The following is a 55,547-nucleotide window of genomic DNA, read 5'->3' on the forward strand; positions in this document are numbered from 1 at the left end:
AATCAAGTACGGCGAAGTCAATGCCGGTGCCAGCTTCATCTATGGAGCCTACGCGACTCTCAAGATTGAAGAACCCCTGTCAGGCACGGCCTACATGAATACCTCACTCAAGAACGGCGAAGTCAAGGTCGTGCCAATGACGCAGACCTATGTGGATGATTTTCCGGCTTTCTACGACTCTCTGAATGGACTGTTCGGAAAGCTCGCAGAAGCCATTGGCGGCAAGGGGAATACTTGGGTAAAGGCTGCCGCAGCCGCACCGGATATCGAATCTCAAATCATTAAAACGAGGGAGCTCATCAACCTATGCCAGTAATTCGCAAACTATTTCTCTTGCTGCTTATGGCAATCGCATCTGTGGCTATGGCCCAGGTTCAGCAAGGCCGGGGGAAGGCGACGGTCTCTTACTCCGGTAAGTCGGCCACCCCCGACATCAAAGCCAAGGCCAACCTTGCTGCACAGCTCAAGGCGGTCGAGTTCTACTACGCAGAGGCTGGTGAGTCCGAAGCTGCTAACTTTGATGCTGTGCGAGACAAAATCATCGCCGACCCGGACCGGTACATTCTCGAAACCACGGTGCTCGCGGAAGAGGATAGCGCCGACAAAAAGCAGTACACCGTGACCGTCAGGGTGTCGCTCAACGTTGCCAACCTGCGTAATGCGGTGAAGGCGAACTCCGCAGTCGCCAAGACGGGTCGTGCTGACAAGTCCCCTTTGACCTTCTTGTTCATCTCCCGGCAGGTTGACTCCGTTAAGGCTTATGACGCGCGGGTCTTCAAGCGGGTTGACGAATCGGTCAAGGTAAACGCTTCCGGCTCAACGTCCAAAACCGGAGTGGAAGGCGAATCCGTGAGCCGCTCGCAGGTGAAGACCAATAGTGCCACTACCGCCCAGGAGAGTGCCGGCGTCAATCGCACTCGAACGGTGGAGACAGGCGGTAGCACGGTACGCAGGTCCAGCGAATCGACTTGGCGCCTTATACCGAGTGCCAACTTGAATCAGGTGTTCACTTCCACCTTCGCGCGCGCGGGGTTCAAAGTCAGCGAAGCAGCATTGGTCGAGCCCTACACCGGTGGCCAGTTCAAGGTTTCGATGGTTGAAGATGACTACAAGTCTGGCAACGACATGAAGTCTGGCACGCTCCAGTCCGTGGTCAGGGGCATGCGCACGGCCCAAATTCCTTACGTTGCGGTGGGGACGCTGGACGTTGGCATGGCCGACCAGGACCCCAGCACGGGGCTTGTGCGTGTCAGTGTCACCGTGAACGCCAAGATTTACGACGTGACGCAGACCATTCCCGACACGATTGCGTCAGTGGGCCCCGTCCAGTACGCAGGCATGGGCCCGACGGAAGACGAGGCGCGCACCAACGCCTTGAAACTCGCAGCCAACAATGCAGCGCGTGAACTCACCAGCCAAGTGACAAATATCGGCGTTCGTTGACTCTCGTCCGCCGCTTTCCCGCAAATTCTCAAGCAGCCTAGATTTGCACTAGGCCTATTTCTTCCGTTTCCGTCATTTCAAACTCAAAGAGACTCTCATGAAAAACAAGCTTTCCACTCTCGCGCTGGCCCTCGCCTTCACCCCGGCCGTTTCCTTTGCACAGTTTTCCATGCCCTCCATTCCGGGCATGGGTAAGAGTGCCGCCGCCCCCTCCGCAGACTTGGGGGGACAGCAAACCCAGTTGGTGCGCGCGTATGTTGCGGCCAACAAGGATGTCCTGACTGCCAACTCCAAGATGGCAGAAGCGCTGGGCCTCAAAGACGCAGCAGTCGCGTCCAAGGCCACTGCGGATTCTCTGACTGAGGGCGCTACGAAAGACAACCTGGACGCGGCCAACAAAGAAGTCAGCGCGTCTACTGACGCCGTAGCCGCTGAACTCAAGAAAGGCCCTCAACTGGACGCTGCTTCGAAGGCGACATTTGGCGTCGGGCTCGTCGCCCTGGCCTCCGGTGTCTCGAAATACGTCGGTGTGGGCAAGAACGTCTCGGACATGGCTTCGGGTCTGAAGGGCGCATCGATGATGCAACTGCCCAGCCTGCAGTCGGCCGTCTCGATTGTTTCCAAATTCCCTGATTCGATGGCCACGGTTTCGAGTGCATTGAAAAATGCTATCGCGTTTGCGAAGAGCAACGACATTCCCGTTCCAGCCGACGCTACCAAAGCCCTGGCCGCCCTGTAAGCACTGAACCCTAACAAGGAACAAGATGCGCCATCAGACCTGCGCAGCCCTGTTGGCTGCAGTTACATTTGTTGCCGGTTGCGGCGACAAAAATGAATCCGCCAAGCCGGCAGCGGTGCCCACCAACATGTCGGCTCCGGTGCCCGATGTTGGCAAGCTCATCAACGTCAAAGTCACGGCGGAGGGTTTTGGTGCATCCGCCTCGGAGGCGGTGTCCGAAGCCATGAAGATGGCCATCTTGCAGGTCAATGGCGCGGCAATCCAGACTGCGAGCATGACCGCCAAGTATGGCCTGGACGTGACGCTCGGCAAGGACTCGGTGTCGCTTCGCGCGAACGAATTCGCAGAGGTTGTAAAACAGCGCTCTGGCGGAGTGATTCAGAACTTCAAGGTGCTGGACCTGCAGGAACCGTCTCTTCTCGCGGGGAAGCGCTACAAGGCGTCAATCGAAGCGGAAATCGCCAAATTCAACGCCTCGGCTGAGATGCAAAAAATCAAGGTCGTCGTGGGCCCGATTCGGTTTGAAAGCGCCAGTCTGCCGATGGGGGACCGTTCTTTACCGTCTGCCGAGGTAGGGACGACCTTGCGGCAGCGCATAAGTGACGCCCTGGTACAAACCGGCCGTTTTGCCGTCCTGGACCGTGAGCTCAGCCCTGAAATAGAGCGCGAACTGGACATGATTGCCACTGGCCAGGCGCCTAGCGCCGAACTGGCCAAGATGTCTCAGGCCGCGAGCGCCGACCTTGTGTGGAGTGCACGGGTCAGCAATCTGTCCTACAACCGGCACGCACGCCAGCTCAAGACCAGCGACCGTGAACTGGTGAGCTATTCAGGCGGCTGGGCGATTTCACAGAAGCTGGTCAACGTGGCTACTCGGCAGGTGACTTCTTCCGACTCCCTCCGCGGGCAAGCCCCGCCGTTGGCGCCAACAACCTTGGGTTCAGGTGTTGACTCGGCGAAGGTTCTTGAAGACATGAGCAGCGAACTGGTCAGCCAGGTGGTCGCATCTATCCTGCGCCGAACGTTCCCGGTGACCGTGGTTTCCTTGGACGGAACCAACGTTGTGCTGAGCCAGGGCGGTCAGGCCATCAGGGAGGGCACCCGCTATGCCATGGTGACCATGGGTAGCGAGATGAAGGACCCGCAGACCGGCCAGAGCCTGGGGCGAGTGGAGTCGCCTTGTTGTGAACTGGTGGTCGAACGCGTCACGCCAAACCTGTCGTACGGCCGCCTGGAAAACGTGCGCTCCAACCTCGAGCAGCTCTCACCTGGGGGATTGCAACTGCGCCAGGAGCTCCCTGCGAGCGCGCAGAAAACCGCTGCTGTGACGCCGTCTCAAGTAGCGCCGGCTCCGGCAATCGCTGATGCCTCTGCGCCCATCCCCGCTAAACAGGGGAATGCGGTCAAGGCTCGGACCTCAAGTGCTGCCGCGCCGGCCGGCCCCGCTCAAGGCCCTGCGAGCAAGACTGATGACAAGTGGTGAGGAAGCTGGCTGCTCAGCCGGGTCAAGCCGTTCTGGAAACATGAATCCGACCAAATTTTTAGCCCTATGAATTACTCTCTAGCGCTTATTCCCTTGCTTGCCGCGTTGGCGGCGTCCAACGCTTTAGCCGCTTGTGAACGGGGTACCAAGGAAGTATTTTCCTGCAGTACCACTAAGGGAAAGCGTATTCAATTGTGCGAGTCACCCGCCGGCATTGAGTATTCCTTTGGGGCACCCGCCAAAGCACCGGAAATCGTGGTCAACGTTCCGCGAGATAAGGCTTCGACCTCTCAGTGGGAGGGGTTCGGCCGGTGGCAAACCTACTCGGTGGATGTCCCCAACGGTGCGACTACCTACCGCATTTTTTCGGGCCACGATTCACAGAGCCCTGACGCGCCGCTTGAAGCTGGAGTGCAAGTTCTCATCAACAGAAAAGACATCGCGACAGTTGCGTGCGTGCCAAAAAGCGTGAACAACCTCATTGAAGGCATCAATCTTAAGAAGACTGCCATGTGAGGTTTTGAGTGCACTTGCGGTGTTCGAGCCCCCTGAAGCTGCTGCAGCGCCAGCCGGTTCCTTTCAAGGACCTGAGAGCAAGACTGACAACAAGTGAAGAAGATGAAAACGTAGCCCGTCGAGCAGCTCGCCTGCGGGCATTTGGACTGTTTAACTATTGATTGGAGCCCTCGGTGAGCGACTTACCCCCGGAACTAAAGCGAAAAGCCCCTGCTCCTGCGGACGCCGACGCGCCTCCGCCCCTGACTGGTGTTGAGGCACCCCCGGAACTCACGACGGATTCCTGGCCAAATCAGAAAATCCTCAAGTACATCTTTTTCCGCAAGCCAAAGGGTTCACCCAGGGCCGGCAAGAAGGAGATGGTTCTACGGGCGACGTGCGGCGTGGTTGGTGCTGTTATGGCGTATTTCTTGATTTTTGGGTCGTCAGCGCTTCCCACTTGCAATAGCGGAAAAACGAAGGACGTGGTCGAGAAAATCATCAACGGGCTCCCCTTGGCTCGTGCGGGCAATACCAAATACGTGACGCTCAAAGATGTTGAGGAAACCGGCTACAACAAAAATGCGGGTATTCGCGGTTGTTCCGCAACGCTGATTACTACTGCGGGAGAGGATTCCTTAGTCTATTCCGTAACCTGGCAGGACAGCGACCGGAAGGGATTCTTGGTTCGGGCGCAGATTCAATGAAAAAACTATCTATAGCCCTGGTGGGCTCGGCACTCGCCTGCAATGCTCTGGCGTTCAATGAGAAAGATGCCGCTCAATTGGTGAAGGCCTACAGCAAGCTTGTGGCATGTCAGCAAGAGGACGACAAGTACACGGCAGTGAAAGTCGACGGCAAGCCAGGTCCGGCTGAGCTCGGCGACCGCTACGTGGTCTTCTGGTACGGCGACATCGGGTGCTCCGGAGGCAATGGAACGATATCCCCGAATTTCACCGTGGTGGAAATGGCGGCGTTCAACACCCCGGTGGTGCTGCCTACCTTTAAAAGGGCCGACATCGCATTGAACGGTGTTACCAAGTTCACGGGCAAGGATGGAAAGATATCCATCGAAGGCGTGACCTATGGGCCAAAGGATAGTCAGCACAACCCCACGCTTCGGGTCAAGTACACCTTGAAGGTGGACGTGTTGGGCTTCGTGAAGCAGTAAACCAGTATTAACAGGGAAAAGGAGAAAAACCATGACATCCAATGACAACCAACTACCCGCGCTACCCGATGACGCTGCGCCGGCTACCGAGCCTCCAGCAGCGGTTGCTGCAGCCTCCGAAGCAATCTGGTTTCACGAAGAGGACGGCAGTCGAAAGGGGCCCTTGACCGAGGCTGAAATGGTTGTGCTCATCGGGTCCGGGAAAGTTACCGGAAGCACAGCTGTCTGGAAGAAAGGATTTCCCGATTGGTTGAAGCTCGAACGTACAGAATTGAAAGCCTATCTCGATGACAAAGCGCCACCCCCTCTTCGGGGAGAGCACATCAACAACACCGTTATCTGGGTCCTCGCATTTGCGCCGTTAATTGGCCTCATGCTGGAGTATTTCGTGGCAGGAATAATTTACCGCAATGGACGCTTGGCCGAACTTGCGGTTGAAAACAACAAATATTGGTTCATCACCGTGGCCCTGAACATCGGCCTTTGCTACTACGACGAGCATCGGTTGAAATTGGCGGGTCACGACACTTCCAAGTTCAAGGGACTCGCGTTCATCGTTCCGGTCTACCTGTATCAGCGGGCGATGGCATTGCATCACAACCTGGCTTACTTCATCGTCTGGATTGCCTGCTTTCTCTTCATCATGGTCGCCTGAGGCAGGCCGGCGACGTAAAACTCAGGAGACATTGATGAAGCTTCGACGCTCCCTCCTTATCGCGGTACCGCTTCTACTCCTTGCTGCAGTCGCCGGCGCAAACTACTTCTTCCTTCAGCGCCACCTGACGCGGGTACTTGATGCCGACCCTCGAAATAAGGGCGTAGAGGCAGTTGTTCACTACAAGTTCTTCGTTCTCCCCTCGACGCTTGTTTTTGACCTTCGGGCGGTGTCTCCGACAAATAGTCCAATAGACGTCGCCCGGGTCCTCCTTCAATTCGCACAGACACAGAAGGAGCAAGCCTTCACCCTGGTTCAGCTCGCTCACAAGGGGACCGAAAAGTTTCAGCTGGACGGGTCGTATTTTCGAACTCTTGGTCAAGAATATGGAACCCAAAACCCGGTTTACACAATGAGAACCCTCGCTGAAAACGTTCGTCATCTCGACGGTTCCTCCGCATTCGGGACCTGGACGGGAGGTTTGCTCGGTGTAATGGGCAAGCAGATGGAAGATTTTCGGCGATTCCATGAGCAGTGGTATATCGACGATTTGACGAAAACGGATGGATAAACCTCGCATAGAGCGGACCTTTAGTTGGAAGCGTTAGCGGCATCGAATGTGATGCATGGCGTCATTCCCGTCGGAGCCTTTCTGCTGGCAGGAACTTCAGCGGCACTCGCCGCCTGGACGCTTCTTCCAAACAGGCCGGTGAATTTCAACATCCGCCCTACCCCCGGTCACCGCTGGGCCGCATCAGTGCATTCGCAATCCCATGTACACATCGGTGCTTCTGGGCGCAGGAGCGCTCGCGTACAGGCGCATGGACATGGCGAGCCGAATCGTTGTCAATCAAGGCGCCGAAGTGATACTGCTTACTTGGCTTGGGGATGCCGCCAACGAGGCCATTGCCTGTCTGTTGATTCGGCGGGGATTCACCGCTACCCCTTCGGGTCCCGGCGTTGAGGTGCTCAAGGGCAAGCACACCGCAGATGACGTGCTGGGCGCACTCATAGATGCTGCGATAGACGAGCCGCCGCCCCTCGACATGCTTTTCGCGGATGTGAAGAACCTGCAACGCGAAAAGTGAGACTGGGCACTTCCGGGCGAGCTCTTGCGTAAGGCGTATGCAAGCCATTACCTGGATTTGGACCAGGCGTTGGAGTGGACGAAGACCCTGCAGGCAGCCCAAGCATAGCGAGGCAGAGAAAGTTACCCACGCGAAGTGTTACTTACGCTGTGGATAACTGGCTGAACAAGTCCCGAAAACGGCGTCAGCAATGGGTTTGCCTGCGATGCTTATAAATTAAGCAGCCCGAATGATTCAGAAAACCCACTAAAGCCATTGCCGTCGATTTGAGCCAATCCATAAGCGGCAAAGGGCTCCCGAAAGAGACTGACATGGCACCCGTTGCTATTGTTCCCGTTCAATCGTAGAAGGCAACGAACGCCCAAAGGCACCTCACCCGCCAACGGCGTCCTTAACGCATTTCTTCGTGAAGCTGTTTTTAGCCGCGCCGGCGAGCTTCTTTTCCTTGCTTGAAATTTCGCAAGTAGCTGCCGCATCCTTCTCACACTTTTTCATGAACGAATTCTTGGCAGCACCAGCAAGCTTCTTGCTGGCAGCATTTGCGCTACAAGTAGAGTCCTGCGCAAACGCTGTGCCAGAAACTATGAGCGCGGCACCGAGGACGATTGCTTTGAACATGTGAGACTCCATTTTTCAAGGTTTGACAAGGCCAGGCAGAGTTGCTGATGAGAAGCTTTGTGAGGGTTGCCTTCACAGCTGGAATCTATCCGAACTTTTGGGGTCCGTCAGCAGTTGAATCTAAGGCTGTTGCGAGATTGCATCGCCCCCTGCCAGTGATGAAGTGGACCGGGATTTCCGTGGAACTTGGTCAATGCCCGACCAAAGCCTCACCAAAGGGCCGAGTCCTGCATTTCCATCAGTCGCCTACGCTGCCGATTGCGCAACCATACCCGAGCGACCCAAGCGGCAACAACAATTCCGAGTCCTGCGGCCAGCAGGACCCCTGTTGAAATCGAATTCCAGACAGCACCAGACGCCCACAGTGTTATGGCCCCCGCCGCTACTGCCAACACGACAATTCCGATTGCCAGTCTCATCCTTGAACGCGCCTTCTGTATTTCACTGATGAACATGGTAGTCGGGGTGCGACTCGCTGGGACATTGGGCAATTTATTATTGATTTAATGTCGCTTTTGGGTGAATTGCCAAAGATTTTCCCTCTCCAGACACCTCCACCCCGGTTACCGCGGTTACCCCCCAACGGCAACAGACAGTAAACTGCCATCGACCTGCAAAAATCCAGGCAGACTCTGCTTATCTCGCTACGGCCCCCCTAGCCTTGACCCATCCGCGGCTTTGCAGAGCGCGTAAAAGAACGTCGCTTCCCCCGGTCCCGTCAATTTCCCGGGAAATTTCTAGCCAAACTTCATAGATTTTTGACCTCCGAGCTCCGTCGACGGGCGCATGGCCATAGTGCCCGTCACGAACTGCTCTGGCAGCCGCGCGGATTGACTTCAGCGCATCCTCCAGCGGGTCCGCATCCCGCAGGTCTGGCCTTTGGGACAGTGCCCCCGAGGTTCCACCAAAACTCTTAACTGTTGCCAGAACGTCTGTCAGGACCTTAATGCGCCCGTGCGGGACAACAGCATCAGTACTCAGTGAGGCTGCCTCGCGAACAAGTTTCGTTGCCTCGTCCAGACGCCATACTGGGTCTCTTCGCGAATGCTCCGCCTGAGCCAGCCGGCGCTCGTAAGCCACGATGGCAGGCTGAACAAGGCTTGTTTGGACATAAGAAGCTTCCTCGTTAGACAGCCGGGCTGCAAGCTGGTCCTGAATCTCCAGTGCATCGGCAGGAAGGCTTCCGACAAACGTCTGCCGAGAAAACCCGTGGCTATTGCCTTCAGCGCCCTTCTTTATCCAGGCCGAGCGGTAGAGCATCGCTCGCTGGCCTCGTATTTTGATGTGCATTGCTGTTCTCCAAAGTGATGACGCAATGTGTAGTCACCAGTGGCACAAGACCGCTGCCACGGTGCTCCTGATGGAAACGCATCCAAAGTTTCTAGACAAAAAAAAGCGGGCTCACACATGGTGAGCCCGCCGAATCAATGTCTTGTATCCGTTGAGGGTCCGACCGAGTCGATAACCGCCCCCAATTTCGTACGCAAAAAGAAGGCGTCTAAAAACGATGCTGCACCTACCGGACAACTCATCATCTCGACTATATTTATTCCATCCTCATATGCGATTTCAAAAAGTGGCAAAACTGCTTTCATACGAAGCAAAGCTTCCTCGATATCGCTAGCCTCGACTACGAAAACCAGCTGCCGGGTTTCTTCTATGAAGACTCCATAATGCTTCTTAGCACCCTGTAGCGGGTCTGGAAGAATACGCTTCGTCATAAGTTCAACCCCCTCTCTTCTCGCTGAAAAACCGGGTTAGTGCCCGGGATGGCATCACAACAGAAACGCTCACGTCAGTCACGAACTCACCTCGCCGCAGGCTCGGGACCTGCTTTGGCTGATTCACCGCGCTGATGACCATAGGCAGCTCGGCAATGACGTCGTGCAATGTTTCCTTAGGGAGAGGGGTCGTCATTGCTAGAAGCGGTGCAAATGCCAGTGCGCTCAATGGACAGTGCAGCAAAACTGCATCATCTTTGCCTTCGTTTCCAAAAAGCATACTCAGCTCGGCACGTTGCAGTCCGAGCAGGAGCTCTTCAACTTTGGGCTCATAGAGAGGAAGCAAAAATCTATGCGCCAGGCCCAAGATTTGATGGCTAAGAACAGCGTAGCTGCCACCAGCCGGAGAGTTAAAGGCAGTGAGTCGGACTGCCGAAGCATCCCGGTGCTCTGCGTTCAGCATCTCAAAAAGCTTGCTTCTGACATCGCCGCATACATACCACTTCCCATTTGTCCACGCTTGTACAGCCGAGGGACGGCCTAGGGTTGCATGCTGAACCTCGGAAGGGTCCATGATTCGAGCGGGAAAGAAAGACCCGGGCATTCCATGGTGTTCATCTACCAGGATGGGCTGCATTGTTTCTTGATTGTTCATAGATGTCCTATAGGTCGCGTCGAATCGACGTACAACCTATAGCAACCATACGAAACTCACTGCGGTTGCTGCCTGCCGTAGCAAATTCAGCGCCTGTTTAATCTTGTGGCATCAAAACCGAAACATCAACTCCACAGACTTCCTCAGAATTCAGGCTTGGCATCAAATCCAAGGTAAGCATCTCCGAGATTACTGACGGAAACTCGCGAACGAAATCCTTCTGTTTCCGATGGTCAAGCGCTCGGCTCATGGCTCGCGCTGGCATGAATTGCTTGAGGGTGAGCCGACAGTCGTACAACATGCCCTCGCGAAGTTCGCCAGCGCTTTCAAGATAGATATTCAGCGACTCCTTCGTTGCGGACGCTAAGAGTTCAACCACTTTTTGATTGAACATTGGAAGGACGAATCTGTGCTGGTGTGGGCCAACTTGGCAAGTGACCACCCCATATGCCGCGCCAGCAGGAGTCGGGAAAGCCGAAAATTGGGCCGCGATGTCGATGCCAGCATTCGCCTTGAATGCCGAATACATTTCCTCGTTGACAGCTCCAACAAGCATCCACAAGCCTTTCAGCTTGTGACGCGCCTCGGATGGGTAATCTTTGAAAGCAACATTAACCTCGACTGGATTCAATAAAACCGCTGTGTGCAGTCGAGGACGTTTCTTGGTCGACAGTGTGAGAAATGGGAAAGTGTCGACGGTGGACTTTTTCATATGTGGTTCCTAATTGCGCGGTATGCGCTCTTTTGTGTAGGCACCACGAAAGCCACGTTTCAAATGACGGTTGAGGGAGCCCTCGTCATTGTTCAGAACGGTTTCTAGAAACACCCTGCCCGAGGCCACCAAACGGCAGCTCCCGGTGGTGCTAGTGGAAGGACGGCGCGGTGTTCAGCCGCGTGCATCGCTGAGGCACTTCGCGACGTACACGTGGGGCGACATCATTGATGCCACGGTTAGGAGGAGACGCATGCACACGACTGGGTCGGCGAAGGCGGTGCGAACCGCCGCCGTCCCTGCGCATGCAGACATTGGAGGACGGGGAATCACGAAGTCGATTCCAGGCTGGCGGCCGGGGGCCCCATGCTTCACCGATGGAACAATTGATGTGAAGTGTGGGGAAAGCCGCGACAGCTCGGCATGCAGGAAGAACAGTTGCGCAAGCCGTCCCAGGAAGAACATTCAGCTTAGAAAAAACATTCCGGGACGGCGGCGGTTCGCCCCGGCGTAGCCGGCCGGTAGTACAGCGGCATTGATGAACGTCGTGTCGAATACGTGACTGACACCCGCACCCCTGCGGGTGAGGCGCACAGAGGGGGGAGAACAGTTGCCCCCTGCCCTCTGAGCGCCGTGCAGGCAACCCTTGTTGATGCCAGCGGTGGCCTAGCAGGAACGTGGTGTGCTGGCTTTTGGCATTGGGTGGCGCCGTTATTAGGCGATGGCTACACGTGGTCAACACGCTGATTCTGACGAGCTCAATTCGTCAGAGTCAGCGACTTTGAAAACAGCCACCACGGAGCCTGCGAACATGAAAATGCATACGAGAGAACCAAATGCCCTGCCACTGGATACACCCAAGGTTCACCAGGAGGCACCTGACGCAGTCGTTGGGTGTGCGCATGCGAATGCCACTGAGGAAGGGATTGAAGTCCACTCAGACCATGGCCACGATGTCACTGCGCCTCAGAAAACCAGTTCTTTGAGTTCCAATGGTGAGGGAAACCCGGCACCTCGCACGCCATCGCGCGGCCTAGCAGCCGATATTTCGACGACGCAATTGAAGCAGCGAATCTGGCTTCGCGCACTACTGACAGCCAATCGCTTCAGGGTAATACGGACGATTGACATCGCAGTGTGCTGCAATGCAGAACGCCCTTACAAGGCAGCGTTAACGGCCGCGCAAAGGGCAATGCGAGGCATGGTGAAGGCAGAGCTCCTTCGTCGATATCGCACCGACCGGTTTCAAACTGTCTATGGCATAACTCAAAAAGGGGTCAATTGGCTGGATGAGGCTGGCCACGATGCATCGTCATCTGTCCGCCGAGTAAGCGACATGACCAATCCGGAGCACCGTCTTTGGGCACAATTTTGGGTTCTGGCCTGTGAGGCGCGGGGACTCAAGGCGATGACCGAACAAGAGCTCCTGCAAGAGCTCAACAAAAACGTTAAGCCTAGCCAACCAGCCATACAGGGCCTGTTGACCGTCACAACAACGCGCGGGAAAAGGGCCAGCACTATCCAACTCCGGCCGGATGCTGTTGCACTTGAGCAGGACGGAACAACATGGCTCGAGGTTGACCGCAGCAAACGCGGCTCTGACCGGGAAGCGTCTTTGGCAGCACTTGGAAGTTCAGTGGGACGCGTACTGAAAGACGGCAACACACTGCGTCGGGTGCTCGTGTTTTGCAAGACCGAACGTATCCGCAAAAGAGCCATTGCAGTACTTGAGGGTTTGGCACAAGCCAACAACGCCGAGGTGTTAATCGCCAGTCGACGTCACTTCCGGGAAGTCGAGCCTGGAACATATGCCGTGTGGTCAGCGCTCGAATCGAAGCTTTGCGACGGCCGCACCGAGCTCGTGGACACACTACTGGGTCACGTCATCGTCCAGTTGCTGCCAATCTGGCTGCCAAGAGTCCGCATTGACTCAAAAAACATGTTTTCCATGGCCGGATGGTTCGACGAAAACTACTTGCCGTATCGGAGGCCAGCGTCGATGCCGGCATGGACAGTCAGTAAGTCTCCACTGCTTGAGCCGCCTAAAGCACCGCAAATATAAATCCGAAGTGCTTAACGAAGGACCATCCACTCTGAGTCTGGTTCCTCATGTCCACCGAAGCTTCCGACCGTCCGCATGTCAAGTCCCCCTCACACAAAGCCGGCAGGTCAGTTTTGAGTATCTGCATCCCATTTTCACAGAGTGACCAGCTGATATTGATTCGCGGATTGCCGGGCAGCGGCAAGAGCACTAGGGCCAAAGGGCTGGCGATGGTTGGTTTCGAGCACTTTGAAGCCGACATGTTTTTCGAGCGCGATGGCGTCTATGAATACGACTCCTCTCGAATCAGAGACGCCCACGCATGGTGTCAAAAAATGGCCCGGCAGGCATTGGCGTGCGGAAAGCGAGTAGTGGTGAGCAATACCTTCACGCGGCTGCAGGAGATGGAGCCCTACCGGACCATGGCGGAACGGGTGCGTGTGGTTGAGGTGAGGGGCAATTGGGGAAACCTACACGGAGTCCCGGCGGCTGCCGTTCAACGAATGGCTGAGCGATGGGAAGCCCCGCTCGACGAAGCCAGCGCCACGCATGTCAGCGGGCACGCACAGACTTGAAACGTCCATCGTAAACCAACATCCTGACAAAAATGCTTAGAAACACCAGGTTCACAATTGACGAAACCTCGGATATTCGTGACTCGCTTCCCTTCCTTACAGGAGAATGCAATGAAACATCACTTTTTGTGCTCTACGGGGTTCTCAGGACTTCATCACCCTTACCGGAGGGAGTAGAACCAGGCCAGCGCGGACAATGTTACTCATCCGCTGGAAATTTGGTTCTCACACGCCCGGAGGAGTTTGTCTATTGTGAGGGTTGGGCGACGAGCTCAATGGGATTACCCTTGCAGCATGCATGGTGCCTTGACCAACGTGGCAATGTGGTCGACCCGACCTGGCCACATCGCGAAAATGCCCAATATCTCGGCATCCCGATTAAGACAACTGCGTTGCTAGAACACGTCTCAAACACGCTACATTGGGGCATATTTACAAGAGGCATTCCAGATGCATTCGCTGCCTCTCCAGAGAGCTTCATCGAGCCCAATGTACCGAACGCTCCCTAATCAGGGGAACAAAATCGCTAAGTCGAGTGTGGATTTATGTTCGACTCCAACTCAAGGGTTAGGTCAATATGGGCTGCATCGGCGGCAACCTCGCCGCGTGCACGGCTGATACCGTTGGTAGGGAACATGCTTTTCAACTGCCCCGGCACCGAATTCAGGTCTCTTAAGTCAATCGTCGAAACACAGACTCGCTGGTTCAGGCTAAGCTCACAATCTACACCATCTACACCATCTACACCATTGACCCAATACTCAGCTCGCCTCGGCCTCCATTCCCCGAGTTCACTGTGATGCGGATACAGGAGCAAGACCTCTGGGGAGGCGTATTGGGTCGAATAGGCGTACATCTGATATACGTCTGTTGAGGTCACTCCCTCCCGGTATCCCTGCTCTTTGAGGCGCTTCCACTTAGTGTCGACGATGAAAGCAATCTGACCCGCCTTGCTTGCCAAGATATCTGGTTTCACCGTTCAGGAAAGCCTTCCAAAATGGTGTTTGGTACGCATTGATGCCAGCAACACGCATTCTCTGGCCGGGTGGTTTGGGGAGAACTATTTGCCTTACAGGCGACCAGAATCGCTTGGGCCATGGAGGGTGCCAGTTTCGCCACTTGCTGCACCTCAAGAGATAACAGAGTGGGACGTGGACCATTCGGCGGGAGCATGATTGTCACCTCTACAGCGGAAGATGACAATAGGCCAGGCCGCACGACTGACTAGAATCGGCCAGGACCGGACGCTCACTCAATGCTGCCGAGCGACCGCTCAAGCTGATGGCTGTCCGCATCGAAAGACTCCCCGCTTATAGTGAACCAGCCTCGGCTCAACTACATTGCGCACAAAAATAAGGCAACGGGATGTACCTCGAAAATTCGTCTTTTGATGCTGTCATAACGGACAAGAACGGTTTGACTATAGAAGTCGACTGCCGGGTGACGGAGCCGGCTGCCAGTGGCCTCCCCGCGGAAATCTCAATCGAAATACCGCTGAGCAACGAAAAAAAGGAGGTTCTGGAGAATCCCTGCTCGCTCCGTGGCTCCGATGGGGGCTTGGAAATCGAAATCAAGGAGCTTTGGTATCGCTCAATTCCTGCCGGTATCACGCGGAGGAAGCATGCAAGGGGTACGTTCAACATTAACTATGCAGGACAGCTTTGGATAAGACGGACCCATTGGAGGAGCGAGCGGGGGATTCTTAGATTCCTCCTATCGCCCGTGCGCTTCTTCAAGGAGCACAGCAAAGCCGAGATGGTCGATTACTCGTCGACGCCAGACATGATGGTGGAACTGTTCACGCTGCAAACTTCAGAGCTTGGCGAAATTCGGTTTATCAAATTCTGGTCGGTCCATCGGGTTGATACCAAAGGGGTTGCAGCAGAGATTCGTGCCAGCTTTGCTGCAGAAATCCGGTATGACGAGGCATCCCCAATCGAGCAGTTGGCTAGCAAGATGAGGGAGGTCTTGACACCCTTGTCGATACTTACGAGACAGGCCATCACGCTTCACGGCTGGATTTGGGAGAAGAGAGACGGTATTCAGACGATGTGGTTCGACCCGCTTGACCCAAACCTCGCACCAGACATGGCGGAGCAGCCGGTGATGGAAGTGTGCTTCCCCCAGGAGTTTGGAGCACACGCACAAGCTGTCGTCGAGAAATACCTTCAAGCATCGCCCAACATAAAAGAGACCATCACCCTGCTGGCGGTCGCTTTGGCGCCGCACGTCAAACGGTCGGTGGCTGGAAACTTCTCAGCGCTGTTCGGAGTCATGGAAGAGGTCGTTGCCTTGGAAAAATTGACGCAAGAGGAAAAAGCAAAGCTTCGTGAAACCGACGACCACTTGATTGAAGCCTTGTTGGAGAAGAAGTACCAAATAGAGGCAACCGAACATCCCAGTGCCAGCGTGGTAGCAGCGCGCCTTGAGGGATATGCCAAGTCTGTGAAAAACAGTGGGCCGAGTTTCAATGTCCAATTCGACAAGTTCAAGGTAGCGTACCCAAGCCTTACTGTCTATATGTCTGACCTCTGGCCACTGCAGGGCTCGGACAAACGGCCTGGGCTGAAGCAAATTCGGGACTCGCTTGCCCATGGGATGAGGCATAAATACAGTAATCAAGCGATTGCCGTGGCGTACTGGCATTTTGCACGCCTCGCAGAACGTCTCGTTTTTCTAGTGCTCGGCACCGACGTGCCTCGTGGCATTCATCCCAACTCGTCCTTGTTGCGCCGCGAGCCGTGGTATGAGCGCGCGGAGTGGCAGGCAGTGCAGTCCTCCGCCAAGCGTTCGAATTAAAAGACTGCAGCACGGCAAAGCGGCCTTTCAAAGAGCTCACGCCCACGTCTGCTTTGGGCCCAAAGCGGCCTCCTGGTCCACGTTCACTAATTACCGATATGCAGCGGTTGCAGTCAGCGATGGCCGCCAAGTCAACTCACGGTCCCGGCTAGCTAGGTGTCAACGCGGTGCCACCGGCGTATCTGTTCCAATAGCTGCTATCGAAGGCGCTGACGACACTGCCAGTACCTAACGCGGGTGGCCGAATTGGTCAAATGCAGATTGTCCTAATGAGAGAACGCATCCGGTTTCAGCGATTGAGGAAGTACTCCGCTTACCGGATAACGCGTTCCCAGACCCAATCAATGGTCGCGAAGAAGAGAGGCTGTTTCAACGGCCTGCTGGGCGACTTGCTCCGCAGAAGATAGCAGTTTTCCCAAAGAATAAGTGCCCACTAATAGGCCGGCATAACTCACCTCAACCCCTCTGATATCGCCCTCAATTTCTGCGGCGGACTCAATAGCCTCACGTATCGATGAGAAACCAGCGTCAGAATCCATTTCGTTGCCACGGTATGACATCACATATTCATAGAGGCCCGATTTAATCTTCGAGATGTCTAGCCGAGGAATAATGCCGTCTTGCCGCCGGGCAGATGTCACGGGCTGCGGTGCGAGCAATCTCGGATTCTCTCCTTGTTGAGTAGATGAACTAGACCGAAAGTCTTCGCCGGAAATACTGGCATATACGACCCGACCATCCACACGGACTTCAGGGACATCCCCCATATCGATAAACGTTCCGCTAAGCCACACGTACATCGGAGGAAAAAAGCTGCGCCCAAACACCTTGGCAAAGGCATCGTCAAGGGACGCAGGAACATGCGCACCGGTGTATCGAAAAAACCTGTAATTCATCAAGTCTTCGCGCGCAACCTCGAGCAAGGCTTCATCATCAAGGTGTTGCAGCAGCGGCGCCCCAGTCTCGTCGTCCTTGGAATTGACGAGCACTGTCCACACATCTCCCGCCGCAATAGATGCGCCGTCATCACAAGCGACCACATCATCCCCAAGGGCCACGTCGTCGGCATTCTTTACATCCACAGCAAAGACCAACCCGCTCTGGAAAGCACGCTTAGTCTCGTACGCTGGCGGTTCATACCCAATGACCTCGTTCAGGAACTGCGCCAATAGCCCCGGCAATGGCCTAATAGACAACACAGCGGCACCAGCTGGCTTGCCCTGCTCTGCGCACCATGTAACGTGTTTCCAATTGGTGTAACCGTGCTCAATAGCAACAGCGTCAAGCGCTGCGGCCAGTGACGAACCAGTGCCTTTGCGCTGTGTTTTAGCGAGGCGTTTCAGCTTTTCGGCAGCTGTTGCCGTAGTTGGGATGAGTTGCAAGATGCGCTCCAATCGTTGAAGCGGAATAGCCCGGTGCCCACTGCCGAGTTCCGCTAACGTTGGTAGGTCAAGCGAAAACTGAAAATTGTCGTCCCGGCGAACCAGGTGGGCCAAAGTGGGCAGCAGGCGCAGACAAGCGCACTGCTGAATCATATGCGATTCGCCAGCTATGCGCCAGAGACCACCTCCTCAACGAAGAATCGGAAGGCAGTCTGAATACTCAACATGAAATCGTCGAACCGGCTCCATATTGCGGGGGTCTCCCGAAAGGATGGAGACCAACTGCGTAGCCAGAGCAACGACCGCGTTCGAGTTACGCACCACGTCGTAGGTCAATTGCGCTGGATAACCCGCAAGCGTCCTCGACAGTGGATGAAGTCCGCCATGGGCGTAGCTGTTCAGGGCTTTCCAAGTCACATCTCGGTACTCTTTGAGTTGCTCGACAATAGGCCCGGGCGCAGTACTGCTTTTCTCGAGCTCTTTCAGCATCTCTGCCAGCATGAGGCCCTCATTCGCACGCTTGGCATTTTCTAAGGTCAGCGGCTCGCCGAGCTTTTCGACCCAAGAATCGCTGGCGGCATGCAAGAGCCAAATCCCACGAACCAAGCTTTCATACTGCGGCCGCATCAGTGAATAGGCCGGGGGGAACAAGCCCTGCCCGATGAGCACAAGCGCTCCGGTGGCATGCTCCAAGGACAAGAGGCCTGCTTGGAACGCAACCAAGTAACGTCGCTCCTCTACTGGAATCAAGTTATTGACATGGGCATGCACTGCTTCTTGGAACGCTCCCGTTCTTTCGAGCAATGCATTCAGTTCTTCGTCGTTGATTGGCGGTCTTGTTGTCACGGCACTCTCCCCGTCATTGCGAAATTTTGAAACATTTTGACACTTGTTTATCCCGCCGGTAAGCTAGCTCGGCATGGCGAGGGAGGGCTAGGTCAGCCCGCCACACAACGTAGAACCTTAAAAATGAGAAAAAGAATAAAAGCACAGGAGAACTGATGGACCGGGAGTTGCTTCAAGCAGAGTTAAACGATTTCTACACAGCAACATTGCTCGATGCAAAGGCGCTATTCGACGACAATCATCTTCAAAAGCTTTCGGCGCCGTTGCTGATTTCGATTTCAGATGCCTATTTAAGTGCGCCCATCCGCATCATGTTCGTAGGAAAAGAAACCAACGGATGGTGGGGTAGCCTTGGAGCATATTACGCAGCTGAAAACGCGCTCTCCTTGGTGTTGAAGCGATATCAACAGCAAATGGGAGAGTCGACCTGGCCAGGCCGCTTCTTTCCAATGCTGAGTCGCACTGCCCGAGAATTGACCGGGGCGCGAGCAGATGCTGTTGCCTGGACAAACTTGATGAGAACAGATTGGGAGCAAGGCAAGGGCTTCTCTCGCAACTCAAAGAAGTTTTCCGACGAATTGACCTTGATGTCACAAAAGATGCTCCGTTTTGAAGTCAGCCTGCTCGAACCAGATGTGGTTATTTTTGCATGCGGAGCGAGCTACGACAGCGTTATCAAGGCCACATTTCCACATCGAACGAATAGCGAACCCATCGTGAAGCGCGCATTGTGGAAGTTCAATATCGGAAAAATTCTGTGCTTTCGCGCCCAGCATCCTCAAGCGATGCGACGGAAGAGTTCGGCACTTAAGCCCGTCGGGGACTATTACGCAGAGATATTCGCTCAGGTGAAGGCGAACTTCCCTCAGGTTTATCGTAATTTATGACCACGAACGACACGCGTCGGAGACGTTGATTTCCGTCAGTCGGGTGCACTCTGACTGTTATGCGAGGCTTGGCTCAGCGCCCCATCTTTGGAACATAAGACCCTCTTTCGCTGTACTTGCGACGGACGTTCCAGTCGAACCCCGCTTCCATCATCTTCGACTCGAGATAAAGAAGAACCAGGGCCTCGCCGCCGTGGCTGGCAATGCATTGCTCTCGCACCTCGTACTTGCCGGCATCGTCGTTTTCAAAGAAGACTTCCGCAGGCTGTTTGCCCAGGTGCCTGCACTCCTTGCCAGACTTAAGCAAGTCGTAGGTGAACGAGTCTTCGTCGAGGTCGCGCCTCAAAAACCACCTCTTAGGTATGTCGCCAGCGGGAAGGCTCCATCGCAAGCCTGCATTGTTGTAGCAGGCCACAATCACTGATAGTGTGTTGACGTTGGCTAGGCGAAGCGCTGTCGCCATCAGGCTCGTTTCAAGCTCGCCTGCAATCTCGCCGAGATTCTGGATGTTCGGTTCGCCGAACGCCCTCACCATAGGCAGGAAAATCTGGGCGGGCATCAACAGGTGTGCTGCAAACGTGTCGGCTTCCTTCTCAAGCTCCCTGTTCGACGACAGGTTGGAGCCAGGCTCATCCACACGACACTGAAACGAGCGCCCCCTGTGAAGCTGCCAATGCCCTACTTCATGCGCAATCGAGAAGCGCTCACGTCCACGCACCCCCGACGGATTTATGGTGGCAATTGCCCTGTCTCGAAAACCAACAAGACTCGCCTCGCATCCATTCATCGCCTCGTAGCGAACTTCGACCCCAGTAGCCATGGCAATTGCGTCGACGTCCAGTTCATTGGCAGCGGATATGCCAAGTTCAGAGATGAGGGCCTCCGCCTTGCTACCAGCGGCGGTCACTTGTCCTCACCCTCCTGAAGTGACTTGATTTGACGGTATAGGCTTAACACTTCGTCATCAGACAGCTCTCCAAGCTTTCGTGCAGCCAAGGTAAAGCGCTCATCATTCTGCGCTTGCATCAAAAACTGGCGCACCTGCGCAATATCAAGTTGCTCTATAGCCTGTGCCGCAGGTTGCGAGCGACGAGCGTGAAGTTGCGCCTTAGCGGCGGCCATACGCTGGCGGCCAACATCCGTCCTGGCCGCCTCAAGCAGGCGCAACCCGTGGGCGCGGACGTCCTCAGGATTGTTTCCCTCAAGCACCTGCTCGTCTGGCATTGCAATGAGTTCCTCCACAAAAGTGGCAAGGAAAGTTTCAAATTCGTCGGTAGATTTCATGGGCTTTGTCGTCATTTCTGGCTCCTTCCGGGGTCAAGCTTTTCCAAGCGTCGAGTCAGCCGTTTTCGCTCCGCGTCGTACTTCTTCGCGTCCCAACCCAGTTCCTTGCACGCATCCTCACCGCGGAGGCCTTCGCCCCAGGCAATCGCCAACATATGCAAGTCATCATCGCCGGCCAGGGCCGCATACAGCGCGGCAATTTGCTGCTTGCCAGAGACCAGCTCTTCCGGCGTGGTGCCGGTGGTGCTCAGCGCAGCGGGGCCCTCCTTCTCGTCATCCGTCTCGAAGGGGTCCACCTCCACGTTGTGGTCGATGGGACTGACTTTGTTGTGCTTCCTCGCGTTGCTGGCGATGCTGTGCATCGCGTTCTTGAGCACCACCATCGTGTGCACCCCAACAGGCCAGACTCGCTCACCTGCCAGGAACTTAGTCATCGCTTCCTGAAGAAGGTCATCGGCATTCCAGCCGCTCACGCCTCCACATAGGGAGCCGGCGATGGCTTTGGCGCGCTGCCAGTCGGCGGCGCTCAGGTCAGAAAGGACTTCTCCTATTTGGTCTGGGGTGAGGCCCTCGCTGGCGGGGTCGGTTGGTATGGCAGACATCGTTTACTTCTCCTCCTTCTTGACTCCTGAGCGGTAGCTGGCGGACGCCGACAAAGGAATTTTTTTAGTCAGCGTCCACGGCGCCCTGTTCGGGAGTCTTTATGTATAGAGGCGCGGTTGAGTCAGCACCAATAGTATGCACCGATGAGCTGCCAGCTTGCATATTTGCGGGCAGAGCGTCCACGAAGGCGAACTTGGGAGTCTTTAAGGGAGAGGGCAGTCTAAAAGTGCCCCCTAAAACTAGAAAAGGACAGAAAAATGAATACCAAAGAAGTAGCTGAGGTGCCCGGCCCCGTGGTGCCCTGGCCAACCGGCAAGCCATTTCACATCCTCGCGCTGTCGGGTGGCGGATTCCGCGGCCTGTACACGGCCACGGTTCTCAAGCACCTCGAGGCGCAGCTCGGCGCCCCCTTGGCGAGCAAGTTCGACTTGATTTGCGGCACTTCAGCGGGCGGCCTCCTGGCTCTGGGCCTGGCGGCAGAAATCCCGGCGGCGGACCTGCAGGCAATGTTCCAGGAGCATGGCGGTCGCATCTTCAACTCCCGCAGTGGGCTGCGCCGGTTGCTGGGTGGTCTGAGGATGGCCAAGCACTCGGCTGACGGGCTGCGGGCAGTACTTCAGGAGAAGTTCGGCGAACTGACCATCGGCAACCTTAAACACCGCGTCCTCATCCCGACGGTGAACTACTCCAAAGGCAGCGGGCAATTCTTCAAGACACCCCACGCCCCCCAGTTCAGTCAGGACCATGTGCAGACGCTGGTTGACGCGGGCCTCGCCACGGCGGCGGCGCCGACCTATTTCCCGCTGCACCAAATTGGCGAGGAAGGAGTGTTCGCAGATGGTGGCCTGGTCGGCAACTCGCCCGGTCTCTTCGGCCTGCATGAGGCGCACTACGTTCTTCAGGTGCCACACGGCCCGGGTTGTGCACGAGTGCTCGCCATCGGCACGATGACCCTGGGTGCCACCAAGCGTGGCGCATCAGGGTTGGACTGGGGCATTTTAAATTGGGGCGCATCACTGTTCGACCTGGTCATCTCCGCCCAGGAGCAGTCGGTGGATTCGATGCTCAAGCACCTGCTGGCAAATGACTACGTGCGAATCGACGACCTCGCCACCCCCGACCAGAGCCGTGACATCGCCAAGTTGGACTTGGTCACGCCGCAGGCCATTGAAGTTCTAACGACAAGGGGCACACAAGCTGCCCGCCGTGCCCTAGGTGACCCGGGCTTCGACCCATTCCGGCGCCATGTGGCCGCCACGCCGGTCTTCTTCCACGGCCCCAACAAGACTTGAGAGGAAATCCAATGCTCAATCTCAGCTCCCTTTTTTACTCCGGCGTGGAGCAACCCACGTTCCTGGACAACATCACCCTGACGCAAGCGCAGTGCGACGTCATCGTGGAGGCCAAGGAAGCCGTGCGCCAGCAACTGCGCGATGGCTTGGCAACCGCGCTGCAGGCTCTCGGCCACGCTGGTGAGAAGGTGCAGCCGCGCTTCTTTACGCAGGGCTCCTGGGCCTACAAGACGCTGAATGCCCCGGCACATGCCTCGCAGCAGGCAGACATCGACGATGGCGCCTACCTGCCCCTGAGCTCGATGACGGCCACCACGAAGCCCAGCATTGCGAGCAAAGTGTTCTTCGCCGCGGCGGAGATGGCTCTGCGGCCGCTGGTCAACGGCCGGGGCTGGACGCTAATCACGGACAAGCCCACCTGCATCCGCATCGAGATTTCGAAGTTGGCCCACATCGACATCCCGCTCTACGCCATCCCGGATAGCGAGTTCCAGCAGCTGCGCAAGGCCGCCATGGAAATGCGTGGCTACTTGACCCTGGATGAAGCTGTGCGCAAGGCCGAGCGGGATGCGTGGACCGCCCTGCCGCGCGACCAGGTGCTCCTGGCCCACCGGGAGAACGACTGGGTCAAGTCTGACCCACGCCCCGTCAAGACCTGGTTCCTCGGTGAGGTGGAGCGCCACGGTGAGCCGTTCCGGCGCAACGTGCGCTACCTCAAGGCTTTCCGGGACTGGCAGTGGGTGGCCGGCGGCCCCTCGTCCATTCTGCTGATGGCGACCGCTGCCCCCGTGTTCGAAGCCCGTGACCGTCGTGACGACCTGGCGCTGCTGGACTTGGTGGAACAGATGCCCCAGGTCTTGCGGGATGGGGTCGTGTGCCCGACTGACCATACCGAATCACTCACCGTCCGCTTGGGCAAGGCGGGGGTTGAGGAAACCATCGCAAAGCTGCAGCAGTTGGAAAACCACCTGCGCAGTGCAATTCACTCAAGCAGCCCGACGCAGGCGTGCGAGTGGCTCAGGCGTCAGTTCGGTCCGCGATTCCCCGACCAGCCGGACCGCGTGAAGTCCACGACCGCCACGGCGACGGTGATGGCGACGCCGGCCGCAGCTGTTGCGACGCCCCTCGTGGGCCGCACGAAAGCCGGATGAGCGGCAGCACAAACGGCTTGCCAGAGCTCGAACGAGCTCTGCGCACGCGCGGCTTCACCTATCTCGGCCGAAACACCGACGGGTGGCCGCGCTTCGAGGGCAGCATTCCGGCTGCAGGCACGGCACACGAGGCGCGAGTTTCCGTCGACCTCACCGGCCAACAGCTGCCACGGGTCTACGTAGACGTGCCCACGAACGCGCCTGCAGTCATGCCCCACATCGGCTCAAGCGGCTTCGTCTGCTACGCCTCGAAGGGCACCCTGGTGCTGGACATCTTTGACATCCCCGGACAGACCCTAGCGTGCCTGGACCGGGCCGCCACCGTCCTGGACTTGGCGCTCAGAGGGCAGATGCAGCAGGACCTCGAGGACGAATTCTTTTCCTTTTGGCACGGTGACATATGCCTCCTTGATATGGACGCGAGAGGAAAAGAACCGGTACGTGTGCTCCATTTCGAGGGAAGGGGATTCGCCTTCGTCACGAATAACCCAGACAGGACGCAGAAAAAGCTCCAGACCATGGGACTATCGGGTGCGACCGAGATGGACTTCATCGAGGGCTTTCAGGTCACGACCTCTGCCAAACCGAGGCCGACTCAAGGTCTCTGGCCGCCCCCGACAGTCGCTGACCTTCTGCGTTGGCAAGCGCTGCTGGACCCGAATGCGCGACGCGAGATTGAGCGGCAGCTGCTGAGCGCTTACGTGCGCCGCAAGCACCTTGCACTCTGCGTTGTGAAGTCGCCCCTCATGCAGTACGCATTCTGGGTTCCCCTGCGCGCCCATCTGGAGAAGTCTCCGGCGAAAGCGCTGAGCAACGCCAGGCCGAGAGTTTACGCAGCAAAGGTGTATCCCATGAGCGCAAGCCGCATCGATGACAACTATGTGACCAGCCGCAACACCCCCGGCCGGCAAACCCTCGCCGCCAAGCGCGTTGCATTGGTTGGCTGCGGAACCATCGGCGGGTTCCTTGGGGACCTGCTTGTGAAAGCAGGCGCAGGGCTTGAAGGCGGAGAGCTCCTGCTCATTGACCCGGACAGTATCTTTCCCCAAAACATCGGCCGCCACCGCCTGGGTCTGAACCATGCACTTGAGAACAAGGCTGCTGGCCTGAAAGCCGAGCTTACGCGATGTGCGCCGACGGCAAACATCAGGGCCTTCCCCGTGAAAGTTCAGGAGGTCGAGCTTGATGGCATCGACCTACTCATTGACGCGACGGGTGAAGAGGCGTTGAGTACCCAACTCACGCGTACCTTCGCCGATGCAGGCAAATTCATACCTACCCTAACGGTCTGGGTCGAGGGGCCCGGAATAGCTGTGCGCGCACTACTGCGGGATAGCATAGCTCAGGGTTGCACGCGCTGCATGAACGCGGAGCATGGTCACAATCTTTTCCCCGTAATCGAGGGCGCCATGCCGCAAGAGCTGGCAGGCCAAGGCTGCGAGAGTCTTTATGTTCCCTTCCCCGCGACAGTTTCGGTCAGGGCTGCCTGTTTGGCTGCAGAAATGGTCTCAGATTGGCTCAATGGTATTTTGGCTCCCAGGCTGCAGACAGAAATCTTGCGCCGGGGCTTTAACAAGGCTACCGAGGACATCGACGTGCCTCGGCGAGAAAACTGTCCCGCATGCAGTTTTTGAATGAATGGGCGACCTCCGACCGCCGGCGGCTCGTCGTATTGAGTTGTGAGGTCATTGCAACCCTTGCTGCCTATCGACAGCGTTTTTTCTGGCAGGCAGAGGCAGGCGGCATCCTCCTTGGCAGGAGAAGGGGAAGTCACATCGAGGTGGTGCAGGCGACTGAACCAACGCTCAGTGACAGGCGCTCGACCTTCATGTTCCACCGCGAGGTACTTGGCCACGCTCAAGCCGCTGTTCAAGCCTGGGCCCTCGCCGGCGGCACTATGGACTACGTCGGCGAGTGGCACACTCACCCACAAAGAGTTCCTGTGCCGTCGTCAATCGATAGAGCCGAGTGGCACAAGCTTGCAGTCGCACGGCCGAAGGTGTCCGTTGTCGCGGTGGTTGTAGGAACTCATAAGCTGCATGTTGAACTGGTGAGCGTTAAGAGCCAGACGTCGCTGCTGGCGCTGCCCTAAACTGCAGCAACTTTGGCTTAACCCGCATGAACAAGTACGCACAGCAATTTATTGACCATGGATACGCGGTCCTTGACTTATCGGTCGAACTTGGTGATTGGGTAACCGCGACGAGGTGGGCGGCAGATGAGTACGTATCGGGTCGGATGCCCAATGCCGGGTGGTACGACCACGGTATGTTTGAGGTCAGGCCCGTCCCAACGATACCTCTGCTCGTGCAGACGCTCTCCTTTGTGTTGAAGCACCCGGCTTATCCAAGGACAGTATGCCAGCTCTCCTCGCTCGAGGTTGGTTTCGGCACCCATGCACCTAATCGGCACGTTGATGGCGCGAACGGCGAACTTGCCTGGTCTGGATTGCTCGTGGGCATTAGCTTGGTACCTCTCTCGAAAGACGAACTCGCGGGGCAACTGCTTGTCTGGCCTGGCACTCATCGAAAAACACAAGAGCGATTCGACGCGCTTGGCCACAATCCCTCAGTAAGACAGGTTCAGCAAGCGATTACTCCTGGCGAAGAATTCGGCAACCCCACCACGGTGCACGGCCCCGCCGGCACAGTGGTTCTCATCGACCACCGGCTCGAACACGCTATGAGTCCCCACCGTACGCCCGGAATCCTTCGGCACATGCTTTACTTTCGCCTTCCTGGTTTCACGTCCGACCCCGACGACGTAATAGACGGATTCCACTTCCTGCTGCACGGGTAAACGGCCTCCCGCTAGACGGATATCACTTTATTACCTCGGCGTCGAGCCAAAGTGGCGGCACGCGGCATGTGGCCCCCACAGCTGGGAAAAAAGTTCGCAGCGCCGTTGACTGTCATCAATCTGTGCCCGATACTGCTGTATATATCAACAGTATTACTCAAAGGGCCCATCATGGATGAACCATACGTTGTTGCCCTACAGGGCATTGACGAAATGCCAAGCGGCGAGCGATTCGCGGCAGAAGTGCGATTTGTCAAAGAACTGGAGAAGAGCCTAGGCGGTCCTAATGCTGTTGTAGCGGTGTACAGCGCGTGGCTGGAGGCCAGTACGTGCGATGCGGTTGAGTTGACCACGGAGACATCATCCCTAGCGGTGAAGTGGCCCAAAGCCTTTGGTGTAGCCCAACGAGCGGGGCTCAAGGCCGTCGGCGAGGGCGACGGGCACTTCGAGCTTCGTCTTCAACGCCAGCATGCCGTGCAGTGAGGCGCATCTGAGCCATGACATCAGTACTCCCGTGGGTCGGTACGCCGATTCACGCCTTCAAGGCCATCGTCGGGTACAACCATCCCGTTCCCTTTGACGCCGGAGCGCTGATGTTGCCGCTGGTAGGCGACCGCGTACAAGCTGGTTTTCCTTCGCCGGCGGAGGACTTCAATACCAAACGGATTGACCTCACTGAGCAACTGATTCAGCACCCGCAGGCCACGTTTCTGCTTCGCGTCAAGGGTGACTCCATGCGGGAGGCCGGCATCTTCGACGGGGATGTGCTGGTGGTGGACAAGGCCATTCGTGAGCGACATGGGCACATCGTTGTTGCGATGGTCGATGGCGAGTTCACTGTCAAGTATTTGCATAAGCGCAACGGCTTGATGCGGCTCGTAGCTGCTAATCCTACCTATCCCGACATCGTGCCACGCGAAGGACAGAACATTGAGGTTTGGGGCGTGGCAACGTGCGCCATCAAACAGTTCAGGACCTGACGCATGTACGCATTGGTGGATGGCAATAACTTCTATGTGTCCTGTGAACGGGTTTTCAGGCCTAGCCTGAATGGCCGGCCCGTCATCGTGTTGAGCAACAACGACGGTTGTGCAATATCCCGCAGTAACGAGGCCAAGGCACTCGGTATCAAGATGGGCGCACCCTGGTTCCAGATTCAGCGGGAATTTCCCGACGCCGGGGTCGTGGCATTGAGCGCTAATTTCGGACTGTACGGGGACATGAGTAACCGCATGATGTCCGTGGCTGCAGGCCTCGGCCCATTTCAAGAAATTTATAGCATTGATGAAAGCTTCATCGACGTGACTGGGATACCGCATGCGACCGAATTGGCGCAGCGAGTCCGGGACAGAATCCTCCGCTGGACGGGCATACCTTGCGGCATTGGAATCGGCCAGACAAAGACCCTTGCCAAGCTCGCCAATCACGTCGCCAAGACCGCCGAGCGTAAGCCCGGTAGCTACCCATCACGCTTTGCCAAGGTCGCCAACCTGGGGGACCTGCCTGTCGATGAATTCGAGGCTGTGTTGGCCGCTACAGACCTGGGCGACATATGGGGTATCGGCAGGCGCATTGGCGAACAGCTTCGCGCGGACGGTCTGAAAACAGCGCTTGACGTCGCCCAGATGGAGCCGGCCACGGCGCGCAGGCGATGGAGCGTAACGGTCGAGAAAACAGTGCGGGAATTGCGCGGATTCCCTTGCATCGAGTTTGAGGACTTACCTCCCGCGAAGAAAGAAATCGCCAGCACACGGAGCTTCGGGCGCCCGGTCACTGAACTGTCAGACCTGATTGAGGCGGTCACGGAGTTTGCAAGCCGTGCCGCAGAAAAGCTTAGAAAACAGAACGGCAAGGTGCCTCAAGTCTTAACCTTTGTTCACACGTCGCCATTCAGGACCCAAGACAAGCAGTACAGCTGCAGCATCACGGTTCCCTTGCGCCGCCCTACTGCCGACACCGGGTTAATAGTCCAAGCTGCAGTGCTTGGAATGCGGCAGATTTTCAAGCCTGGCTTGAACATGGCAAAGGCGGGGGTTCACCTGCTCGACATCCAAGACGGCGGCATTGAGCAGCAGGAGCTTGACCTTGACGAATCTGAGATTGACCGTGGTGGTCTCATGACGTCGATGGATTCTTTGAATCGCAAATATGGAAAAGGCACAATCACGATGGCCAGCGCGGGAAATTCTGGTTTGCAGCGGACTTGGGTGATGCGCCAAGAACTTCGGACGCCTGACTACACAACATGCTGGGACAGTTTGGCGGTGGCGAGAGCCTAGACAGGCAGCGAATTTCCGGGAAAGAATCTCCCCAAGTCTTCTGCGATATTCCTCATTTTTCCTGTATTAGTTGCGGATACGAAGCTGGTTAAGGAACGTATTGCGCCCTGGAATGCCGCTGCTTTAATCGAGACGGTCATATTGCTCATGTGCTCTCATAACGCAGTGCGCTCAAAGGTTGCAGAGCGAGCCTCTCTTATAAGTCAACCTCATCTAATTAGAGGATAGACAAGCTCGGTGATTTGGAAACAATGGGTGCTTAGCCTGCCACATGCTCGAGGCCCGACAGTTGTGGCACCGCCAATCGCATTCTGAGTCTTCAGGAAACGCGGCCGGCGGTCGGTTTTCTTGCAGTCTACGTAATTCGGGCGTGCAAAGAAGGAGGGTGCGATGCTCCGCAGTTTCTTGCTTACGCTGGCCGTCGTTGCCACACTTGTCTCGGCGTTACCGGGGCATGCCCAGCCTCTTCAGGTTATTGGCCACGACTCGCGATTTGGCCCTATTTGCGCCGGTCCCTTGGGGCCCGGACCCTGCGCGGACGTAGAACGATACCTGCGCATGCGATTACAGGGCATGGGTCCAGGGGCGCTCCCCGGACCAGGCCCCTTCACGGACCCAGGTCCCTTTGCTATTCGCCCCATAACCCCCCCGGGCCCTTTCACGGACCCGGGGCCTTTTGCTCCGCGTCCCCCTAGCCCCATCGCGGACCCGGGGCCGTTTGCCAACCAACGGCCGTTTACTCCGACTCCCTCCCCTGAAATGCCGAATCCACCCACGTTGTTGCAGGTGGGCTATGTCAACGGAGTGGGGCCGATATGCGCGGGCCCCCTGGGTCCGGGCCCCTGCGCCGCGGTTGCGCAATACCTGCAGGCTTTAAACGCCGCAGCTCCCCGAATTCCCGCAGTAACGCAACAGGACTTGAATACTGTCAGGTCGGTCCCGGGCGTCGGGCCGGTGTGCCAGACAGCCATGGGCGCGGTTCCCTGCGCGCAAGCCCAGCAAATGCGGTTGGATTCGTTTTCAGGCGCACTCCCATCACAAGCTTCATTTGGTATTCCGCAAGGCCTCAGCGCTGTTGACCTGGCCAGGCGGTGCGCGCAGCGCGTCGGAATGGACGCCACCTTATTTGCTGCCTGTACCGGGAAGCAGGTTGTGCTGCCCGAGAACTTACAGAAGGTGATGGACTGCGCCGTCAAGTCGAGAGAAACGGAAGATTTCGCTAAGTGTTCAGCGGGGCACTTGGGTATGCGTCTGAGCTCAGACCAAGGCACTGCTGTGGACTGCGCCCTTAGCTCTAACGGGGACCGTGACGATTTTATAAGCTGCGCCGGCGAGGCGTTTCTGACGAAAAATCTAGATGAAGACCAGGGCAGAGTGTTGTCATGTGCGGCAGATGCCGCAGGAGATGCGCAGACTTTCAGGCAGTGCGCGGCGCGGGCCCTGAACAATCACCTATCCGCCGACCAGAGCCTTGCAGTCAAATGTGCTGTTGAGTCGAAGGGAGACCAAGACGACTTTATGACCTGCGCCGGGTCCGCCTTGCTGGACACCCGCTTGAACCGAGACCAGCGTCAAGTACTCAGCTGCGCCCAAAGAGCTGATGGGGACTCCAACAAGTTCGTGGGATGCGCTGCTACCTCGCTGCTTGGCAATAACGCAAGTCGGGAGCAACAAGTGGCACTGCGGTGTGCAGCGGAATCGCAGGGAGAGGCGGACTCAATGGCGATGTGCGTGGGCCTCAACATGTTCAATTTGCAGTTGAATCCTGAGCAGCAAATAGCCGTTCAGTGCGTGGCGTCAACCGGCGGGGAGCCGTACTCGGCTGCCGGTTGCATGGCTTCCCGATTGACGGCACGGGAACTTATGAAGTGCGCAGCCAACGGCATCGGAGGACCGAACGGCTGCTTTGGCGACAACAATGACCTTGTTGGCAAGAACGGGTGGGTCGCCCGAAACTTTCCGCAGATTCTGGCGGGGCCATTTTCACTTGTCACCCAAGTGGACAGGGTGTGGGGCGGAGACAATTCTTTCCTACGCAACCCCGGGCAAATTTGGGGAGGGGGCAATTCCTTTGTCCGAAATCCCTCGCAAGTTTGGGGCGGACCGAACTCTGTTTTCAATAACCCAGGCCAACTTCTTCCCGCTCCAAAGCCGGTCACGCTGGGCAGCGTTGGAGGAAAACGTATCTGCATTCCCTGGTGCTAATCTGAAGGCGAACTATGCGACCAGGCTGGTTAATTACCCTCAAGTGCGCCTTTCTCTTTGCGCTGGTGTGTTCGGCGCAAGCGGCAATCGCCCAGTGCTCCAATTCGGCTACGCCGAGCTGCGACGTGTACGAAAAGTGCTTTGCCAAATACTGCCCGTGTGACGGCCGGCCCGACGAGTATTTCAGGTCGTATGGCCTCAAATACTGCAGAGCATTTCTGGGGAATACTGCGCTGAGCCCGAAAGGTAAAGCGTGGCGGGACTCGACTTTAATTTGTCTACAAGAGCAAGTCGTGCCGAAGCTGGACATCTCGACCAGCCCAAGCTGCAACTGCGGGCAGATGCGTGCCTTTGCATTTGAATCCCACGTCGACTGCTACACCAAGCCGGGCGCTTCTATGTGTGATTTGCCGGCTTCGGACTTGGCTTCCATCGCGAAAACTGTGGACCTCAAAGACATGTTCGATGCCGCCGGATGGAGGCAGATGCGAGACGTCGCTGCACGCTGTGAAGCTCGCGCGCCTGACGACGGCCGCCGCTCGGCCTGGAAGGCGATGGCCGCTGCTTTGCGGCTGCGTAGCCCTTAAATCAGTTCATCGCTTGAGGTACGTTCGCAGGGCCAAAATCGCACGCTTCGTCGCCAGAAACCAAGTTTGTGTCGGTGAACAATAAATGTCCGGAGAAAGATGCACCTGCAGGCGAACCCGCAGGTGGTTTAACTCCTTATTTGCCCTTCGGCGGGTTGTTTCCGCGGCCGCCTCCGGAAGGTCGTCCGGTTTCGCTTGGTCCGTTTGGTGGTGGTGTTTTCGACATGGCAATCTCCTCGTCCCGGAAAAATAAGCGAGCGGCACCGAGCCCGGGACGAACACCCCGCGCCACTCGAAAACTACGTTTGGTATTTAGGTCTGTGGAGCCGGACTGCCAATGTCAGGCAGTGCGGTGCACGCACCGTTAAAGTCACGCTCAAGAACCTCAAAGACATGCGAGACGCCAGCGGGGTTCCAAGGCACATGTCTCCAGCTATCGTTCACCTCTTCAACCAAAACTATGCTGAAGATGTTCCCTTGCCTTGGCGGCACTTGGAATTGCATGTAAGCCCGCAGGGGAAGTTCCAAATGAACGTCGATACGTGATTGGGCTTTGGAAATATGCCAAAACTCTAGCGGCCATTCCGAAAGAAGCGGTTTAAGTACCTCCCAGAGACCAGCCCTCAGCCAGTTAACCACCAAGTAGTGCGTTTGGCGGTCTTTCTCAAACATCTCCATGGTGCGGTCAGGCAACTCATCAATGTCTCCACGCGTAACTGCAACAATGTCATCCGGACGGTTCGTCTCAAACGGCACGTTCGGGTCGTACACCGGATGTTTTACGACGGCGAGTCGAAGATTGGTGACCTTGGACGGTACCTGGACACCGTCAAACCCAGTAACAAAACTCGCGTGTGCGTACGCATTCCCCGGAAGCTCATCAATCCAAAACCGGTCGAGCCAAGTCGCGGAGGTCCACTGAAGTCCGTGTTCGTTTGGCTGACACCGTACAAAACGCAGTACTCGATTCATGCCCATACGGGCGTCCGAGAGCGTCACTCGAAACCAAGGCGCTTCTTCACAAAATGTAGCGTGCGAATCGCGCTGGCCCGCGGTTTCAAAATGACGGCAAAGTTCTGCTCTCACCTCATACGTTACCTCCGTTACCCCGGAAAGAATCTCGCACCGCTCCGGGCCCGCGAATCCTGTTCCAACCAAAAGCCAGAAGCCGCCATGGCTCATCGGCTTGCGCAAGTGAGCTACTGAAAGCCCTGTCAGCAATGCAATTTCATCGAAGAGCTCTGACGCCTGGGTCATCTGAGCAACCTCTAGTCGACCCGACAAGGAGGTCGCAAGTGACCGTTCAGGTCGTTCGTCGTCTGCGGAATCACGCCCCGCTCTGTCGAGGGCCTCAACGAGTTCTGGACAGGAGCCGGCCGCCACTCTGGCGAGGATGACGCGCTCGAAGTCGTCCACCCTGTTCGAAGCAGGTTGTGGGGCATCACCCTGCAACACTGCCACCGTCGTGCCCAGTACCTTGGCCAGGTGCTGCGCCATTTCACGCGGCACGGCACCGGTGCTTTCCCAGCGTTGGGCTGTGTTCTTTAAAACTTCGTTGCTGCCACCACCCTTCCCGGCGAGCGCATTGGCTTTCTCTGCAAGCGTCCGTTGCGAAAGTCCCGCTTCTTTGCGCAGGTCCCGAAGCCTCTTGCCATCAATGCGAAAAGGAGGCCGACCAATTGGTTTCGGAATGTTTGTCATGGCCCCAATCATGGCGTTTTGATATTTTGTTGTCTAGCCATATAAAAGACAACAATAACTCACTCGAAAATCGCAGCGTGTCGCTCACGGACTCTTTTAGCGTGTCCTCTTCCGGCGTCCAGAGCGCACCCTTCAGCCCGGTGCTGTTGGGTGAAAGGTAGTTCTCGCCTGCCAAGCCTTCACCAACGATTAACGGTGCCTATACATGCTTGCAATGGACTTTTCCATCGCATTCATAAATGAGGACAACAAATGCAAGTTTTTGGAAATGTAGCGACACAGCCTGAGCTCAAGCGAAGTAAATCAACCGGCCGCGATTTTTGGGAATTTCGCATAGCGGAAAATCAGCGAGGTTTAAATGACCAACCCACCTGGTTTTCAGTGCGGGTCATGAAACCTGAGAATCCTATGCTCGACAAAGGCGACTTTGTCAAAGTCACGGGCAAACTGAAGGCCGACTTTTACCTAAGTCGGGAAGGCAAGCCCTCGGGCACGTTACTGATAATCGCCTTTGAAGCCAGCAAAATTGCCAAGCCGGCAGCGCTCAAGGAAGAGCCCAAGGAAATTGAAGGCAACAGAGAGAAAGTGTCGAGTCCGCCGCAGGTGCAGGTACGGTCGCCAGCCTTAGCGTCGGCTTCCGGTTGGTCTGACTGATGCCAAACAATGTGATTTGATTTCAGAAGCCACCCTTTTGCGGTGGCTTTTTTTCGTGTGCCTGGGTTTTACTACGCTGGTGGCCCAAGAAAGTTCGGAGAGCCAGCGTTGGCGCGGGTTCCAAGCGAGCTAGGGCGGCGCGACCAGAGATTCCTGCCACCTTGATGGCCCAGGAGGCGGCGCAAGCCAATGCTGGCGACAGTTGGCGAAGAGTTCGAGTGCTTCCACCTGCGAACCGGGCGCACCCCTGGTGGTCGAGATTGCCGTGTAGCTGAACGCCGCGTACACTCGCGCGCAACCGACAAGAAGATGAGCACGCTATGAGAACCCTTTATTTTGCTGCCCTACTCGCGTTGACAGCGCCTGCGCATGCTGATGTTCAATCACCCATACTGGGCATCAGCTTGGGCCAGGAATTTCAAGGGCAGTTCTCAGAGTGCAAAGGGCGGCGGGATAACTGGTGCACCCTCACAAGCCTGCTTCCGGGCTCTCTGATGCCGCCCGATACTAACTCCCCGACTGCACTTCCAACCTGGGTAAAGCGCGACCGTTTGTTTCTTGAGCCAAACAAGGGAGGGAAAGTAGACCGCTTCTACCTGACCACGTTAGGCCCGCAGGTACAGGAAAGGGTCATCGAATCCGTGACAGGCCGGTTTGGCCCGCCTACTGTTTTGGACAAGCAGGTCAAACAAAACGCAATGGGAGTCAAAGTTGAGGTGCTGTTCGCACAATGGAATACGGCTGACACCGTAGTAGTTCACGAGTGCTCTCAGGTTAACGCGTGCACGCTCTTCTTTTCCACGGCTGAGGCCTATTCCCAACTGCAGGAGCGCAGAAAGCAGGAGCTCAAGCGGGACAAGCTCTAGCGCCTAGTCTCAAGGCGCCTAGTTCGCTGCGTTCAGCCTTGAGCTCGCGGTCCAAGGCATCTACGTGGTCGCAGAGCAGCCCGTAGGTGCCCTTGTTGGCCTGCAGGTGACCGGCGACGCGGGCGCGCTTCTCGGCCAGCCACTTCAAGAGGCCTAGGAGCCCGACATCCAGGGCATAGGAGTTGGTGCGCACCAACTCAAAGGGGGAAAATCGAGCAACTCCGATGACTTCCCATGACAAACCTGCGAGGTCCGTACATCACCGTGACCTAACGAGACTATTTCCTCCCATCAGGAGTTTGTTTCGCCTCGCCCTTAAGAGTGACGCGCCCCTTACCTGGCAGCCATGGCTGAGCAGAAATCGGGAAAAACTTCACCTTTCTGAACTCCTCCATCAGGGCCTCCAATGGAACGTCGGCCGCCCCGTACCCATCCGTTACGGTGCCCTCCCCACTGGCGTGACCAAGAATACGCTTGAGATACTTTGTATCGACTCGGGCGCCGGTCATAGCATCCTTCATCGTGTGACGAAATGAGTAAAGCACTTTTTTTGGATTTTTAATGCCCAAAACATGCCTTTTGTATCGCCCAAAAAATTTGGAGAATGCTCCAGAAAGCTTGCCATGCCAATCATGATTTAACGAAGGAAACAAGGAGGTCTGGCCTTTGGCTTTCATTGCATCCATAAACCGTAAAAGGCCAAGGTCAATCAGTTCGGTTGCCATGGGCACCTTCCGTATGGATTTGTCATTTTTGAGGGTTCGCCATTGCGCCTTAGTCTGGCCATCAGCATTCAGACCCTTTTTCTGAATTCCTTCCTCATCAGCAAACAAATCATCCTCCTGAGAGGGGCGGTCGATGAGATTGAAATACCACCCATGTACCGGGTCTTCCACCACGTCAGATATCGCAAGGCCAGCAATTTCCTCCGTCCTGGCACCCGTGTAATACATAAGTATTGGTATCCAGTAGGACGCCTCTCCGGATTGACCTTGGGAGCGCAATTGCTGATGGTTGAAGATGGATGACGAAAAAATGTTGTCTAAGTCGGCGTTGTCGAAAGGCAATCGCCGCGCCTGACGCTTATCAAAGCTATTAAGCTTCATTCCAATCGCAAGGTCAGCTGGGTTTGTGGGAAGCACACCCTTTTTCGTAACCACCCGAAAAAGCGACTTCATCTTGGCCAGTCTTTCATTGACGGTGACGACAGCAAGGCCACGAGCCGACATTTCATCCACGAACTTTCGCATCAGTTCGGGAGTGACATCGCCAGGGTTATTCACGCCATTGGCTGCGGCCAGTTTTTGCAATTCACGCCACGGCGTCTGAGTCGCAATAGTGGTGCTTTTGGGCCGATTTTTTACGTAGTCCCTCCACACAGCGAATACCGAATCCCAGCTGGGCTTTTGGACTGACAGCTTGGCATCTTCGCTGGTGCTAACCTCCTTCGGAGTAGGAGCGGCCGGTGCGACGTCATTAGTTTTCACGACCTGCCCGCCTTGTCGCGCTCGCTGGTGGTCCAAAGAGGTCACAACGGCACTCAAGAAGGCCGCCCCGGCCCGCTTGGACTCCTCTGGCGACATTTCGACATCCAGCCCGCAAAGGTGAATAAAACCGTGCATGGCTGGCAAAATTTTGTCGGAACGCCCTGTGGCAAGCATTCGGCCCAGTTCAGAGCGCTGCTGCTCCAACTGCTCCCCGAGCTCATCGAATTCCGCGTCGTCAAGCCCATCGCTACGCAGCTGCTCATCGTTAAGCAGAACTTGGCGAACCCAGTGGTCTGCCAACGCCTTCAGTTGCTCGTCGGACAAGGCGTCGAGCTTTTTCCTGGTGTAGAGGGCCTGCTTTTCCTTCAACGCCTTCCGATGCAGGGCAAATTCGGAATCTATCTGGTTGATTTCGACTTTCAGGCGCTTTTTGGCCTCGCGCAGGTCGGACGTACGCAGACTGCGAGTGATGTGCGTTGTGCCGGGAGGATACGCCGCTAACAGCGCAGCGGGGATACGGAGACGGCAGTATTTCGTGCCGTTTTTACCGCGTTCATAGAGGTTTTCTGAGAGTGCTTTCAAGGTCCTGCTCCACGTAGTTGTGTGACAGGCCGTGTAACAACCAGACTTTATATCTGGCCATAAGTGGTTGATTTACAAGGAAATCAACGACTTACAAAGACTCTTGGGGTGATTGGGGTGGCTGATGGGGCTCGAACCCACGACAACAGGAATCACAATCCTGGACTCTACCAACTGAGCTACAGCCACCGAAGCCTCACATTATAGCGGGAACTGCGGGCCTTATGCGCCGTGGCGCGCTGCTTTATGCGCCGGCTTTCTGTTCGGCGGGCTTTGCCACCTTGATGTCGGCCTTGAAACGCTCTTTCAGGATGTTGTAGTACGCAAGGCTTTCCGCGGAAGTCCACCACTGGGTGTACTGGGCCTGGTCCTGCAGAGCGATATCGGCGGCCTGTGCCGGGCGCGGCAGCACCTTGAGCACCCGGACAATGGCGTAACCCTGTGCGCCCAGGTCCACGCCCACCAGAGCAGGCCCGGCACCCGCGTCTGCGCTGAGCGCGGCGCTGACAACCGACGCGGGCAACTGCTGCGTCTGGTCGCGCGAGATCACCAGCGCCGTCGGGAAGGTGGCGGCGGCAGGGCTGGCTTTCCAGGCTGCGAGTTTTTCGGCGCCTTCCTTGCGGGCCATCTCGGCGCCGCGCTGCTGCTGCAGGCGTGCACGAACGCGGTCCTTGACCTCTGCGAGCGGCAGTGTCCGGGCCGGGGTGTACTGGGTGATGCGGCCCGACACCAGCAGGCTGGGGCCCGCTTCAAGGGCTTCGGTGTTGCGCTTTTTTTCCACCGAATCGGGCGAGAACAGCGCCGTCAGGAACTTCGGGTTGGCCAGCACGCCGGTGGCGCCCGCCACGGGGGTACGTGTCAGCTTGGCGGCTGCCCTGACCTCGAGCTTGAGCCGCTCGGCGATCGGGCGCAGGGTGTCGGACTGTTCGTACACCGCGTTGCTGAAGGTTTCTGCCGTTTCGGCAAATTTCTTCTGCGCCAGTTGCTGCCTGAGTTCCGCTTCCAGCGCGGGTTTCATCTCGTCGTAGGTCTTCTGTTTGGGGACCTTGACGTCGGTCAGCTTGATGATGTGGTAGCCGAACTCGGTTTCCACCACCTCGCTGATGTCGCCCTTCTTCATCGCAAACGCGGCATCGGCGAAAGGCTTGACCATGGCGTTGCGGGCAAAGAAGTCCAGGTCGCCGCCTGCTGCGGCGGAGCCGGTGTCCTGTGAATTTTTACGGGCCAGCTCGGCAAACGTGTCCGGCGCTTTCCTGGCGGCTGCAAGCAGTTGCTCTGCTTTCGCCTTGGCTTTTTCGCGGTCGGCCGCAGGTGCGGAGGCTGGCGCTTCGATCAGGATGTGGCTGGCGCGGCGCTCTTCATTGCCTGCGAGTTGTGGCGCGTTCTGTTCGAAATAGGTCTTCAGGTCCGCCTCATTGACCGTGATGCCTTTTTTCACGGCGTCCAGATCAAGCACCACGTATTCAATGCTGGCTTCTTCAGGTGCCTGGAACAAGGCCTGGTTGTCCTTGTAGAACTGTTCCAGTTCCGCATCGCTGGGGTTGACCCTGGCGGCATAGTCGGCCGTATTGAAACGCGCCACCTGCGCCTCGCGCTTCTCGAAGAAGGCGTTGAGTGAAACGTCCGCCACGGCCTTCGAGGCAAAGCCTGTGCCGGAGACACCCAGCATGACCTGCCGGGAGGCCAGGTCGGCGCGCAGGCCCGCTTCGTACTGCTCCGGCGCCATGCCCGTTTGCGCGATGAAGCCCGCGCGGTCAAACTTGCCGTCCGGCAGCCTGAATGCGGCGATGGCCTTGTCTTCGGCATACAGCCTCTGCAATTTCTGGTCCGCAACCACCAGGCCGCTTTTCGCAGCCGCAGCCGCCAGCACGCGGTCGCGCACCAGGCGTTCCAGCGTGCCGTAACGCGCTTCAGGCGAGTCCAGCAGCTTGACATCCAGCGTCGGCATCGATGCGCTGAGGCGGCTCACCTCGTTCTGGTGCGCCGCATCCCATTCGGGCTGCGTGATGTCCTTGCCGTCAACGACGGCAACAACGCCGCCAGCGTCACCGGAGGGGCCGTTGTTGTTCATGCCGACCAATATGAAGGACGGAACAATCAGCAAAAACAGCAATGCCATCGTGACCTTGGTGTGCTTGCGAATGAAATCAAACATCTCGAATTTCCTGTGTGGCTGTCAATCGGCCATTTAAAACTTGCGTCAAGCCATCAATGAAAAAGGCGAACATCTGTTCGCCTTTTTGTCCAGTCGGTGGTGGGTGCTGACGGGCTCGAACCGCCGACCTACGCCGTGTAAGGGCGCTGCTCTACCAACTGAGCTAAGCACCCCACCTCAACTTTTACTTCATGCCCATCAGTTCAGGGCGTCCTTGAGCGCTTTGCCTGGACGGAACTTGGGCACCTTGGCTGCCTTGATTTTAATCGCATCGCCGGTACGCGGGTTGCGGCCGGTGCGGGCAGCACGTTTGCCCACTGCAAAAGTGCCAAAACCCACCAGAGACACAGAGCCTCCTTTTTTCAGGGTTGATTTGACAGCGCCAATGGTTGACTCCAGCGCGCGCGTTGCGGCAGCTTTGGAAATGTCAGCGTTCTTGGCAATGTGCTCGATCAGTTCAGTCTTGTTCACAAGGAGCCCCTCGTTGTTAAAAGTTAATCTGGTTGTCTCTTGGATATCTCCCCTGGACACCTGTCACAAAGATGGCAGCGGGAGGCGGCATGTGCAGATCGTCTGCTGATTCCAATTAGAGCCATGGACTCCCATCGTGTCAATACAACATCAGATTTTTACAACGTGCGGTGGCGGATTCTAGCCTTATTTTTCACGCTTTCACGCCCTATTCGTAAGCACGCCCTGCATTTCAGGGGCAGCCTGTCACAGACTGCACAGCGCGCTTCAAGCCAGCGCCGCCGCAATGGCCTTGCCCACATCGGCCGTGTTGGCCGTGCCTCCCAGGTCAGGTGTGCGCGGCGCACCACTGTGGGGAGCCAGAACTTTTTCAATCGCAGCAAGCACCGCATCATGCGCATCCTTGTGCCCCAGGAACTCCAGCATCATGGCACCGCACCAGATCTGCCCGATCGGGTTCGCGATGGCGCGGCCCGCAATGTCCGGCGCCGATCCGTGCACCGGTTCGAACAGCGAAGGAAACTTCCGCTCGGGATTGAGGTTGGCACTGGGAGCGATGCCGATGGTGCCGGTGCAGGCCGGGCCGAGGTCGCTCAGGATGTCGCCGAACAGATTGCTGGCAACCACCACATCGAAAAAATCGGGACGCTGGACAAAATGCGCCGTCAGGATGTCGATGTGGAACTTGTCGAGCTGGATGCCCGGATAACCCTTGGCCATTTCGACGACACGTTCATCCCAATAAGGCATGGAAATGGAAATGCCGTTGGACTTTGTTGCGCTGGTGAGGTGTTTCTTCGGACGCGATTGCGCCAGTTCGAAGGCGAACTTGAGCACGCGGTCCACGCCGATGCGCGTGAACACCGACTCCTGCAGCACAAACTCACGGTCCGTTCCGGGGAAGGCCTTGCCGCCAATGCTCGAGTACTCGCCTTCGGTGTTTTCGCGCACGATGTAAAAATCAATTTCACCGGGAGCGCGGGCAGAGCCATCGCGCCGCACCACGGGAGCGATGATGCCGGGCATCAGGCGCGCGGGCCGCAGGTTGATGTACTGGTCGAACTCGCGGCGGAACAGCAGCAGCGATCCCCACAGGGACACGTGGTCGGCAATCTTGTCGGGCCAGCCCACCGCGCCGAAATAAATCGCATCATGTCCGCCGATCTGGTCTTTCCAGTCGTCAGGCAGCATCTTGCCGTGTTTCTCGAAGTAGTCCCAGCTCGAAAAATCAAAATGATCAAATTGCAGGTCGATGCCGAATTTGACCGCAGCGGCCTCCATCACGCGAATGCCTTCGGGCATCACTTCCTTGCCAATGCCGTCGCCGGCGATGACGGCAATTCTTTTCTTTCCGGTGTTCTTGCTCATGTTTGTCTTCCTTGGGGTTCAGGGTTTGAAAAAATTCAGGGCTTGCGCCAGCAGCAGTGCCGGCGCCTCTTCGGCAATGTAATGCCCACAGGGCAGGCTCAGGCCCGAGACGTCAACGGCCCGCTCGCGCCAGAGGCGCATCACGTCGAAACACTGGCCAACCGCGCCATGCTCGCCCCAGAGGACATGCAAGGGCTGCGTCAGCCGTTTTGCCGCGGCCACGTCGGCACGGTCGTGCACCAGATCCACCGTGGCTGACGCGCGGTAGTCCCCGCAAATACTCTCCGCCGTGCCGGGAATCTGCACACAGCGCTCGTACTCGGCAAGTGCGGCCGGCGCAAAGGCGGCCAGGCCGGCATGGCGCTTGCCCATCACGCTGCGCAGGTAGCGTACAGGGCCGGATTCAATCAGGGCTTCGGGCAGAGGCGGCGGCTGGATCAGGAAAAACCAGTGCCAGTAGGCACGCGCAAAAGCCTCCGAAGTGTTTTCGTACATGGCCAGCGTGGGCGCGATGTCGAGCAGCATCAGGCGCTGCACTGCCGCGGGGTGATCGGCGGCCATCCGGTGCGCCACGCGCGCACCGCGGTCGTGGGCCAGCACCTGGAACGTGTCGAAGCCGTGGTGCTGCATCACCGCCAGCGCGTCCCGCGCCATTTCGCGCTTCGAATAAACCAGGTGCCCGGGGTCCGCAGCCGGACGGCCGGAATCGCCATAACCGCGCAGGTCCATCATGACCACCGTGAAGTGCCTGGCGAGCGCGGGGGCCACCGCGTGCCACATCACGTGGGTCTGCGGGTGGCCATGCAGCAGCAACAGCGGTGCGCCCTGCCCGCCCTTGCGGCCATGCAGGGCGACCGCCCCGCGGCTGGCTTCGAAGGTCTCGAATGCTTCAAACATGCAGCGATTGTGATTGCCAGACCCCCTTGAATCAAGAAATAATATGAGAATTGATTATTCTCTAGATGGAAATGATGGAACGTGCCGACCTGGCCCTGGTGGTGGCAATTCAACGGCATGGCAGCCTCGTGGCCACCGCCGAGGCGCTGCAGATGGCGCCTTCTGCCGTGACCAAACGCCTGGCCCAGCTGGAGGCCGAACTCGGCCTGCTGCTGTTTCAGCGCACCACCCGGCGGGTGGCCCCCACCCTCGAAGGCGAGTTGCTCTGCGAACGTGCGCGCCTGATGCTGGACCAGTTCGATGCGCTCGAGCAGTCCCTGCAGGAACGCAAGTCGGAAGCCGCGGGCCTGATCCGCCTGGCGGCGACCTTCGGCTTCGGCCGCATCTGGCTGGGGCCGGTGCTGGCCGAATTCCAGGCCAGGCACCCGGCCATCCAGATCCAGCTGCAGCTTTATGAACAGCTGCCCGACCTGGCCGCGGAAGGGTTTGACGGCGCCGTGTGGCTCTGGTCACCCCGGCCGCAACGCGCGAGCGAGTGGACGGCACGCAAGCTGGCCAGCAACCAGCGGGTGGTCGTGGCTGCCCCGACCTATGTCCGCCAGCACGGCAAACCCGCCACACCGGCGGAACTGGCCGGGCACAACTGCCTGATCGCGCGGGAGAATGATCGCCGGTTCGACATCTGGCGCCTGCAGACCGTGCGCGGCCCGCGCAGAAAATCCGTTGCTGCAGCGCAGGCGCCCACCGATCAGCGGGTTCGCGTGCAGGGCACCCTGTCCTCCAACTCGGGCGAGCTGGTGCGCGACTGGTGTTTGCAGGGTCGCGGCGTGATGCTCCGCAGCCTGTGGGACGTGCAGGCCCAGCTCGACTCGGGCAAGCTGGTGCGGCTGTTGCCGCAGTATGCGATGCTGGACGCCGACATCCAGTGGCTGGCGCCCTTCCGCCCGCAGACACCGAAGCGGGTGCGTTTGCTGATTGACTGCCTGGTGGAAAAATTCAGGCACGAACCCTGGCGCCTGCCGGCCTGATCCCGCAGAGCCTCAGGCGGCCCGGGTTCCGTTGCGCACCACCAGCCAGACCCCAAGCGCCGTCAGCGCCGTCCCCAGCACCGTGACCACGGTGATGGACTCGCCAAACAGCAACCAGGCCATCAACGCGGTGGTGGGCGGCACCAGGTACAGCAGGCTGGTCACGGCCGTGGCCGCGCCGCGCTGAATCAGCATGTAGAGCAGCGAGCTGCCGCCCAGCGTGAGCGCGAGTACCGACCAGGCCAGCGCTCCCATGAACTCCGGCGTCAACAGCACAGGCTCTGCCTCGAACCAGGCAAAAGGCAGTGTCACCAGCAGCGCCGCGCCGAGCTGGATGGCGTTGGCACTGCGCACATCTGCCGCCTGGACAAAACGCTTCTGGTACAGCGTGCCGATGGTGATGCTGAGCAGCGCAAAAACAGCGCACGCCAGGGTGTAGGCGGTCGCCTCGTTGCCCGCGCCGAACTTGCGCGAGACCACCAGCAGCAGGCCGGCCAGCCCGAGCACCAGGCCCAGCCACTGGCGTGCGCTGACACGGTTGTCGCTCTGGCTGGCGTCGCCCATGCGCGAGACCCAGACCGCCGTCAACACCGGCTGCAGGCCGACGATCAGTGCCGACAGGCCCGAACCCATGCCGCCCTTGATGGCCGACCAGACACCGCCGAGGTAACCCGCGTGAATCAGGATGCCGGTGACACCGAGATGCAGCCACTGCACGCGGCTGCGGGGCCAGGCCACCCGTGCGATGGCGATCCAGACCAGGAAGCAGGCCAGCGACAACACATAGCGGATGGCCAGAAAGGTCAGCGGCGGCGCATAAGGCAGGCCGTATTTGGCGACGATGAAGCCGGTGCTCCAGATCAGCACAAACACGGCAGGCATGGCCCGGATCAGGGCGCTGTTCGAGCCGGACGAACTCATTTGGCGCGCGCGCGGATTTCGGGAATGGCTTTTTTCAGGTAGTAGGCCATGGACCAGACTGTCAGGATGGCCGACAGCCAGATCAGCCAGGTGCCCCAGACGTTGGTGTTGATGACGCCGAACAGGATGCCGTCAAACAGCAGGAATGGAATCGCGATCATCTGCACCGTGGTCTTGATCTTGCCGAGCATGTGCACCGCCACGCTTTTGGTCGCGCCTATCAGTGCCATCCACTCGCGCAGGGCGGAAATGGCGATCTCGCGCCCGATGATGATGAGCGCCACAAACACGTCGGCGCGCTGCAGATGCACCAGCACCAGCAGCGAAGCACAGACGAGAAACTTGTCGGCCACCGGATCGAGAAAGGCGCCGAAGGACGAGGTCTGGTTCAGCTTGCGTGCCAGGAAACCGTCGAGCCAGTCGGTGGCCGCAAACACCACGAACATGACGGTGGCAATCAGGTTGCGGCTGGCCGGCGTCATGTCGAGATAGAAAATGCCCACGATCAGCGGAATCGCCACAATGCGCGTCCAGGTCATCACGGTGGGTATGGTCAGAAACATGGCCTGATTCTGACATGCGCGGCGGCAGGACGGACACAGGGGCCGGCAGCGGCCTTCAAATACCCTGCTTTCATACGGCTTCGTCGCACAAATACGTCTTTCCGGTCAATGCAGCGCGCGGTAGATTTCTTCGGCGAGCTCGCGGGAAATGCCCTCCACCGTGGCAATGTCCTCGGCACTGGCCGAACTCACGCCGCGTATGCCGCCAAAACGCTGCAGCAGGTTGGCACGTTTTTTGGGGCCAATGCCGGCGATGTCTTCAAGGCGGCTGGCACCCACGCGCACCTTGGCGCGTCTGGCGCGCATGCCGGTGATGGCAAAACGGTGCGCCTCGTCGCGGATCTGGGCAATCAGCATCAGGGCCGCCGAGTCGCGGCCGAGGTAGACCTTGTCGCGGCCGTCGGCAAAAACCAGCTCCTCCAGCCCGACCTTGCGCCCCTCGCCTTTCTCGACACCGGCGATCAAGCCGAGGTCCAGGCCAAGCTCCTCAAACACCTCGCGCGCCATCGACACCTGGCCCTTGCCGCCGTCGATCAGCACCAGGTCCGGCAGCCGGGCGGTGTTGTTGCGCGCCGCTTCGGCGAGCTTGCTGTAGCGGCGCATCAGCACCTGGCGCATGGCGGCGTAGTCGTCGCCCGGCGTGATGCCCTCAATGTTGTAGCGGCGGTATTCGGCACTTTGCATCTTGTGGCCATGGAACACCACGCACGAGGCCTGGGTCGATTCACCGGCCGTGTGCGAAATGTCGAAACACTCGATGCGCAGCACATCGAGCTTGTCGAGCGGCAGGTCCAGCGCCTCGGCCAGCGCGCGCGTGCGCGCCTGCTGCGAGCCCTGCTCGGCCAGCAGCCGGGCCAGCTGCAGGTCGGCATTGGTCTGCGCCATCTCGAGCCAGATGCGGCGCTGCTCGCGCGGCTGGTGGATGGCCGTGACCTTGTTGCCGGTCTGCATGACCAGCGCGGCGATCAGCTCTTTGTCCACCGGCTCGCTGCAAACCAGCACCGGCGGCACCGGCACGCCCACATAGTGCTGGGCGATGAAGGCTTCCAGCACCAGGGCTTCCAGTTTTTTGACCTTGCCGGGCAAGGCGCCCTCACCGCCTGCCGCGCGGTCCACGCCGCCTGCCGCGCCGCCGTCCGCATCGTCTTCATCGAGTCCGGCCAGGTCGGCCGCGTGTTCGACATGGGTGGGGAAATACGGCCGGTCGCCCAGGTGCCGGCCGCCGCGCACCATGGCCAGGTTCACACAGGCCTTGCCGCCCAGCACCTTGACCGCAAGGATGTCCACGTCCTTGTCACCGCCAATTTCCATCGACTGCTGGTGCAGCACCTTGGACAGCGCCGAGATCTGGTTGCGCAGTTCGGCCGCCTGCTCGAACTCCAGTTTTTCCGCACGTCCTCGCATCTGCTTTTCCAGCTCGGTCAGGATGTCCCCGGCCTGCCCCTGCAAAAAACGCTCGGCGTTGGCCACGTCCAGTGCGTACTGCTCGGGCGACACGTGGCCGACGCAGGGCGCGGAGCAACGCTTGATCTGGTACAGCAGGCAGGGCCGCGTGCGGTTGTTGAACACCGTGTCCTCGCAGGTGCGCAGCTTGAAGACCTTCTGCAGCAGCAAAATCGTTTCCTTGACCGCCCAGGCGCTGGGGTAAGGCCCGAAGTAACGGTGTTTTTTCTCGACCGCGCCGCGGTAGTAGGCCACGCGCGGAAAGTCATGGGACGCCAGCTTGAGGTAGGGGTAGCTCTTGTCGTCCCGGAACAGGATGTTGTACTTCGGGTTCAGCGTCTTGATCAGGTTGTTTTCAAGCAGCAGGGCCTCGGCTTCGGAGCGCACCACGGTGGTTTCCATGCGCACGATCTTGGTCACCATGTGACCGATGCGCGTGCCACCGTGGTTTTTCTGGAAGTAGGTGGAGACCCGCTTCTTCAGGTCGCGCGCCTTGCCTACATACAGCACCGCACCCTCTGCATCGAAGTAGCGGTAGACGCCGGGCATGGCCGGCAACGCCGCCACTTCGCTGAGCAGTTGGGGATCAAATTCGTGCGATGGGGTCATGGTGGTGGGTGCGCGTGTTTGGCCAGCGTGGGCCGTCATGCGGAAGAAGTATCGGCATTTCTGGCTGGCAGCCCCCGTATTGTGGACAATCCCGATATGGATCACCGCCCGCAATGGGACATTTTTTGCAAGGTCATCGACAACCACGGCGACATCGGCGTCTGCTGGCGGCTCTGCGCTCAACTGGCGGCGCGCGGGCAGCGCGTGCGGCTGTGGGTGGATGACGCGTCCGCCCTGCACTGGATGGCGCCCGAAGGCTGCGACGGCGTCACCGTCCTGCCCTGGCTGGAACCGCTGGGCATGAACATCCTGCGCCTTGAAGCGGCGCCCTGCGAGGTGCTGGTGGAGGCCTTCGGCTGCGACATTGCTCCTGAATTCATAGCTGCCTGCGCAGACAGGGAAAGGGCCACAGGCCAAAAACCCGTATGGATCAACCTCGAATACCTGTCCGCCGAGCCCTGGGTGGAGCGCTGCCATGCCCTACCCTCGCCAGTGCAGCGCGGCCCGGCCGCCGGCTGGACCAAGTGGTTTTTCTACCCCGGTTTCACCGCCGCCACCGGCGGCCTGCTGCGCGAGTCCACGCTGGCGGCGCGACAGGCGGCTTTTGACCGCAAGACCTGGCTGGCCGGGCGCGGCATTGAGTGGAACGGCGAGAGGCTGGTGTCGCTGTTTTGTTACGAGCCCCCCGCCCTGGCGCAGTTGCTAGACCATCTGGTGCAGGTGGGCACGACCGACGCACCGGTGCGCCTGCTCGTGGCGGCAGGTCGCGCCACAGCCGCCGTCCAGACCGCCGTTCATGATAAAAAGTGGCCGCAGCCTAATCAGGACGGGCGCGAGCCGCTATCAATTTCATACCTACCCTGGCTGCGCCAGGACGACTTCGACCACCTGCTCTGGGCCTGCGACCTGAACTTTGTGCGCGGTGAAGATTCGGTGGTGCGCGCGCTCTGGGCCGGCCAGGCCTTTGTCTGGCAGATTTACCCCCAAGCCGACCAGGCCCACCAGGCCAAGCTGCACGCCTTTCTCGACATGCTGCAGGCGCCGCCGTCACTGCGGCAATTTCATGAGGTGTGGAACGGCCTGCAGACGGAATTGCCCGCACCCGAGCTGCCGCTGTGGACCGGCTGCGCCCGGGCGGCCCGGCAGCGCCTGCAGCAGCAACCCGACCTGGCGACCCAGCTGCTGGACTTTGTGATGCAGAAACAGGCGCTGGCGCCATGAGGCTGCTGCTGGTTGAAGACGACACCATGATTGGCCGGGCGATGCGCCAGGGTCTGGCCGACGCCGGGTTCAGTGTGGACTGGGTCATGGAGGGCCACGCCGCCGAGCGCGCGCTGGCCAACGGGGTTTACGACCTGGCCGTGCTGGACCTCGGCCTGCCGGGCCAGGACGGCATGGCGGTGCTCAAGGGCCTGCGCACGCGCGGCAACGCCGTGCCGGTGCTGATCGTGACGGCACGCGACGCCGTGGCCGATCGCATCGCCGGGCTCAATGCGGGCGCCGACGACTATGTGCTCAAGCCCTTCGACCTGGACGAGCTGATCGCACGCATACGCGCGCTGCTGCGCCGCCATGCCGGCGGCGGCTCCCCGCTGCTGCAATGCGGCGAGCTGACTCTCGACCCTGTCCGCAAACAAGTCAGCCTGAAAGGCGAAAACGTGAACCTGTCCGCCCGCGAATTCGCGCTGCTGGAGACCCTGATGCAGCGCCCCGGCGCCGTGCTGTCGCGGGCCCAGCTGGAAGACTCCATCTACGGCTGGGCCGAGGAAATCGGCAGCAATGCGGTCGAGGTCTACCTGCACAAGCTGCGCCGCAAACTCGGCGCCGACACCATCCGCAATGTGCGCGGTGTCGGGTACAAGGTGGTGGCACCATGAGCTACGCGGCGAGGGGCCCCGGCCTGCCGGGGATAGCCGCCAAGGCGAATGGTGCCAGGCCACCGATCCCCTCAAGCATGCATGCCTGTGCTCGCGGTGAGGTGGCACCATGAGCGACGCGGCAAAGAACGCCATGATGACCCGGCCGGTTCAATCCATCCAGCGCCGCGTCCTGGTCTGGGCCATGGGTGCGCTGGTGGTGGGCGCGAGCTTGCTGGTAGGCAGTGCCTACTGGACGTTGACGCACGAGATGGGAGAAGTCTTTGAGGACAACCTCAAGCAGGTCGCGCTGGCGGTGGCCAACCACCATGGCACCTACGGCATGGCGCGCAGCCCGAGCCTGGCCGGGCAGTTGCCCCGGGTCTACGAGGAGTACGGCAAATTCGAGTTCGCCACCGCGGCCTGGACACGCAGCGGCACGCTGCTGCACGCGTCCGACCCCTCTGCAGCATTGCCCTTCCTCTCGCGCAGCGGGTTGAGCGTGGTCAGCATCGGCCGGGAAAAATGGCATCTTTACACCATCGTGCTCGACGACGGCATTGTCCAGGCCGCCCAGCGCGACAGCGACCGCGAGGCGCTGGCACGGGAAACCACCACCAAGCTGATCCTGCCGGCGCTGCTGATGCTGGCCCTGCTGGCGATCCTGCTGACGCTGGCGCTGCGGCGCGGCCTGTCGCCGCTGGCGCTGGCGGCCAGCGAGGTCACGACACGCAGCGTCGAAGCCCTGCACCCCATCGCGCTGTCGGCCCACCCGCCGGAATTGCACCTGCTGATAGGGGCGATCAACGACCTGATGGCCCGGCTGGGCGGCGCGCTGTCGCTGCAAAGGCTGTTCCTGGCCGACGCGGCCCACGAGTTACGCACGCCGATCACGGCGCTGCGGCTGCAGTTGCAGCTGCTGGAACGCGCGAGCGACGAGGCCCAGCGCGAGGCGGCGCTGGTGCAACTGGGCGCCGGCATCGACCGGGCCCAGCATCTGGTCGAGCAGTTGTTGCAGTTGTCGCGGCTGGCGCCCGAGACGCCGGCCCTGCGCCGGGAAGCGGTGGATCTGGCAGAACTGGCCCGGGCCACTGTGCGCCGTTTCAGCGCGCGCGCCGACGACCGGAAAATCGACCTGGGCGCCGTGACCGAGGGCGCGCCCACCGTCCACGCCGATGTGCAGCAACTGGCCATCCTGCTGAACAACCTGGTCGATAACGCCCTGCGCCACACGCCCGCAGGCGGACGCATCGACGTGGCCGCGCAGGTCGAAAACGGTCGGCCCGGCCTGAGCGTGACCGACAGCGGCCCCGGCATCAGCGCCGCGGAGCGGGAGCGGGTGTTTGACCGCTTCTACCGCGGCAACAACGTCAGTGCCGACGGCCAGGCGCCGCATGGCAGCGGCCTGGGGCTGGCCATTGCCCGGGCGGTCGCCGAACGCCACGGTGCCGACATCGTGCTGGACAACGCCCCCGGCGGCACCGGCCTGCGTGTCAGTGTGCTTTTTCCGGCCCGTTGAGGGCCACCACCGGGGCCGGCGCCGGGCGACAGGGCGCAAACAGGTCCAGCGACTTGTTATAGGCCCCGGTCTGGACATCGAGTACACCCAGCAGGGAGTGAAACAGGTTGTCGTGACCGACCTCGGCACCGGCGTGTGTGCGCAGGCACTCCTGATCGATGTTGAAGCTGCGGCGAAATCCGGGTGACAGCCACATCACCAGCGGCACGCGTTTCTGGACCTCAGGCGCGATCGGGTAAGGCATGCCATGCAGGTAAAGGCCACCGTCCCCCAGGGACTCGCCGTGATCCGACACATACATCATGGCCGTGTCGTACTGCTGCTGCGCACCCGCGAGGAAATCGATCACCTTTGACACAAAGAAGTCGGTGTAGAGCAGCGAGTTGTCATAGGCATTGACGATTTCCGCAGCCGTGCAGGCGCTCAGGTCCTCGTTCTGGCAAGCCGGGGCATACTGCCTGAACACTGCGGGATACCGCTTGAAATAGGCCGGCCCGTGGCTGCCGAGCTGGTGCATGACGACCAGCAGGTTGCCCTGGGTGTCGCGCGCAATGCCTTCTATGCCCTGCAGCAACACCTCGTCCAGGCATTGCCCCTCGGCGCAGAGGGCCTCCACCTTCGCATGGTCCAGTTGCTCGGCGGGCAGGCCCTCGCAGACGCCCTTGCAGCCCGACTGGTTGTCGCGCCAGAGCACCTTGAAGCCGGCGCGGGCCAGCACATGCAGCACCGATTCATGGGACCGTATCTTCTCCTCGTCATAGTGAATGCGGCCGTAAGGCGAAAACATGCAGGGCAAGGAAACCTCGGTCGAGGTGCCGCAGGCAGTGGCGTGCGAAAAATTGATCACGTCCTGCCGGGATAGCAGCGGATTGGTCTGGCGCGCATAGCCGTTGAGCGAGAAATTCTGCGCGCGCGCGGTTTCGCCAACGATCAGCACAAACATCACCGGTCGGGTCCGACCGCTCCAGCTGGCGCCCAACTGTGCATCCTCGCCGACCGGCAGTTTGGGCTGCGACGGGCGCTGCACGCCGCCCAGCGCATTGCCGGCCAGAGCGGCCACCACATTGCCCGGGGTCAGCAGATAACGCACCTCTTTGTGGTTGCGCATCAGCGAGGCAAAGTCGGCAAACACCAGCAGCAGGCTGGCCGCGCCCACCGCCAGCGCGGCCGCGATCCAGCCCAGACGGACGGCCAGCGCGCGGCCCAGGCTGCGGCGCTTCAATTGTGGCCACCAGACCAGCGCCGCCGGCAACGCGCCCAGCAGCACAACGCGCGGAAACATGCCCCACACCAGCAGTTCCCGGGCTTCGTTGACATTGGTGGCCAGCACATTGCGCAGCATCGCGCGGTCCAGGTAAATGGCGTACCGGTCCATGTACCACGAGGCGAAGGCTGTGCACAGCACCAGCACGCTCAGCAGCGGCCTGACGGTCAGGCGTGTTGCCAGCAGCGCCAGGAAGGCGAAGTAGAACGCCGAAAAGGCGGTAAACAGGGCAGCCGCAAAACCCCAGGTTGCGGCAAGTTCCCAGCCGCGGCCGGCCAGCGCGGCGCGCCAGAACGGCCCGTTGCCGCTGAGCAGCAGAAAGCCGACGCACAGCAGCACCAGCGTTTCGACCTGCAGGGATGGTCGCTGAAGCCATGGTTTGCGGGGCAAGGCGGAGGCCGGCACCCAGGCGCCGGCGGAGGAAACAGTCATCATCGGGGTGGGCGGGTGACCGGCCGGCGGGCACCCTGGAGTCAGGGAAGCCTGAAGCTTGCGGCCACGACACTTAACCCGTCCTTAAAACAGCCGCGGCACGGCAGGGAAGGCCCGGAACGGCCGCGGAGCTTTTGGGTGGCCGCTGGAAAAAACGTTAAAATACAGGGCTTTGCATGGCCCGGCATCGGGCCGATGCCGCACTCCCGCCGCAGACCCGCATCACCCCAGACGCATTTGGCGGCCAACACTTTACTAGAAACTGTTATGAAAATCGCTCAAGAAATACGCGCTGGCAACGTCATCATGCACGGCAAGGACCCGATGGTCGTCCTCAAGACCGAATACAGCCGCGGCGGCCGCAACTCGGCCACCGTGCGCATGAAACTCAAAAGCCTGATCGCCAACTTCAACACCGAGCAGGTGTTCAAGGCCGACGACAAGATCGACCAGGTCATCCTGGACAAGAAGGATTGCACCTACTCCTACTTCGCCGACCCGATGTACATCTGCATGGACGCCGACTACAACCAGTACGAAGTCGAAGCCGAAAACATGGGCGACTCGCTGAACTACCTGCAGGACGGCATGGAGCTCGAAGTCGTGTTTTACGACGGCAAGGCCATCTCGGTCGAACTCCCCACCAGCGTCAACCGCGAAATCACCTGGACCGAGCCTGCCGTCAAGGGCGACACGTCCGGCAAGGTGCTCAAGCCGGCCAAGCTGGCCACCGGCTTTGAAATCGGCGTGCCGATTTTTGTGGCGCAAGGCGACGTGGTTGAAATCGACACGCGCACCGGCGAATACCGCAAACGCGTCTGACCCGCCCCTTCCCGGCATCCTGGAAAAAAGGCTCCTGACGGAGCCTTTTTGCATCCCGAAACCTTTCAGAGCGACGTATGGAACAAACAGACGACTTATCCGGCAGCCGACTCGCAGACGCGTGGGCGGAACTGCAGGCCCACTCCGACAAGGGCATCCCGCTGGAGGCCAACGCCTACCGGCTGGCCTTCGCCGACCCCGAGTTCCTGTTGCGGCGCGAGACCCGCGGCATCCGTTTCCAGCTGGAGATGCTCAAGCCCGACATGGAGCAGCAGGCCCAGGGCATTGAAAGCACCATCGTGGTGTTTGGCAGTGCGCGTTTCCCGGCGCCGGAACAGGCCGCGCAGGCACTGAAACTCGCCCACGAGTCCGGTGATGCGCAGGCCCTGGCACTGGCCGAGCGGCAGGTGCGCAACGCCGCCTACTACGACCAGGCCCGACTGTTCTCGCGCCTGGTCGGCGCCCACAGCAAAACCCGCCCCCCCGAAGAGCAGCTGTTCATTTGCACCGGGGGCGGTCCCGGCATCATGGAAGCCGCCAACCGCGGTGCGCAGGAGATGGGTGTGCCGACGGTGGGCCTGAACATCGCGCTGCCGCACGAGCAGAACTCCAACCCTTACGTCACACCGTCGCTGAGCTTCAAGTTCCACTACTTTGCATTGCGCAAGATGCACTTCATGATGCGGGCCAAGGCGCTGGTGGCGTTTCCGGGCGGCTTTGGCACGCTCGACGAACTGTTCGAGGTCATCACGCTGGTGCAGACACGCAAGGCCAAACCGGTGCCCATCATCCTGTTCGGCTCGGAGTACTGGCAACGCCTGATCAACTTCGACGTGATGATCGATGAAGGCGCGATTTCACCCGACGACCTCAAGCTCTTCCAGTACGTCGACGACCCCCAGGTGGCCTGGGACGCGATCAGGACCTTTTATCAACTGTAGCCGGCCGCAGCAGCCAGGCGGCGCGGCTGCCCGCGCCCACCACCGCGCCGGTGGCCCAGAACACCCCGGTTATGCCGATGACGGCGCCCAGGGTGCCGAACAGCATGGGCATGAGCACACTCGAGGCGTTGATCGCCATCAGGCGCAGGCCCAGCGCCTCGCCGTGCCTGGCCTCGGGCGTGATCTGGTGCAGCATGCTCATGATCATTGGCTGCACCGTGCCGAGCGCCAAGCCCAGCAGCACTGAACACAGGCCCATGCCCAGCGCCGTCTGCATGAAGGGGTAGACGCCGAACAGCACCGCGGTCACCAGCATGGCGACCACCAGCACCCGCCACTCGCGCAGGTGCGCCGCCACCAGCGGCATCAGCATGCGGATGGCGGCTGCGGCCACGGCAAAGGCACCCAGGATGGAACCGATCACCGAGGCGCTGATGCCTCTTTCAAAGCCCAGCACCGGCACGACAAAGGTGTGCACGTCCCAGCAGGAGGACAGAAACCAGTTGACCAGCATCAGGCGGCGGAAGGTGGTGTCGCGCAGCAGGTCCCAGGCGCTGGCCCGCCTGGCGCCGTGCGCGGCAATCACGGGCGGCAGCTCGCGCGTTTTTCGCACCAGAAACCAGCTGGCCAGCGGCAGCACCGCCATCAGGAAAAAAGCGGCACGGTAGCCTGACAGGCTGTTGGGCACGGCGCCTGCATGGTCGATCAGCAGACCGGCCGAGAACGGTCCGACAAAATTGGAAATCGCCGGGCCGATCGACAGCCAGCTGAACACCTGCCGCAACTGCAAGCCCCCCACCGCGGCCCGCCCGACATGGCGCTGCAGTGAAATCACGGCGGCCCCCGTCGCCCCGCCGGTGAGCAGCGCCGCCAGGCAGAGCACCGGAAACACCGGAAAAGCCACCGCCACCCCCGCCCCCAGCACGGCCGCCACGACGCTGTAACCCATGGGCCGGCGCAGGCCGTGCCGGTCGGCAAAGCGTCCTGCGGGCAGTGCCAGAAACACCTGGGTCAGGGCAAACAGCGCCAGCAACACGCCGACCGCGGCCGGGCTGTAACCCTCGCGCAGCGCCAGCAAGGGCGCGGCCATGCGGGTGCCGGCCATGCAGGCGTGCAGGCAGATCTGGGCCAGGATCAGGCGGGCAAGTTCTGGCGTCATGTGGCTCAGGCCATCAAGGTGCTGGTCACCCCTCGTCCGGGTCCCTGTCCATCGGAATCAGCCGCGCCGAGTCAAGCTCCGGCAAGGCCTCGACGTTGCGCAGGGCCTTGCCCATGACCCGGCTGCGCTGCTCGGCACTGCTCAGCGTATTGAGCACGGTTTCCGTCTGCGACTTGACCTTGGCCAGCACGTCGCCGAACTTGCCGAATTCGGTCTTGACGGCGCCCAGCACCTGCCAGACTTCGCTCGATCGTTTTTCCAGCGCCAAGGTCCGAAAACCCATCTGCAGCGAGTTCAGCATCGCCAGCAAGGTGGTCGGGCCGGCCAGCGTGACGCGGTGCTCGCGCTGCAGCACCTCCATCAGGCCGGGCCGGCGCAGGACTTCCGCATACAGGCCCTCGGTCGGCAAAAACAGGATGGCAAAGTCCGTCGTGTAAGGCGGCTCGATGTATTTTTCCGAGATCGACCTGGCCTCCATGCGGATGCGCACTTCCAGCGCCTTGCCCGCCACTTCGGCGCCAAGCACGTCGGCGCGCTGCTGGGCATCGAGCAGGCGCTCGTAGTCTTCGTTGGGAAACTTCGCGTCGATCGGCAGCCAGACAGGATCGCCATTGTCCGAGCGGCCAGGCAGCCGGATCGCAAAGTCCACCGGATTTTTGCCGCCGCGGCGGGTGATGACCTGCGCCGCGTACTGATCGACCGTGAACACCTGCTCAAGCAGGGCCGACAGCTGTGCCTCGCCAAAGATGCCGCGCGCCTTGACGTTGGTCAGCAGATGCTTGAGGTCGCCCACGCCCTGGGCCAGCGTCTGCATTTCGCCCAGGCCCTTGTGCACCTGCTCGAGCCGGTCGGCCACCTGTTTGAAACTTTCTCCCAAGCGTGTTTCGAGGGTGGTCTGGAGTTTTTCGTCCACCGTCTGGCGCATTTCGTCGAGCTTGGCCGAGTTGGTCTGCTGCAGCTGCGCGAGCTGTTTCTCCAGCGTTTCCCGGACTTCCCCCATGCGCCGCGCGTTCGATTCGCTGACGGACTGGAGCTGCGTGGTCAGGGTGTCGGACAGGGTTTTCTGCAGCAGCGTCAGTTGCTGGGAAAACGAGTCGATCTGCGCATTCTGCGTGCGGATGGCCTCGGCGCTTTGCTGCACCAGGGTTTGCTGGAAGGTGGCAAAACTCGTCGCCAGCTCCTGGCGGCTTGCGCGCGAGCTGTCGCCGATTTCCCGCCGCAGTTCACGCTCGAGCTTGTCGTTCCCGGCGGCCAGGCCGGCGAGCAGCTCTTCGCGGCCACTCTCGGCCGGCTTGCGCA

Annotated in this window: 56 protein-coding genes and 2 tRNA genes (2 of these 58 cut by a window edge); 32 read left to right on the forward strand and 26 right to left on the reverse strand. The window is 59.1% G+C overall.

The window, feature by feature from the left end:
• The 10 genes from PSV40_RS15655 to PSV40_RS15700 all read left to right on the forward strand — a co-directional run.
• Positions 1-316 carry the 3' end of a hypothetical protein gene (locus PSV40_RS15655; RefSeq protein WP_300539523.1) on the forward strand. The gene continues 893 nt to the left of window position 1, outside the view, so 316 of the gene's 1,209 nt are visible here — the last part of the coding sequence; its start codon lies beyond the left edge, outside the window; its stop codon occupies positions 314-316.
• A gap of 26 nt (positions 317-342) precedes the next feature.
• Complete coding sequence (locus PSV40_RS15660) at positions 343-1,443, forward strand: hypothetical protein (protein WP_300539526.1); 1,101 nt, start codon at positions 343-345, stop codon at positions 1,441-1,443.
• Positions 1,444-1,540: 97 nt separating this feature from the next.
• A complete protein-coding gene (locus PSV40_RS15665; protein ID WP_300539528.1) occupies positions 1,541-2,182 on the forward strand; it encodes a hypothetical protein in 642 nt (213 codons plus the stop codon).
• A gap of 25 nt (positions 2,183-2,207) precedes the next feature.
• Positions 2,208-3,665, forward strand: coding sequence for a CsgG/HfaB family protein (locus PSV40_RS15670; protein ID WP_300539531.1), 1,458 nt, complete (start codon positions 2,208-2,210; stop codon positions 3,663-3,665).
• Between the two features lie 66 nt (positions 3,666-3,731).
• A complete protein-coding gene (locus PSV40_RS15675) occupies positions 3,732-4,181 on the forward strand; it encodes a hypothetical protein (RefSeq protein ID WP_300539534.1) in 450 nt (149 codons plus the stop codon).
• A 173-nt stretch (positions 4,182-4,354) separates the two neighbouring features.
• On the forward strand, positions 4,355-4,867 hold the full coding sequence (locus tag PSV40_RS15680; protein WP_300539537.1) for a hypothetical protein: 513 nt from the start codon (positions 4,355-4,357) through the stop codon (positions 4,865-4,867).
• The gene (locus PSV40_RS15685) at positions 4,864-5,331 is read left to right on the forward strand and encodes a hypothetical protein (protein WP_300539538.1); all 468 of its coding nucleotides are present in this window, start codon (positions 4,864-4,866) and stop codon (positions 5,329-5,331) included. The genes PSV40_RS15680 and PSV40_RS15685 overlap by 4 nt, the downstream gene beginning before the upstream one ends.
• A gap of 31 nt (positions 5,332-5,362) precedes the next feature.
• Positions 5,363-5,986 (forward strand): DUF4339 domain-containing protein, encoded by a 624-nt coding sequence (locus tag PSV40_RS15690; RefSeq protein ID WP_300539539.1) that lies wholly within the window; start codon positions 5,363-5,365, stop codon positions 5,984-5,986.
• A gap of 34 nt (positions 5,987-6,020) precedes the next feature.
• Entirely contained in the window at positions 6,021-6,557 is a 537-nt protein-coding gene (locus tag PSV40_RS15695) for a hypothetical protein (RefSeq protein WP_300539542.1), read from the forward strand.
• Between the two features lie 202 nt (positions 6,558-6,759).
• The gene (locus PSV40_RS15700) at positions 6,760-7,074 is read left to right on the forward strand and encodes a hypothetical protein (RefSeq protein ID WP_300539545.1); all 315 of its coding nucleotides are present in this window, start codon (positions 6,760-6,762) and stop codon (positions 7,072-7,074) included.
• A 372-nt stretch (positions 7,075-7,446) separates the two neighbouring features.
• On the opposite strand, the gene PSV40_RS15705 is transcribed toward PSV40_RS15700, so the two are convergent.
• From PSV40_RS15705 to PSV40_RS15725, 5 genes are all read right to left on the reverse strand, one after another.
• Positions 7,447-7,692: a hypothetical protein gene (locus PSV40_RS15705; RefSeq protein ID WP_300539547.1), complete on the reverse strand. Its 246-nt coding sequence runs from the start codon at positions 7,690-7,692 to the stop codon at positions 7,447-7,449.
• Between the two features lie 636 nt (positions 7,693-8,328).
• The gene (locus PSV40_RS15710) at positions 8,329-8,982 is read right to left on the reverse strand and encodes a hypothetical protein (protein WP_300539550.1); all 654 of its coding nucleotides are present in this window, start codon (positions 8,980-8,982) and stop codon (positions 8,329-8,331) included.
• 134 nt (positions 8,983-9,116) lie between these two features.
• Positions 9,117-9,413, reverse strand: coding sequence for a hypothetical protein (locus PSV40_RS15715; protein WP_300539553.1), 297 nt, complete (start codon positions 9,411-9,413; stop codon positions 9,117-9,119).
• A gap of 4 nt (positions 9,414-9,417) precedes the next feature.
• Positions 9,418-10,068: a hypothetical protein gene (locus PSV40_RS15720; protein ID WP_300539554.1), complete on the reverse strand. Its 651-nt coding sequence runs from the start codon at positions 10,066-10,068 to the stop codon at positions 9,418-9,420.
• 97 nt (positions 10,069-10,165) lie between these two features.
• The gene (locus tag PSV40_RS15725) at positions 10,166-10,780 is read right to left on the reverse strand and encodes a hypothetical protein (RefSeq protein ID WP_300539556.1); all 615 of its coding nucleotides are present in this window, start codon (positions 10,778-10,780) and stop codon (positions 10,166-10,168) included.
• 811 nt (positions 10,781-11,591) lie between these two features.
• On the opposite strand from PSV40_RS15725, the gene PSV40_RS15730 reads away from it, so the two are divergent.
• Positions 11,592-12,842 carry a hypothetical protein gene (locus PSV40_RS15730; protein ID WP_300539559.1) on the forward strand — a complete coding sequence of 417 codons (1,251 nt, stop codon included), beginning with the start codon at positions 11,592-11,594 and terminating at the stop codon, positions 12,840-12,842.
• A gap of 47 nt (positions 12,843-12,889) precedes the next feature.
• The gene (locus PSV40_RS15735; RefSeq protein WP_300539561.1) at positions 12,890-13,396 is read left to right on the forward strand and encodes an AAA family ATPase; all 507 of its coding nucleotides are present in this window, start codon (positions 12,890-12,892) and stop codon (positions 13,394-13,396) included.
• A gap of 526 nt (positions 13,397-13,922) precedes the next feature.
• Here PSV40_RS15735 and PSV40_RS22870 read toward each other — a convergent pair.
• Positions 13,923-14,372: a hypothetical protein gene (locus PSV40_RS22870; RefSeq protein WP_366915029.1), complete on the reverse strand. Its 450-nt coding sequence runs from the start codon at positions 14,370-14,372 to the stop codon at positions 13,923-13,925.
• Positions 14,373-14,761: 389 nt separating this feature from the next.
• Here PSV40_RS22870 and PSV40_RS15740 point away from each other — a divergent pair, with 389 nt between their 5' ends.
• Positions 14,762-16,195 (forward strand): hypothetical protein, encoded by a 1,434-nt coding sequence (locus PSV40_RS15740; RefSeq protein ID WP_300539564.1) that lies wholly within the window; start codon positions 14,762-14,764, stop codon positions 16,193-16,195.
• A gap of 341 nt (positions 16,196-16,536) precedes the next feature.
• On the opposite strand, the gene PSV40_RS15745 is transcribed toward PSV40_RS15740, so the two are convergent.
• Both PSV40_RS15745 and PSV40_RS15750 read right to left on the reverse strand, forming a co-directional pair.
• Entirely contained in the window at positions 16,537-17,730 is a 1,194-nt protein-coding gene (locus tag PSV40_RS15745) for a hypothetical protein (protein WP_300539567.1), read from the reverse strand.
• Positions 17,731-17,766: 36 nt separating this feature from the next.
• Positions 17,767-18,423 (reverse strand): hypothetical protein, encoded by a 657-nt coding sequence (locus tag PSV40_RS15750; RefSeq protein WP_300539570.1) that lies wholly within the window; start codon positions 18,421-18,423, stop codon positions 17,767-17,769.
• A 155-nt stretch (positions 18,424-18,578) separates the two neighbouring features.
• On the opposite strand from PSV40_RS15750, the gene PSV40_RS15755 reads away from it, so the two are divergent.
• Entirely contained in the window at positions 18,579-19,310 is a 732-nt protein-coding gene (locus tag PSV40_RS15755; protein WP_300539572.1) for a hypothetical protein, read from the forward strand.
• Positions 19,311-19,383: 73 nt separating this feature from the next.
• Here PSV40_RS15755 and PSV40_RS15760 read toward each other — a convergent pair whose 3' ends face one another.
• The 3 genes from PSV40_RS15760 to PSV40_RS15770 are packed head-to-tail and all read right to left on the reverse strand — an operon-like array spanning position 19,384 to position 21,196.
• Positions 19,384-20,217: an ImmA/IrrE family metallo-endopeptidase gene (locus PSV40_RS15760; RefSeq protein WP_300539575.1), complete on the reverse strand. Its 834-nt coding sequence runs from the start codon at positions 20,215-20,217 to the stop codon at positions 19,384-19,386.
• The gene (locus tag PSV40_RS15765; RefSeq protein ID WP_300539577.1) at positions 20,214-20,594 is read right to left on the reverse strand and encodes a hypothetical protein; all 381 of its coding nucleotides are present in this window, start codon (positions 20,592-20,594) and stop codon (positions 20,214-20,216) included. The genes PSV40_RS15760 and PSV40_RS15765 overlap by 4 nt, the downstream gene beginning before the upstream one ends.
• An 11-nt stretch (positions 20,595-20,605) precedes the next feature.
• Positions 20,606-21,196 carry a hypothetical protein gene (locus tag PSV40_RS15770; protein WP_300539579.1) on the reverse strand — a complete coding sequence of 197 codons (591 nt, stop codon included), beginning with the start codon at positions 21,194-21,196 and terminating at the stop codon, positions 20,606-20,608.
• Between the two features lie 258 nt (positions 21,197-21,454).
• Between PSV40_RS15770 and PSV40_RS15775 the strand changes: the two genes are divergently transcribed.
• The 10 genes from PSV40_RS15775 to PSV40_RS15820 all read left to right on the forward strand — a co-directional run bounded on the left by PSV40_RS15775 (position 21,455) and on the right by PSV40_RS15820 (position 31,510).
• Complete coding sequence (locus PSV40_RS15775) at positions 21,455-22,489, forward strand: CBASS cGAMP-activated phospholipase (RefSeq protein ID WP_300539581.1); 1,035 nt, start codon at positions 21,455-21,457, stop codon at positions 22,487-22,489.
• An 11-nt stretch (positions 22,490-22,500) separates the two neighbouring features.
• Positions 22,501-23,640 carry a CBASS cGAMP synthase gene (locus tag PSV40_RS15780; RefSeq protein ID WP_300539583.1) on the forward strand — a complete coding sequence of 380 codons (1,140 nt, stop codon included), beginning with the start codon at positions 22,501-22,503 and terminating at the stop codon, positions 23,638-23,640.
• On the forward strand, positions 23,637-25,274 hold the full coding sequence (locus PSV40_RS15785) for a ThiF family adenylyltransferase (protein ID WP_300539585.1): 1,638 nt from the start codon (positions 23,637-23,639) through the stop codon (positions 25,272-25,274). Before PSV40_RS15780 ends, PSV40_RS15785 begins: the two co-directional genes overlap by 4 nt.
• Entirely contained in the window at positions 25,262-25,732 is a 471-nt protein-coding gene (locus PSV40_RS15790) for a Mov34/MPN/PAD-1 family protein (protein WP_300539586.1), read from the forward strand. The genes PSV40_RS15785 and PSV40_RS15790 overlap by 13 nt, the downstream gene beginning before the upstream one ends.
• 26 nt (positions 25,733-25,758) lie before the next feature.
• Positions 25,759-26,439: a hypothetical protein gene (locus tag PSV40_RS15795; protein WP_300539588.1), complete on the forward strand. Its 681-nt coding sequence runs from the start codon at positions 25,759-25,761 to the stop codon at positions 26,437-26,439.
• 171 nt (positions 26,440-26,610) lie between these two features.
• Complete coding sequence (locus PSV40_RS15800) at positions 26,611-26,922, forward strand: hypothetical protein (RefSeq protein WP_300539590.1); 312 nt, start codon at positions 26,611-26,613, stop codon at positions 26,920-26,922.
• 110 nt (positions 26,923-27,032) lie between these two features.
• Entirely contained in the window at positions 27,033-27,419 is a 387-nt protein-coding gene (umuD, locus tag PSV40_RS15805) for a translesion error-prone DNA polymerase V autoproteolytic subunit (RefSeq protein WP_300539670.1), read from the forward strand.
• Positions 27,420-27,422: 3 nt separating this feature from the next.
• Complete coding sequence (locus PSV40_RS15810) at positions 27,423-28,718, forward strand: Y-family DNA polymerase (protein WP_300539591.1); 1,296 nt, start codon at positions 27,423-27,425, stop codon at positions 28,716-28,718.
• A 969-nt stretch (positions 28,719-29,687) separates the two neighbouring features.
• Entirely contained in the window at positions 29,688-30,923 is a 1,236-nt protein-coding gene (locus tag PSV40_RS15815) for a hypothetical protein (protein WP_300539593.1), read from the forward strand.
• Positions 30,924-30,937: 14 nt separating this feature from the next.
• Positions 30,938-31,510: a hypothetical protein gene (locus tag PSV40_RS15820; protein WP_300539594.1), complete on the forward strand. Its 573-nt coding sequence runs from the start codon at positions 30,938-30,940 to the stop codon at positions 31,508-31,510.
• A 312-nt stretch (positions 31,511-31,822) separates the two neighbouring features.
• Here PSV40_RS15820 and PSV40_RS15825 read toward each other — a convergent pair whose 3' ends face one another.
• Complete coding sequence (locus PSV40_RS15825; protein ID WP_300539596.1) at positions 31,823-33,211, reverse strand: hypothetical protein; 1,389 nt, start codon at positions 33,209-33,211, stop codon at positions 31,823-31,825.
• Between the two features lie 252 nt (positions 33,212-33,463).
• Between PSV40_RS15825 and PSV40_RS15830 the strand changes: the two genes are divergently transcribed.
• Positions 33,464-33,865, forward strand: a complete 402-nt coding sequence (locus PSV40_RS15830; RefSeq protein ID WP_300539598.1) for a single-stranded DNA-binding protein — start codon at positions 33,464-33,466, stop codon at positions 33,863-33,865.
• A 320-nt stretch (positions 33,866-34,185) separates the two neighbouring features.
• Positions 34,186-34,731, forward strand: coding sequence for a hypothetical protein (locus PSV40_RS15835; RefSeq protein WP_300539600.1), 546 nt, complete (start codon positions 34,186-34,188; stop codon positions 34,729-34,731).
• Here the strand turns inward: PSV40_RS15835 and PSV40_RS15840 are convergent.
• The 8 genes from PSV40_RS15840 to PSV40_RS15875 all read right to left on the reverse strand — a co-directional run bounded on the left by PSV40_RS15840 (position 34,712) and on the right by PSV40_RS15875 (position 41,691).
• Positions 34,712-34,924, reverse strand: coding sequence for a hypothetical protein (locus PSV40_RS15840; protein ID WP_300539602.1), 213 nt, complete (start codon positions 34,922-34,924; stop codon positions 34,712-34,714). The genes PSV40_RS15835 and PSV40_RS15840 overlap by 20 nt on opposite strands.
• An 85-nt stretch (positions 34,925-35,009) precedes the next feature.
• Positions 35,010-36,800: a DUF6538 domain-containing protein gene (locus PSV40_RS15845; protein ID WP_300539603.1), complete on the reverse strand. Its 1,791-nt coding sequence runs from the start codon at positions 36,798-36,800 to the stop codon at positions 35,010-35,012.
• Positions 36,801-36,913: 113 nt separating this feature from the next.
• Positions 36,914-36,989 (reverse strand) — tRNA-His (locus tag PSV40_RS15850).
• Positions 36,990-37,044: 55 nt separating this feature from the next.
• Positions 37,045-38,955, reverse strand: coding sequence for a SurA N-terminal domain-containing protein (locus tag PSV40_RS15855; protein ID WP_300539605.1), 1,911 nt, complete (start codon positions 38,953-38,955; stop codon positions 37,045-37,047).
• A gap of 97 nt (positions 38,956-39,052) precedes the next feature.
• Positions 39,053-39,128 (reverse strand) — tRNA-Val (locus PSV40_RS15860).
• Between the two features lie 25 nt (positions 39,129-39,153).
• Positions 39,154-39,426, reverse strand: coding sequence for an HU family DNA-binding protein (locus PSV40_RS15865; RefSeq protein ID WP_026779519.1), 273 nt, complete (start codon positions 39,424-39,426; stop codon positions 39,154-39,156).
• Between the two features lie 267 nt (positions 39,427-39,693).
• Complete coding sequence (locus tag PSV40_RS15870) at positions 39,694-40,794, reverse strand: tartrate dehydrogenase (RefSeq protein ID WP_300539607.1); 1,101 nt, start codon at positions 40,792-40,794, stop codon at positions 39,694-39,696.
• A gap of 18 nt (positions 40,795-40,812) precedes the next feature.
• A complete protein-coding gene (locus PSV40_RS15875) occupies positions 40,813-41,691 on the reverse strand; it encodes an alpha/beta fold hydrolase (protein ID WP_300539609.1) in 879 nt (292 codons plus the stop codon).
• A 74-nt stretch (positions 41,692-41,765) separates the two neighbouring features.
• Here PSV40_RS15875 and PSV40_RS15880 point away from each other — a divergent pair, with 74 nt between their 5' ends.
• A complete protein-coding gene (locus PSV40_RS15880; RefSeq protein ID WP_300539611.1) occupies positions 41,766-42,719 on the forward strand; it encodes a LysR family transcriptional regulator in 954 nt (317 codons plus the stop codon).
• Between the two features lie 12 nt (positions 42,720-42,731).
• On the opposite strand, the gene PSV40_RS15885 is transcribed toward PSV40_RS15880, so the two are convergent.
• From PSV40_RS15885 to uvrC, 3 genes are all read right to left on the reverse strand, one after another.
• Positions 42,732-43,640 carry a DMT family transporter gene (locus PSV40_RS15885; RefSeq protein WP_300539613.1) on the reverse strand — a complete coding sequence of 303 codons (909 nt, stop codon included), beginning with the start codon at positions 43,638-43,640 and terminating at the stop codon, positions 42,732-42,734.
• Entirely contained in the window at positions 43,637-44,203 is a 567-nt protein-coding gene (gene pgsA / locus PSV40_RS15890; protein ID WP_300539616.1) for a CDP-diacylglycerol--glycerol-3-phosphate 3-phosphatidyltransferase, read from the reverse strand. The genes PSV40_RS15885 and pgsA overlap by 4 nt, the downstream gene beginning before the upstream one ends.
• A gap of 105 nt (positions 44,204-44,308) precedes the next feature.
• Positions 44,309-46,255, reverse strand: a complete 1,947-nt coding sequence (gene uvrC, locus PSV40_RS15895; RefSeq protein WP_300539618.1) for an excinuclease ABC subunit UvrC — start codon at positions 46,253-46,255, stop codon at positions 44,309-44,311.
• Between the two features lie 96 nt (positions 46,256-46,351).
• On the opposite strand from uvrC, the gene earP reads away from it, so the two are divergent.
• From earP to PSV40_RS15910, 3 genes are all read left to right on the forward strand, one after another.
• Positions 46,352-47,476, forward strand: coding sequence for an elongation factor P maturation arginine rhamnosyltransferase EarP (earP, locus tag PSV40_RS15900; RefSeq protein ID WP_300539619.1), 1,125 nt, complete (start codon positions 46,352-46,354; stop codon positions 47,474-47,476).
• Positions 47,473-48,132, forward strand: coding sequence for a response regulator (locus tag PSV40_RS15905; protein WP_300539621.1), 660 nt, complete (start codon positions 47,473-47,475; stop codon positions 48,130-48,132). Before earP ends, PSV40_RS15905 begins: the two co-directional genes overlap by 4 nt.
• Before the next feature lie 109 nt (positions 48,133-48,241).
• Positions 48,242-49,630, forward strand: a complete 1,389-nt coding sequence (locus PSV40_RS15910; RefSeq protein WP_300539623.1) for a HAMP domain-containing sensor histidine kinase — start codon at positions 48,242-48,244, stop codon at positions 49,628-49,630.
• Here PSV40_RS15910 and PSV40_RS15915 read toward each other — a convergent pair.
• Positions 49,605-51,326 carry a phosphoethanolamine--lipid A transferase gene (locus PSV40_RS15915; RefSeq protein ID WP_300539625.1) on the reverse strand — a complete coding sequence of 574 codons (1,722 nt, stop codon included), beginning with the start codon at positions 51,324-51,326 and terminating at the stop codon, positions 49,605-49,607. The two genes, PSV40_RS15910 and PSV40_RS15915, sit on opposite strands and share 26 nt — an antisense overlap.
• Before the next feature lie 267 nt (positions 51,327-51,593).
• On the opposite strand from PSV40_RS15915, the gene efp reads away from it, so the two are divergent.
• Entirely contained in the window at positions 51,594-52,148 is a 555-nt protein-coding gene (gene efp / locus PSV40_RS15920) for an elongation factor P (RefSeq protein WP_096667885.1), read from the forward strand.
• 77 nt (positions 52,149-52,225) lie between these two features.
• Positions 52,226-53,089 (forward strand): TIGR00730 family Rossman fold protein, encoded by an 864-nt coding sequence (locus PSV40_RS15925; protein ID WP_300539627.1) that lies wholly within the window; start codon positions 52,226-52,228, stop codon positions 53,087-53,089.
• Here the strand turns inward: PSV40_RS15925 and PSV40_RS15930 are convergent.
• Positions 53,067-54,248: an MFS transporter gene (locus PSV40_RS15930; RefSeq protein WP_300539629.1), complete on the reverse strand. Its 1,182-nt coding sequence runs from the start codon at positions 54,246-54,248 to the stop codon at positions 53,067-53,069. The genes PSV40_RS15925 and PSV40_RS15930 overlap by 23 nt on opposite strands.
• Positions 54,249-54,273: 25 nt before the next feature.
• Positions 54,274-55,547: the 3' portion of a DNA recombination protein RmuC gene (gene rmuC, locus PSV40_RS15935; protein WP_300539631.1), read on the reverse strand. The gene runs 73 nt beyond the window's last position; 1,274 of the gene's 1,347 nt are visible here — the last part of the coding sequence; the start codon falls outside the window, past its right edge; its stop codon occupies positions 54,274-54,276.

This window comes from Polaromonas sp. (genome assembly GCF_029945925.1).
GTDB lineage: Bacteria > Pseudomonadota > Gammaproteobacteria > Burkholderiales > Burkholderiaceae_C > Polaromonas.

What these genes read in the sequence shown, in the direction of transcription:
- PSV40_RS15780 (WP_300539583.1), top strand. Translation starts at nt 22,501, where the DNA reads ATGCTCAATCTCAGCTCCCTTTTTTACTCCGGCGTGGAGCAACCCACG.
- PSV40_RS15835 (WP_300539600.1), top strand. Translation starts at nt 34,186, where the DNA reads ATGAGAACCCTTTATTTTGCTGCCCTACTCGCGTTGACAGCGCCTGCG.
- PSV40_RS15820 (WP_300539594.1), top strand. Translation starts at nt 30,938, where the DNA reads ATGCGACCAGGCTGGTTAATTACCCTCAAGTGCGCCTTTCTCTTTGCG.
- PSV40_RS15660 (WP_300539526.1), top strand. Translation starts at nt 343, where the DNA reads ATGGCAATCGCATCTGTGGCTATGGCCCAGGTTCAGCAAGGCCGGGGG.
- PSV40_RS15795 (WP_300539588.1), top strand. Translation starts at nt 25,759, where the DNA reads ATGAACAAGTACGCACAGCAATTTATTGACCATGGATACGCGGTCCTT.
- pgsA (WP_300539616.1), bottom strand. Translation starts at nt 44,203, where the DNA reads ATGTTTCTGACCATACCCACCGTGATGACCTGGACGCGCATTGTGGCG.
- PSV40_RS15715 (WP_300539553.1), bottom strand. Translation starts at nt 9,413, where the DNA reads ATGACGAAGCGTATTCTTCCAGACCCGCTACAGGGTGCTAAGAAGCAT.
- PSV40_RS15870 (WP_300539607.1), bottom strand. Translation starts at nt 40,794, where the DNA reads ATGAGCAAGAACACCGGAAAGAAAAGAATTGCCGTCATCGCCGGCGAC.
- PSV40_RS15880 (WP_300539611.1), top strand. Translation starts at nt 41,766, where the DNA reads ATGGAACGTGCCGACCTGGCCCTGGTGGTGGCAATTCAACGGCATGGC.
- PSV40_RS15700 (WP_300539545.1), top strand. Translation starts at nt 6,760, where the DNA reads ATGTACACATCGGTGCTTCTGGGCGCAGGAGCGCTCGCGTACAGGCGC.
- PSV40_RS15705 (WP_300539547.1), bottom strand. Translation starts at nt 7,692, where the DNA reads ATGTTCAAAGCAATCGTCCTCGGTGCCGCGCTCATAGTTTCTGGCACA.
- PSV40_RS15775 (WP_300539581.1), top strand. Translation starts at nt 21,455, where the DNA reads ATGAATACCAAAGAAGTAGCTGAGGTGCCCGGCCCCGTGGTGCCCTGG.
- PSV40_RS15695 (WP_300539542.1), top strand. Translation starts at nt 6,021, where the DNA reads ATGAAGCTTCGACGCTCCCTCCTTATCGCGGTACCGCTTCTACTCCTT.
- uvrC (WP_300539618.1), bottom strand. Translation starts at nt 46,255, where the DNA reads ATGACCCCATCGCACGAATTTGATCCCCAACTGCTCAGCGAAGTGGCG.
- PSV40_RS15810 (WP_300539591.1), top strand. Translation starts at nt 27,423, where the DNA reads ATGTACGCATTGGTGGATGGCAATAACTTCTATGTGTCCTGTGAACGG.
- PSV40_RS15800 (WP_300539590.1), top strand. Translation starts at nt 26,611, where the DNA reads ATGGATGAACCATACGTTGTTGCCCTACAGGGCATTGACGAAATGCCA.
- PSV40_RS15720 (WP_300539554.1), bottom strand. Translation starts at nt 10,068, where the DNA reads ATGAACAATCAAGAAACAATGCAGCCCATCCTGGTAGATGAACACCAT.
- PSV40_RS15785 (WP_300539585.1), top strand. Translation starts at nt 23,637, where the DNA reads ATGAGCGGCAGCACAAACGGCTTGCCAGAGCTCGAACGAGCTCTGCGC.
- PSV40_RS15735 (WP_300539561.1), top strand. Translation starts at nt 12,890, where the DNA reads ATGTCCACCGAAGCTTCCGACCGTCCGCATGTCAAGTCCCCCTCACAC.
- PSV40_RS15905 (WP_300539621.1), top strand. Translation starts at nt 47,473, where the DNA reads ATGAGGCTGCTGCTGGTTGAAGACGACACCATGATTGGCCGGGCGATG.
- PSV40_RS15930 (WP_300539629.1), bottom strand. Translation starts at nt 54,248, where the DNA reads ATGACGCCAGAACTTGCCCGCCTGATCCTGGCCCAGATCTGCCTGCAC.
- PSV40_RS15730 (WP_300539559.1), top strand. Translation starts at nt 11,592, where the DNA reads ATGAAAATGCATACGAGAGAACCAAATGCCCTGCCACTGGATACACCC.
- PSV40_RS15925 (WP_300539627.1), top strand. Translation starts at nt 52,226, where the DNA reads ATGGAACAAACAGACGACTTATCCGGCAGCCGACTCGCAGACGCGTGG.
- PSV40_RS15875 (WP_300539609.1), bottom strand. Translation starts at nt 41,691, where the DNA reads ATGTTTGAAGCATTCGAGACCTTCGAAGCCAGCCGCGGGGCGGTCGCC.
- PSV40_RS15885 (WP_300539613.1), bottom strand. Translation starts at nt 43,640, where the DNA reads ATGAGTTCGTCCGGCTCGAACAGCGCCCTGATCCGGGCCATGCCTGCC.
- PSV40_RS15670 (WP_300539531.1), top strand. Translation starts at nt 2,208, where the DNA reads ATGCGCCATCAGACCTGCGCAGCCCTGTTGGCTGCAGTTACATTTGTT.
- PSV40_RS15915 (WP_300539625.1), bottom strand. Translation starts at nt 51,326, where the DNA reads ATGACTGTTTCCTCCGCCGGCGCCTGGGTGCCGGCCTCCGCCTTGCCC.
- earP (WP_300539619.1), top strand. Translation starts at nt 46,352, where the DNA reads ATGGATCACCGCCCGCAATGGGACATTTTTTGCAAGGTCATCGACAAC.
- PSV40_RS15740 (WP_300539564.1), top strand. Translation starts at nt 14,762, where the DNA reads ATGTACCTCGAAAATTCGTCTTTTGATGCTGTCATAACGGACAAGAAC.
- PSV40_RS15770 (WP_300539579.1), bottom strand. Translation starts at nt 21,196, where the DNA reads ATGTCTGCCATACCAACCGACCCCGCCAGCGAGGGCCTCACCCCAGAC.
- PSV40_RS15855 (WP_300539605.1), bottom strand. Translation starts at nt 38,955, where the DNA reads ATGTTTGATTTCATTCGCAAGCACACCAAGGTCACGATGGCATTGCTG.
- PSV40_RS15690 (WP_300539539.1), top strand. Translation starts at nt 5,363, where the DNA reads ATGACATCCAATGACAACCAACTACCCGCGCTACCCGATGACGCTGCG.
- umuD (WP_300539670.1), top strand. Translation starts at nt 27,033, where the DNA reads ATGTTGCCGCTGGTAGGCGACCGCGTACAAGCTGGTTTTCCTTCGCCG.
- PSV40_RS15765 (WP_300539577.1), bottom strand. Translation starts at nt 20,594, where the DNA reads ATGAAATCTACCGACGAATTTGAAACTTTCCTTGCCACTTTTGTGGAG.
- PSV40_RS15825 (WP_300539596.1), bottom strand. Translation starts at nt 33,211, where the DNA reads ATGACAAACATTCCGAAACCAATTGGTCGGCCTCCTTTTCGCATTGAT.
- PSV40_RS15910 (WP_300539623.1), top strand. Translation starts at nt 48,242, where the DNA reads ATGAGCGACGCGGCAAAGAACGCCATGATGACCCGGCCGGTTCAATCC.
- PSV40_RS15710 (WP_300539550.1), bottom strand. Translation starts at nt 8,982, where the DNA reads ATGCACATCAAAATACGAGGCCAGCGAGCGATGCTCTACCGCTCGGCC.
- PSV40_RS15815 (WP_300539593.1), top strand. Translation starts at nt 29,688, where the DNA reads ATGGGCGCGGTTCCCTGCGCGCAAGCCCAGCAAATGCGGTTGGATTCG.
- PSV40_RS15665 (WP_300539528.1), top strand. Translation starts at nt 1,541, where the DNA reads ATGAAAAACAAGCTTTCCACTCTCGCGCTGGCCCTCGCCTTCACCCCG.
- PSV40_RS15745 (WP_300539567.1), bottom strand. Translation starts at nt 17,730, where the DNA reads ATGATTCAGCAGTGCGCTTGTCTGCGCCTGCTGCCCACTTTGGCCCAC.
- PSV40_RS15790 (WP_300539586.1), top strand. Translation starts at nt 25,262, where the DNA reads ATGCAGTTTTTGAATGAATGGGCGACCTCCGACCGCCGGCGGCTCGTC.
- PSV40_RS15830 (WP_300539598.1), top strand. Translation starts at nt 33,464, where the DNA reads ATGCAAGTTTTTGGAAATGTAGCGACACAGCCTGAGCTCAAGCGAAGT.
- efp (WP_096667885.1), top strand. Translation starts at nt 51,594, where the DNA reads ATGAAAATCGCTCAAGAAATACGCGCTGGCAACGTCATCATGCACGGC.
- PSV40_RS15685 (WP_300539538.1), top strand. Translation starts at nt 4,864, where the DNA reads ATGAAAAAACTATCTATAGCCCTGGTGGGCTCGGCACTCGCCTGCAAT.
- PSV40_RS15675 (WP_300539534.1), top strand. Translation starts at nt 3,732, where the DNA reads ATGAATTACTCTCTAGCGCTTATTCCCTTGCTTGCCGCGTTGGCGGCG.
- PSV40_RS15755 (WP_300539572.1), top strand. Translation starts at nt 18,579, where the DNA reads ATGGACCGGGAGTTGCTTCAAGCAGAGTTAAACGATTTCTACACAGCA.
- PSV40_RS15725 (WP_300539556.1), bottom strand. Translation starts at nt 10,780, where the DNA reads ATGAAAAAGTCCACCGTCGACACTTTCCCATTTCTCACACTGTCGACC.